The organism is Geodermatophilus africanus (genome assembly GCF_900107105.1).
In the GTDB taxonomy this organism is placed as follows: Bacteria; Actinomycetota; Actinomycetes; order Mycobacteriales; family Geodermatophilaceae; genus Geodermatophilus; species Geodermatophilus africanus.
Genome location: NZ_FNOT01000004.1, coordinates 227,804 through 284,111, shown reverse-complemented (window position 1 = coordinate 284,111; position 56,308 = coordinate 227,804). Strand labels below are relative to the sequence as shown.

55 protein-coding genes, 1 tRNA gene and 1 riboswitch (2 of these 57 cut by a window edge) are annotated in these 56,308 nt (G+C 75.3%); of the genes, 34 read left to right on the top strand and 22 right to left on the bottom strand.

Annotated features, from left to right (window positions below; translation table 11 throughout):
- Positions 1–68: the end of a hypothetical protein gene (locus tag BLW63_RS09115; RefSeq protein ID WP_091154064.1), read on the top strand. Its footprint begins 793 nt before the window's first position; the window shows 68 of its 861 coding nt (coding positions 794–861); its start codon lies off the left edge, out of view; it ends in the stop codon at positions 66–68.
- Positions 69–147: 79 nt separating this feature from the next.
- Here the strand turns inward: BLW63_RS09115 and BLW63_RS09110 are convergent, their stop codons facing one another.
- Positions 148–1,020, bottom strand: coding sequence for a UbiA family prenyltransferase (locus BLW63_RS09110; protein ID WP_091154060.1), 873 nt, complete (start codon positions 1,018–1,020; stop codon positions 148–150).
- A gap of 122 nt (positions 1,021–1,142) precedes the next feature.
- Here BLW63_RS09110 and BLW63_RS09105 point away from each other — a divergent pair, with 122 nt between their 5' ends.
- The 3 genes from BLW63_RS09105 to ispF are packed head-to-tail and all read left to right on the top strand — an operon-like array spanning position 1,143 to position 2,831.
- Positions 1,143–1,625, top strand: coding sequence for a CarD family transcriptional regulator (locus tag BLW63_RS09105; RefSeq protein ID WP_073418385.1), 483 nt, complete (start codon positions 1,143–1,145; stop codon positions 1,623–1,625).
- 40 nt (positions 1,626–1,665) lie between these two features.
- A complete protein-coding gene (gene ispD / locus BLW63_RS09100; protein WP_091154055.1) occupies positions 1,666–2,328 on the top strand; it encodes a 2-C-methyl-D-erythritol 4-phosphate cytidylyltransferase in 663 nt (220 codons plus the stop codon).
- A complete protein-coding gene (ispF, locus tag BLW63_RS09095) occupies positions 2,325–2,831 on the top strand; it encodes a 2-C-methyl-D-erythritol 2,4-cyclodiphosphate synthase (protein WP_091154051.1) in 507 nt (168 codons plus the stop codon). The genes ispD and ispF overlap by 4 nt, the downstream gene beginning before the upstream one ends.
- 11 nt (positions 2,832–2,842) lie before the next feature.
- On the opposite strand, the gene BLW63_RS09090 is transcribed toward ispF, so the two are convergent.
- Positions 2,843–3,385 (bottom strand): nitroreductase family protein, encoded by a 543-nt coding sequence (locus BLW63_RS09090; protein ID WP_091154047.1) that lies wholly within the window; start codon positions 3,383–3,385, stop codon positions 2,843–2,845.
- Between the two features lie 55 nt (positions 3,386–3,440).
- On the opposite strand from BLW63_RS09090, the gene cysS reads away from it, so the two are divergent.
- From cysS to BLW63_RS09075, 3 genes are all read left to right on the top strand, one after another.
- Positions 3,441–4,844 carry a cysteine--tRNA ligase gene (cysS, locus tag BLW63_RS09085; protein WP_091154043.1) on the top strand — a complete coding sequence of 468 codons (1,404 nt, stop codon included), beginning with the start codon at positions 3,441–3,443 and terminating at the stop codon, positions 4,842–4,844.
- Positions 4,844–5,824, top strand: coding sequence for a 23S rRNA (guanosine(2251)-2'-O)-methyltransferase RlmB (gene rlmB, locus BLW63_RS09080; protein ID WP_091154833.1), 981 nt, complete (start codon positions 4,844–4,846; stop codon positions 5,822–5,824). Before cysS ends, rlmB begins: the two co-directional genes overlap by 1 nt.
- A gap of 94 nt (positions 5,825–5,918) precedes the next feature.
- Positions 5,919–6,278 (top strand): hypothetical protein, encoded by a 360-nt coding sequence (locus BLW63_RS09075; RefSeq protein ID WP_091154039.1) that lies wholly within the window; start codon positions 5,919–5,921, stop codon positions 6,276–6,278.
- A gap of 101 nt (positions 6,279–6,379) precedes the next feature.
- Here the strand turns inward: BLW63_RS09075 and BLW63_RS09070 are convergent, their stop codons facing one another.
- The 4 genes from BLW63_RS09070 to BLW63_RS09055 form a co-directional block, all read right to left on the bottom strand.
- Positions 6,380–7,660 carry a DUF445 domain-containing protein gene (locus tag BLW63_RS09070; RefSeq protein ID WP_091154035.1) on the bottom strand — a complete coding sequence of 427 codons (1,281 nt, stop codon included), beginning with the start codon at positions 7,658–7,660 and terminating at the stop codon, positions 6,380–6,382.
- A gap of 99 nt (positions 7,661–7,759) precedes the next feature.
- Positions 7,760–9,109, bottom strand: a complete 1,350-nt coding sequence (locus tag BLW63_RS09065; protein ID WP_091154031.1) for a S1C family serine protease — start codon at positions 9,107–9,109, stop codon at positions 7,760–7,762.
- A gap of 107 nt (positions 9,110–9,216) precedes the next feature.
- Positions 9,217–9,993, bottom strand: coding sequence for an ABC transporter permease (locus BLW63_RS09060; RefSeq protein WP_091154028.1), 777 nt, complete (start codon positions 9,991–9,993; stop codon positions 9,217–9,219).
- A gap of 100 nt (positions 9,994–10,093) precedes the next feature.
- Entirely contained in the window at positions 10,094–11,002 is a 909-nt protein-coding gene (locus tag BLW63_RS09055; RefSeq protein ID WP_091154024.1) for a universal stress protein, read from the bottom strand.
- 190 nt (positions 11,003–11,192) lie between these two features.
- Here BLW63_RS09055 and BLW63_RS09050 point away from each other — a divergent pair, with 190 nt between their 5' ends.
- The 3 genes from BLW63_RS09050 (at position 11,193) to BLW63_RS09040 (ending at position 12,484) form a co-directional block, all read left to right on the top strand.
- Positions 11,193–11,819, top strand: a complete 627-nt coding sequence (locus tag BLW63_RS09050; protein ID WP_091154020.1) for a hypothetical protein — start codon at positions 11,193–11,195, stop codon at positions 11,817–11,819.
- Positions 11,820–12,071: 252 nt separating this feature from the next.
- Positions 12,072–12,144 (top strand) — tRNA-Thr (locus BLW63_RS09045).
- Between the two features lie 130 nt (positions 12,145–12,274).
- Positions 12,275–12,484: a dodecin gene (locus BLW63_RS09040; RefSeq protein ID WP_091154018.1), complete on the top strand. Its 210-nt coding sequence runs from the start codon at positions 12,275–12,277 to the stop codon at positions 12,482–12,484.
- A gap of 158 nt (positions 12,485–12,642) precedes the next feature.
- On the opposite strand, the gene BLW63_RS09035 is transcribed toward BLW63_RS09040, so the two are convergent.
- The gene (locus BLW63_RS09035) at positions 12,643–13,053 is read right to left on the bottom strand and encodes a DUF5313 family protein (RefSeq protein ID WP_091154015.1); all 411 of its coding nucleotides are present in this window, start codon (positions 13,051–13,053) and stop codon (positions 12,643–12,645) included.
- Positions 13,054–13,141: 88 nt separating this feature from the next.
- On the opposite strand from BLW63_RS09035, the gene BLW63_RS09030 reads away from it, so the two are divergent.
- The 6 genes from BLW63_RS09030 to BLW63_RS09005 all read left to right on the top strand — a co-directional run bounded on the left by BLW63_RS09030 (position 13,142) and on the right by BLW63_RS09005 (position 20,720).
- Positions 13,142–13,573 (top strand): CBS domain-containing protein, encoded by a 432-nt coding sequence (locus BLW63_RS09030; protein WP_091154011.1) that lies wholly within the window; start codon positions 13,142–13,144, stop codon positions 13,571–13,573.
- A 104-nt stretch (positions 13,574–13,677) separates the two neighbouring features.
- Entirely contained in the window at positions 13,678–14,595 is a 918-nt protein-coding gene (gene rarD / locus BLW63_RS09025) for an EamA family transporter RarD (protein WP_091154008.1), read from the top strand.
- Positions 14,596–14,669: 74 nt separating this feature from the next.
- Positions 14,670–15,038, top strand: coding sequence for a DUF3263 domain-containing protein (locus BLW63_RS09020; RefSeq protein ID WP_091154004.1), 369 nt, complete (start codon positions 14,670–14,672; stop codon positions 15,036–15,038).
- Positions 15,039–15,649: 611 nt separating this feature from the next.
- The gene (locus tag BLW63_RS09015) at positions 15,650–16,873 is read left to right on the top strand and encodes a LytR C-terminal domain-containing protein (protein ID WP_139263508.1); all 1,224 of its coding nucleotides are present in this window, start codon (positions 15,650–15,652) and stop codon (positions 16,871–16,873) included.
- Between the two features lie 65 nt (positions 16,874–16,938).
- Positions 16,939–19,848, top strand: coding sequence for an alpha/beta fold hydrolase (locus BLW63_RS09010; RefSeq protein WP_091153998.1), 2,910 nt, complete (start codon positions 16,939–16,941; stop codon positions 19,846–19,848).
- A complete protein-coding gene (locus BLW63_RS09005) occupies positions 19,845–20,720 on the top strand; it encodes an ABC transporter permease (protein ID WP_091153995.1) in 876 nt (291 codons plus the stop codon). Before BLW63_RS09010 ends, BLW63_RS09005 begins: the two co-directional genes overlap by 4 nt.
- Before the next feature lie 115 nt (positions 20,721–20,835).
- On the opposite strand, the gene BLW63_RS09000 is transcribed toward BLW63_RS09005, so the two are convergent.
- Positions 20,836–21,657, bottom strand: coding sequence for an HAD family hydrolase (locus BLW63_RS09000; protein WP_091153992.1), 822 nt, complete (start codon positions 21,655–21,657; stop codon positions 20,836–20,838).
- Positions 21,658–21,717: 60 nt separating this feature from the next.
- Positions 21,718–21,848: riboswitch (SAM riboswitch) on the top strand.
- A gap of 12 nt (positions 21,849–21,860) precedes the next feature.
- On the opposite strand from BLW63_RS09000, the gene thrC reads away from it, so the two are divergent.
- From thrC to groL, 4 genes are all read left to right on the top strand, one after another.
- Positions 21,861–23,162, top strand: a complete 1,302-nt coding sequence (gene thrC / locus BLW63_RS08995; RefSeq protein ID WP_211517057.1) for a threonine synthase — start codon at positions 21,861–21,863, stop codon at positions 23,160–23,162.
- A gap of 205 nt (positions 23,163–23,367) precedes the next feature.
- On the top strand, positions 23,368–23,568 hold the full coding sequence (locus BLW63_RS08990; protein WP_091109274.1) for a cold-shock protein: 201 nt from the start codon (positions 23,368–23,370) through the stop codon (positions 23,566–23,568).
- 225 nt (positions 23,569–23,793) lie between these two features.
- Positions 23,794–24,669 carry an SDR family NAD(P)-dependent oxidoreductase gene (locus tag BLW63_RS08985; protein WP_091153988.1) on the top strand — a complete coding sequence of 292 codons (876 nt, stop codon included), beginning with the start codon at positions 23,794–23,796 and terminating at the stop codon, positions 24,667–24,669.
- Positions 24,670–24,893: 224 nt separating this feature from the next.
- Positions 24,894–26,522, top strand: coding sequence for a chaperonin GroEL (gene groL / locus BLW63_RS08980; protein WP_091153984.1), 1,629 nt, complete (start codon positions 24,894–24,896; stop codon positions 26,520–26,522).
- A 192-nt stretch (positions 26,523–26,714) separates the two neighbouring features.
- Here groL and BLW63_RS08975 read toward each other — a convergent pair whose 3' ends face one another.
- Together BLW63_RS08975 and BLW63_RS08970 are read right to left on the bottom strand one after the other, a co-directional pair.
- Positions 26,715–28,151, bottom strand: a complete 1,437-nt coding sequence (locus tag BLW63_RS08975) for a glucose-6-phosphate dehydrogenase (RefSeq protein WP_244522455.1) — start codon at positions 28,149–28,151, stop codon at positions 26,715–26,717.
- A 102-nt stretch (positions 28,152–28,253) separates the two neighbouring features.
- Positions 28,254–30,257 carry a fibronectin type III domain-containing protein gene (locus BLW63_RS08970; RefSeq protein ID WP_170856707.1) on the bottom strand — a complete coding sequence of 668 codons (2,004 nt, stop codon included), beginning with the start codon at positions 30,255–30,257 and terminating at the stop codon, positions 28,254–28,256.
- Between the two features lie 315 nt (positions 30,258–30,572).
- On the opposite strand from BLW63_RS08970, the gene BLW63_RS08965 reads away from it, so the two are divergent.
- On the top strand, positions 30,573–31,379 hold the full coding sequence (locus tag BLW63_RS08965) for a DUF72 domain-containing protein (RefSeq protein ID WP_091153977.1): 807 nt from the start codon (positions 30,573–30,575) through the stop codon (positions 31,377–31,379).
- A gap of 98 nt (positions 31,380–31,477) precedes the next feature.
- Here the strand turns inward: BLW63_RS08965 and BLW63_RS08960 are convergent, their stop codons facing one another.
- On the bottom strand, positions 31,478–32,476 hold the full coding sequence (locus BLW63_RS08960) for a Gfo/Idh/MocA family protein (protein ID WP_091154823.1): 999 nt from the start codon (positions 32,474–32,476) through the stop codon (positions 31,478–31,480).
- Positions 32,477–32,587: 111 nt separating this feature from the next.
- Here BLW63_RS08960 and BLW63_RS08955 point away from each other — a divergent pair, with 111 nt between their 5' ends.
- Positions 32,588–32,866 (top strand): DUF4031 domain-containing protein, encoded by a 279-nt coding sequence (locus tag BLW63_RS08955; RefSeq protein WP_091153974.1) that lies wholly within the window; start codon positions 32,588–32,590, stop codon positions 32,864–32,866.
- Here BLW63_RS08955 and BLW63_RS08950 read toward each other — a convergent pair.
- On the bottom strand, positions 32,835–33,464 hold the full coding sequence (locus BLW63_RS08950; protein WP_091153971.1) for an HD domain-containing protein: 630 nt from the start codon (positions 33,462–33,464) through the stop codon (positions 32,835–32,837). The genes BLW63_RS08955 and BLW63_RS08950 overlap by 32 nt on opposite strands.
- Positions 33,461–34,732, bottom strand: a complete 1,272-nt coding sequence (locus BLW63_RS08945; protein WP_091153967.1) for an ArgE/DapE family deacylase — start codon at positions 34,730–34,732, stop codon at positions 33,461–33,463. Before BLW63_RS08945 ends, BLW63_RS08950 begins: the two co-directional genes overlap by 4 nt.
- Positions 34,733–35,036: 304 nt before the next feature.
- Between BLW63_RS08945 and BLW63_RS08940 the strand changes: the two genes are divergently transcribed.
- The 5 genes from BLW63_RS08940 to BLW63_RS08930 all read left to right on the top strand — a co-directional run bounded on the left by BLW63_RS08940 (position 35,037) and on the right by BLW63_RS08930 (position 40,270).
- Positions 35,037–36,341, top strand: coding sequence for an MFS transporter (locus tag BLW63_RS08940; RefSeq protein ID WP_091153963.1), 1,305 nt, complete (start codon positions 35,037–35,039; stop codon positions 36,339–36,341).
- Positions 36,342–36,456: 115 nt separating this feature from the next.
- Positions 36,457–36,591 carry a hypothetical protein gene (locus tag BLW63_RS28535; RefSeq protein ID WP_280140505.1) on the top strand — a complete coding sequence of 45 codons (135 nt, stop codon included), beginning with the start codon at positions 36,457–36,459 and terminating at the stop codon, positions 36,589–36,591.
- Positions 36,592–36,676: 85 nt separating this feature from the next.
- Entirely contained in the window at positions 36,677–38,998 is a 2,322-nt protein-coding gene (locus tag BLW63_RS08935; protein ID WP_244522454.1) for an ATP-binding protein, read from the top strand.
- Positions 38,895–39,647: a helix-turn-helix transcriptional regulator gene (locus tag BLW63_RS28530; RefSeq protein ID WP_280140504.1), complete on the top strand. Its 753-nt coding sequence runs from the start codon at positions 38,895–38,897 to the stop codon at positions 39,645–39,647. The genes BLW63_RS08935 and BLW63_RS28530 overlap by 104 nt, the downstream gene beginning before the upstream one ends.
- A 35-nt stretch (positions 39,648–39,682) precedes the next feature.
- The gene (locus BLW63_RS08930; protein ID WP_211517056.1) at positions 39,683–40,270 is read left to right on the top strand and encodes a serine acetyltransferase; all 588 of its coding nucleotides are present in this window, start codon (positions 39,683–39,685) and stop codon (positions 40,268–40,270) included.
- A gap of 145 nt (positions 40,271–40,415) precedes the next feature.
- Here the strand turns inward: BLW63_RS08930 and BLW63_RS08925 are convergent, their stop codons facing one another.
- The 3 genes from BLW63_RS08925 to BLW63_RS08915 form a co-directional block, all read right to left on the bottom strand.
- A complete protein-coding gene (locus BLW63_RS08925; RefSeq protein WP_091153960.1) occupies positions 40,416–42,206 on the bottom strand; it encodes a DEAD/DEAH box helicase in 1,791 nt (596 codons plus the stop codon).
- 196 nt (positions 42,207–42,402) lie between these two features.
- Positions 42,403–42,630, bottom strand: a complete 228-nt coding sequence (locus tag BLW63_RS27310; RefSeq protein ID WP_091153956.1) for a PIN domain-containing protein — start codon at positions 42,628–42,630, stop codon at positions 42,403–42,405.
- A 160-nt stretch (positions 42,631–42,790) separates the two neighbouring features.
- Entirely contained in the window at positions 42,791–43,066 is a 276-nt protein-coding gene (locus BLW63_RS08915; protein WP_091153953.1) for a type II toxin-antitoxin system Phd/YefM family antitoxin, read from the bottom strand.
- A gap of 172 nt (positions 43,067–43,238) precedes the next feature.
- On the opposite strand from BLW63_RS08915, the gene BLW63_RS26085 reads away from it, so the two are divergent.
- Complete coding sequence (locus BLW63_RS26085; protein ID WP_139263507.1) at positions 43,239–43,607, top strand: hypothetical protein; 369 nt, start codon at positions 43,239–43,241, stop codon at positions 43,605–43,607.
- A 692-nt stretch (positions 43,608–44,299) separates the two neighbouring features.
- Here BLW63_RS26085 and BLW63_RS08905 read toward each other — a convergent pair.
- Together BLW63_RS08905 and BLW63_RS08900 are read right to left on the bottom strand one after the other, a co-directional pair.
- A complete protein-coding gene (locus tag BLW63_RS08905) occupies positions 44,300–45,985 on the bottom strand; it encodes a DNA repair helicase XPB (RefSeq protein ID WP_091153947.1) in 1,686 nt (561 codons plus the stop codon).
- Between the two features lie 204 nt (positions 45,986–46,189).
- Positions 46,190–48,436: a helicase C-terminal domain-containing protein gene (locus BLW63_RS08900; protein WP_091153944.1), complete on the bottom strand. Its 2,247-nt coding sequence runs from the start codon at positions 48,434–48,436 to the stop codon at positions 46,190–46,192.
- 52 nt (positions 48,437–48,488) lie between these two features.
- On the opposite strand from BLW63_RS08900, the gene BLW63_RS08895 reads away from it, so the two are divergent.
- From BLW63_RS08895 to BLW63_RS08885, 3 genes are all read left to right on the top strand, one after another.
- Positions 48,489–49,016: a hypothetical protein gene (locus BLW63_RS08895; protein WP_091153941.1), complete on the top strand. Its 528-nt coding sequence runs from the start codon at positions 48,489–48,491 to the stop codon at positions 49,014–49,016.
- Positions 49,017–49,130: 114 nt separating this feature from the next.
- Entirely contained in the window at positions 49,131–49,346 is a 216-nt protein-coding gene (locus BLW63_RS08890; RefSeq protein ID WP_091153937.1) for a hypothetical protein, read from the top strand.
- Positions 49,347–49,348: 2 nt separating this feature from the next.
- The gene (locus BLW63_RS08885) at positions 49,349–51,004 is read left to right on the top strand and encodes an AMP-binding protein (RefSeq protein WP_091153934.1); all 1,656 of its coding nucleotides are present in this window, start codon (positions 49,349–49,351) and stop codon (positions 51,002–51,004) included.
- 89 nt (positions 51,005–51,093) lie between these two features.
- Here the strand turns inward: BLW63_RS08885 and BLW63_RS08880 are convergent, their stop codons facing one another.
- Complete coding sequence (locus BLW63_RS08880; RefSeq protein WP_091154817.1) at positions 51,094–51,609, bottom strand: cupin domain-containing protein; 516 nt, start codon at positions 51,607–51,609, stop codon at positions 51,094–51,096.
- Positions 51,610–51,822: 213 nt separating this feature from the next.
- Entirely contained in the window at positions 51,823–52,596 is a 774-nt protein-coding gene (locus BLW63_RS08875; protein WP_091153929.1) for an endonuclease/exonuclease/phosphatase family protein, read from the bottom strand.
- A 75-nt stretch (positions 52,597–52,671) separates the two neighbouring features.
- On the opposite strand from BLW63_RS08875, the gene BLW63_RS08870 reads away from it, so the two are divergent.
- Positions 52,672–53,241, top strand: a complete 570-nt coding sequence (locus BLW63_RS08870; protein ID WP_091153926.1) for a nucleotidyltransferase family protein — start codon at positions 52,672–52,674, stop codon at positions 53,239–53,241.
- A 269-nt stretch (positions 53,242–53,510) separates the two neighbouring features.
- Entirely contained in the window at positions 53,511–53,906 is a 396-nt protein-coding gene (locus BLW63_RS28925; protein ID WP_091153921.1) for a cold-shock protein, read from the top strand.
- Positions 53,907–54,056: 150 nt separating this feature from the next.
- On the opposite strand, the gene BLW63_RS08860 is transcribed toward BLW63_RS28925, so the two are convergent.
- Positions 54,057–54,539 (bottom strand): DUF2771 family protein, encoded by a 483-nt coding sequence (locus tag BLW63_RS08860; protein WP_091153919.1) that lies wholly within the window; start codon positions 54,537–54,539, stop codon positions 54,057–54,059.
- The gene (locus BLW63_RS08855) at positions 54,536–56,116 is read right to left on the bottom strand and encodes an MFS transporter (RefSeq protein WP_244522453.1); all 1,581 of its coding nucleotides are present in this window, start codon (positions 56,114–56,116) and stop codon (positions 54,536–54,538) included. Before BLW63_RS08855 ends, BLW63_RS08860 begins: the two co-directional genes overlap by 4 nt.
- A gap of 88 nt (positions 56,117–56,204) precedes the next feature.
- On the opposite strand from BLW63_RS08855, the gene BLW63_RS08850 reads away from it, so the two are divergent.
- Positions 56,205–56,308, top strand: partial view of a DUF3027 domain-containing protein gene (locus tag BLW63_RS08850; protein ID WP_091153913.1) — the 5' portion only. Its footprint extends 694 nt past the window's final position; only the first 104 of its 798 coding nucleotides appear in the window; its start codon is at positions 56,205–56,207; the stop codon falls past the right edge of the window.

Genomic DNA, 56,308 nt, shown 5'->3' with positions numbered 1-56,308 from the left:
AGGCGCCGGTGGTCGAGCAGTCGGCGCCAGCCGGCCACGGCAAGGGCAACGGCAAGAACGGGAAGTGACCCCTCGGGCAGGCTCGCGGCGGCCTCCCTGCAGGGTCCCGCCGCGAGCCTGCCCCTGGCGGGGCAGGAGGGTCCGCCGTCAGGTGACCGCGGCCCCGCCGGCGAGCAGCAGCACCACGTCGAGGACGGTCAGCAGCATGACCGCGGGGAACGCCAGCCGGCGGAACCCCGGGGTGCCGGCCAGCGCCGCGACGGCGACGGCGGGCACCGCCAGCCCCAGCCCGGCCCACCCGGCCGCGGTCGGCGGACCCTCCGGGCCGAGCACCAGCACCAGTGAGGCGCCGCCCAGCACGACCGCCCCCGTGGCGGCGGACACCCGGGCGCCCAGCCGGTGTGGCAGCCCGCGGACGCCGGTGGCCAGGTCGTCCTCGAGGTCCGGGGCGACGTTGGCCAGGTGCGCCGCGGCGCCCAGGGCCGCGCCGGCGACCACCAGCCACCACGGCGCTGCGAGCCAGTCCGACCCACTCGCCCCGGGCGCCGCCGCCACCACCCCGGCCGGCAGCGCCCCGAAGCCGGTGACGTAGGGCAGCACCGAGACGGCGGTGCGCTTGAGCCCGGCGTTGTAGGCCCAGCCGCTGGCGACCAGGACCAGCAGCAGGACCCCGGGGACCACGCCGAGCAGCAGCGACAGGACGGCCGCCGCGACAGCCGACCCGAGGGCCAGCGAGCGCAGCAGCGCGGGGTCGACGGCACCCTGCACGACCGGCTTGTCGGTCCGCGCGACGGCTCGGTCGCGGTCGGCGTCGAGCCAGTCGTTGCTCCACCCGATGGAGGCCTGACCTGCGAGGACGGCAGCCGTCACGAGCGCCGCGCGACCCCACGACGCGCCGGCGGCGAGGGCCAGGAGACCGGCCACGACGGTGACCGCGAGCGCCGGCCCCGGGTGGGTGGCGAGGGCCAGCGCGCGGGGCGTGACCCTCCGTCGCGCCCCGTGCGCACGCACACCCACCATGCTCCTGTCAACCCCTCCCGGGTACTCCTTCGCGCCGCTGACCTGCGGATTTGCGAACTGGGGTGGCCCCGCTCGCCAGTCTGCCGTGGTAACCTGTGGACAGCGAAAGGGGTCACACACACATGGGCTTCACTGTCGGCGAGACCGTTGTCTACCCGCACCACGGGGCAGCGCTGATCGAGGCGATCGAGACGCGGGTCATCAAGGGCGAAGAGAAGGCCTACCTCGTGCTGAAGGTCGCCCAGGGCGACCTCACCGTGCGGGTGCCGGCCGACAACGCAGAGATCGTCGGCGTCCGTGACGTCGTCGGTCAGGACGGACTGAACCGGGTCTTCGAGGTGTTGCGCGCCCCGCACACCGAGGAGCCGACGAACTGGTCGCGTCGCTACAAGGCCAACCTCGAGAAGCTCGCCTCCGGTGACGTCAATAAGGTCGCCGAGGTCGTGCGCGACCTGTGGCGCCGCGACAAGGACCGCGGGCTCTCCGCCGGCGAGAAGCGCATGCTCTCCAAGGCGCGCCAGATCCTGGTGAGCGAGCTCGCGCTCGCCGAAGGCACCAACGAGGACAAGGCCGAGGTCCTCCTCGACGAGGTCCTCGCCAGCTGAGCTCGGGTCCTCGAGCTCTCCCGCACCAAAGTCCACTCCCGTGCACGCTGTCGGCATCGTCGCAGCGGCCGGGAGTGGTCTGCGTCTGGGGGCGGACCGGCCCAAGGCGCTGGTCCCGCTCGGCGGCCGCGCCCTGGTCTGCTGGGCGGTCGACACGCTGGTCGACGGCGGGGTGCGGGACGTCGTGGTCGCGGTGCCCGCCGCCGAGCACGCCGCGTTCGCGACCGTGCTGCCCATGGACGTCCGGCTGGTCGCAGGCGGGGCCACCCGCACCGCCTCCGTGCGCGCCGCGCTGGCCGCGGTCGGCCGCCGTGCGGACGCCGTCCTGGTCCACGACGCCGCCCGCCCGTTGACCCCGCCGGACCTGGTCACCCGGGTCCTCGACGCGCTGGCCGCCGGCGCGCGGGCCGTCGTTCCGGTGCTGTCGGTCGTCGACACCACCGTCGTGGTGGACGACGACGGCGTGGTCGCCGACACCGTCGACCGCGCCGTGCTGCGCCGGGTGCAGACCCCTCAGGGGTTCGCGCGCGAGGCCCTCGTCGACGCCTACGCCTGGTTGCCACCCGACGCCGAGCTCACCGACGACGCCGCGGTGGTCCGCGCCGCCGGCATCCCGGTCGCGACGGTGGCCGGTGACGAGCGGGCGGCGAAGGTGACGGTCCCGCACGACCTGGCGCTGGCCGAGCTGCAGGTGGTGCGGTGAGCACCCCCGCGCTGCCGCGGGTCGGTGTCGGGGTCGACGTGCACCCGGTCGAGGCCGGCCGCCCCTGCTGGCTGGCCGGGCTGGAGTGGCCGGGCGTCGACGGCTGCGCCGGGCACTCCGACGGCGACGTCGTGGCCCACGCGCTCACCGACGCGGTCCTCTCCGCCGCCGGCCTCGGCGACATCGGCGGCCTGCTCGGCACCGACGACCCGCGCTGGGCCGGCGCGCGCGGCGCCGCCGTCCTGGCCCACGTGCGCGAGGTCCTCGGGGCGGCCGGGTGGCGGGTCGGCAACGCCGCGGTGCAGCTGGTCGGCACCACCCCGAAGGTGGGCCCGCGCCGTGCCGAGGCCGAGCGGGTGCTGGGCGAGGCGCTGGGCGCCCCGGTGAGCGTCACGGCCACCACGACCGACGGCCTGGGGCTCACCGGGCGCGGGGAGGGGCGGGCGGCGATGGCGACGGCACTGGTGGTCCGGACGGCGTCCGAGGGCGGCGGACCGGCCTGAGCCTCGTCGGCTCAGGTGCCGGGCCAGACGAGGTCCTGCAGGGTCCGGCGGGCCCGGCCGGGGTCCTCGTCCGCAGCACGACCGATGGCCGACGTGGTGGTGACCTGCCAGTGTCCCGGGATGGCGAACTCGGCTGCCACACCCTCGCGGTCGAAGGCGCGGAACTGGCGCACCGCCAGGCCCAGCGCCTGTGCCTGCAGGGTCATGTGCGCGACTGCCTGCCCCAGGTCGTACAGCGAGAACTCCGAGTAGTCCCAGTCGGTGTCCTCGACGTGCCGGTGGGACAGGTTCGCCACCAGCAGGCTCGCCGTCGGCGCCCACCGGGCCGAGCTGCCGGCCAGGTGGCGGACGAGTCGTCGATGTGTCTCCTCGCCGCGACGGCCGACGATGAAGGCCCACGGCTGGGAGTTGCCCGCGGACGGCGCCCACCGGGCTGCCTCCAGCAGCGATCCGGTGTCCCGGTCGGACACCTCGTGCGTGCCGTCGAACGCCGTCGGACTCCACCGGCTGCCCAGCAGCGGGTGCAGCCCCGGCGGCCCCACCTCGTCGTGCACCCGGCCACCCTGACACGGCCCGGCCCGGGCGGACGACGTCCGTAGACTCCGCGCGGTGAGCCTCCGCCTGTACGACACGGCCGCCCGCGCGGTCCGCGACTTCACGCCCCTGCGTGCCGGGCAGGCCTCCGTCTACGTCTGTGGGCTCACCGTGCAGGGGCCGCCGCACGTCGGACACGTCCGCTCGGCCCTGGCCTTCGACGTGCTGCGCCGCTGGCTGGCCCACCGCGGCCTGGAGGTCAGCTACGTCCGCAACGTGACCGACATCGACGACAAGATCCTCGCGAAGGCCGAGGCCGCGGGTGTGCCGTGGTGGGCCTGGGCGTACACCAACGAGTTGGCGGTCACCCGCGCCTACGACGTCCTCGGCGTGCTGCCCCCGATGTACGAGCCGCGCGCCACCGGGCACGTCCCGGACATGGTCGAGCTGGTGCAGCGGCTGATCGACCGGGGGCACGCCTACGCCGTCGACGGCGACGTCTACTTCGACGTCCGCTCCTTCCCGGAGTACGGCTGCCTGACCGGGCAGCGGCTGGAGAACCTGGAGCCGGCCGCGGACACCGACACCGACGAGCGCAAGCGCGACCCCCGTGACTTCGCGCTGTGGAAGGCGCACAAGCCCACTGAGCCGGAGACCGCGTCCTGGGCCACACCGTGGGGCCGGGGCCGGCCGGGCTGGCACCTGGAGTGCTCCGCGATGGCCGAGCGGTACCTGGGGCCGGAGTTCGACATCCACGGCGGCGGGCTGGACCTGCGCTTCCCGCACCACGAGAACGAGCAGGCCCAGTCGCGCGCGGCCGGCGACGGGTTCGCGCAGTACTGGTTGCACAACGGCTGGGTCACCCTCGGCGGCGAGAAGATGAGCAAGTCGCTGGGCAATACCGCGCTGGTCGACGAGGTGGTGCAGCGGGTGCGGCCGGTCGAGCTGCGCTACTACCTGGTGACGCCGCACTACCGGTCGACGATCGAGTTCACCGACGCCGCGCTCGCCGAGGCCGGCGCGGCCTACCGGCGGCTGGAGTCCTTCGTGCGGCGCGCGGCCGAGCGAGTGGGCGCGGATGCCGGCAAGGCCGAGCTGGTGCCGGAGTTCGCCGCCGCGATGGACGACGACCTGGGCACGCCGGCCGCCGTCGCCGCCGTGCACGAGGTGGTGCGGCGGGGCAACACCGCGCTGGCCGAGGGTGACGACGAGGCGGTGGCCGGAGCGCTGGGCTCGGTGCGAGCGATGCTCGGCGTCCTCGGCCTGGACCCGCTCGACCCGCACTGGACCGCCGCCGGGGGGGACGACCGGCTCACCCGGGTCACCGACGGCCTCGTCGCGCTGGCCCTGGGGCAGCGCCAGGCCGCCCGGGCCCGCAAGGACTACGCAGCAGCGGACGCGATCCGCGACCAGCTCGCCGCACTCGGCGTCCAGGTCGAGGACACCCCGCAGGGACCGCGATGGGAGCTGAGCCGCTGATGGCCGGCAACAGCCAACGCCGGGGGCGCACCACCGGCGCGCACAAGAAGGGCGCGGCCGGGGGCACCGGCGGCAAGAACCGGCGCTCGCTGGCCGGCCGCGGCGCCACCCCACCGGCCGAGATGCGCCCCGGGCACCCCGCGCAACGGCGCGCCACGGCCGACGCCCGGCGGCGGACCGAGCGCGACCGCAGCCGCCAGCGCGCCGAGGACGCCCCCGAGCTGCTGCTCGGCCGCAACCCGGTGGTCGAGGCGCTGCGCGCGCAGATCCCGGCGACCGCGCTGTACGTGGTCACCGGGGACGTGGGGTCGGGACGGGCGGGTGCGAAGTCAGCGACCGACGAGCGGATCACCGAGGCGCTGCACCTGGCCAACGACCGGGGGCTGCCGCTGCTCGAGGTGGGCCGGGCGGAGTTCGACCGGATGTCCGGTGGCGCGCTGCACCAGGGCATCGGCCTGCAGGTGCCGCCCTACCAGTACGCGCACCCCGACGACCTGCTCGACCTCGCCCGTGACTCGGGCCGCCCGCCGCTCGTCGTCGCGATGGACGGCGTCACCGACCCGCGCAACCTCGGTGCCGTCGTCCGCTCGGCCGCGGCGTTCGACGCGCACGGCGTCGTCGTGCCGCAGCGCCGCTCGGTCGGCATGACCGCGTCGGCCTGGCGCACCAGCGCCGGGGCAGCGGCCCGGCTGCCGGTGGCCCGTGCGGTCAACCTGGCCCGGGCGCTCGGCTCCTACCAGGACGCCGGGCTGATGACCGTCGGCCTGGCCGGGGACGGCGACGTCGACGTGCACGACTTCGACGGGTTCACCGACCCGCTGGCGCTGGTGGTCGGGGCCGAGGGTGCCGGGCTGTCCCGGCTGGTGCGGGAGCGCTGCGACCTCGTCGTGCGCATCCCGATCGCGCGGGACACCGAATCGCTCAACGTCAGCGTCGCCGCCGGCATCGCGCTGTACGCGGCGGCGTCGGCCCGGCGGTAGGCGCCGGCGACGCTTGCGCGGGGGCGCACTGCGCGGCTGTGTGACTGTGCACCGGCGCGCACCGTCGGGCCGCCCGGACTGGTTGGTTGGTGGCATGCCCTCGTTCACGTCCGTCGTCGGAGCCGCCACGGCCGCCTTCTCGGCCGCGCTGGTCGTCGTGCCGGGGGTGCTCACCGTCCCCATCGGGCTGCCCGACACCGCCTCGACGCGGGCGCTGCTGCGCGCCCTCGGTGCCCGGGACGCCGTGATCGGCCTGGCGATGGTGGCCGTGCCGGCGGGCCGGCTCCGCGACCTGGCCGCCGCCGCGCGGGTGCTCAGCGACTGCGCCGACGCGGCCGTGCTGCCCGCGGCGGTGCCGGACCGGGGCAGGGCGGCTCTGCTGCGTGCCTCCGCCGCCGGCTGGGGTGCGCTCGCCCTCGCCGCTGCCGTGCTGGACCGCCGCGCCGGCCGCTGAGGGAGGACCTCCCTGCCCCCACCGCCACCGGCGAAATCGGCGATCTCGCGCAGATCCGGCCCGGTAGGCGTACGAGATCGCCGATCTCGTCGGGGGCTGGCTCAGCCGAGGAGCTGCGCCACGGTGTAGATGACCAGGCCGGCCAGGCCGCCGACGACGGTGCCGTTGATCCGGATGAACTGCAGGTCGCGGCCGACCTGGAGCTCGATGCGGCGGCTGGTCTCCTCGGTGTCCCACCGGGCGACGGTGCTGCCGACCAGGTCCGCGACGTCCCCGGCGAAGCGCTCCACCAGGTAGCCGGCGATGCCGTGGGCGTGCCGCTGCACCAGCTCGCGCACCCGCGGGTCGGTCTGCAGCAGCTCGGCGGCCTCGCGGATCAGGCCGGCCACCCGGGCCCGCAGCGCGGAGTCGGGGTCGGCGGCTGCGGCCAGGGCGGCGTCCTTGAGGTTGGTCCACAGCGACCCCGACCAGGTCCGGACGGCGGGGTGCTCGAGCAGCTCCTTCTTCAGCTCCTCCACCCGGGCCGCCGCGACCGGGTCGGTGCGCAGTGCGTGCACGTACCGGCGCAGCCGGGCGTCGTAGACCCGCCGCAGCTCGTGGCGCGGGTCCTCGCCGACCTCGTCCAGGAACTGCTCCACCCCGGTGAAGACGCGGTCGAACACCCGGTCGTCCACCCAGTCGGGCACCCAGGCGGGGGAGGCGTCGCCCAGCTGGGCGCGGAAGACGACACGGTTCTCGTCCAGGAACCGGGCCAGCCCGCGCAGCGCGGCCGAGAGCACCTCCTGGTGCCGGTCGCCGTCCACCACCAGCTCGAGCGCCCGGGCCACCACGGGGGCCGCCGGGGTGGCGTGCAGCTTGCGGTCGACCAGCTCGGCGACGGCTGGCCGCAGCTCGTCGTCCCGCAGCAGGCCGGAGAGCGAGTGCAGCACCGCGCCGGCGTCCCCCGCGAGCCGCTCCGCGCGCCCCGGCGCGGCCAGGAACGCGCCCAGCCGGGCGGGCACGTCGATGGTCGTGAGCTTGTCCTCGACGACGGCGCGGGTCAGGAAGTTGTGCTGGACGAAGGTGCCCAGGCTCGCGCCGATCTGGTCCTTCTTGCGCGGGATGATCGCCGTGTGCGGGATGGGCAGCCGCATCGGGTGCCGGAACAGCGCGGTGACGGCGAACCAGTCGGCCAGCGCGCCGACCATCGAGGCCTCGGCGGTGGCCCGCACGTAGCCCACCCAGGCGCCGGTCTCCTCGCCGAGCCACACGCAGAGCAGGAAGACCGCGGCGGCGAGCAGGAACAGCCCGGTCGCCAGCCGCTTCATGCGGGCCAGGTCGCGGGCCCGCTCCGGGTCGTCGAGGGATGCGGCCAGGGCAGCGCTCGGGGAACTCGACGACACCCGTCCCAGCCTAGGAGAAGGACCCCCGTGTCCCCGCGCCTCGCAGGCTCGGCGCGGGACCCTGCACGGGGACCGTTCCAGTACGTCCCGAGGGCCAGCTCAGCCCTCGGTGGCGCCCAGGGTGACGTCGACCTGCCGGGAGTCCTGCCCGCGGCGCACGGTGAGAGTGACCTCGTCACCGGGGGCGGTGCTGCGGACGGCGGCGGTCAGCTCGGTCGAGGTGGTCACGACCCGGTCGCCGACCGCGGTGACGACGTCGCCGGCCTCCAGCCCGGCGTCGGCGGCGGGGGTCCCCGGCTGCACCTGCACCAGCTGCGCGCCGGTGCCGACCTCGGGCTGGTCCTCGTCCACGGCGATCTGGGCGCTCACGCCCAGGTAGGTGATCTCGGCCGACCCGTCGGCGGTGAGTTCCTGCGCGATCCGCTGCGCGGTGTTGCCCGGGATGGCGAAGCCGACGCCGATGCTGCCGCTCTCGACCGACTGACCCGGCAGCCCGGAGGGGACGCTGGCGATCGCGGTGTTGATCCCGACCACCTCACCGGCGCCGTTGACCAGCGCGCCGCCGGAGTTGCCGGGGTTGATGGCCGCGTCGGTCTGCAGCGCGTCGATCACGGTGGCGTCGCCCTCGGGGGACCCGGTGGCCACGGCCCGGTCGGTGGCGCTGATGATCCCGTCGGTCACGGTGTCCGACAGGCCCAGCGGGGCGCCGATGGCGACGGCCAGGTCGCCGACCTGCACCTCGTCGGAGTCGGCGAAGGTCGCCGGGGTCAGCCCGGAGGCGCCCTCCAGCCGCAGCACCGCCAGGTCGTAGACCGGCTGGGTGCCGACGACGGTCGCGTCGTAGAGGGTGCCGTCGGCGGTGCGCACCGAGACGACGGTCGACCCGGCGCCGTCCAGGCCGATCACGTGGTTGTTGGTCAGCACGTAGCCGTCCTCGCTCAGGACGACGCCCGAGCCGCTGCCCGAGCCCGAGGCGCCGGTGACGTAGACGGTGACCACGCTGGGCGCCGCCTTGGCCGCGGCCGCGGTGACCGCCGTCGCCGTCTCCGGGTTGGTGATCGTGACGGCCTGCGCGGCGGCCGTGCCGCCGCTGCTGCCGCCGCCGTCCGGGCCGTCGGCGAGCAGCGCCACGCCGGCGCCGGTGCCACCGCCGATCAGCGCCCCGGCGACCAGGCCGGCGACGCCGATCCGCCACCGGCCGGCCCGACGGGCGGGCTCGGGCGCCGGCGCCACCAGGCCCGGACCGCCGACCGCGCCCGGCTGCTCGAACAGCGGCTGCTGGCCGGGGAGCGTGTCGTGCCCGGGTGCGGGCGACCCCGCTGTCTGCTGACTCGGGGCCTGCTGACCCGCCTGCTGACCCGGTGCCGGCTGCCCAGGAGTGGGCTGCGGGTGCCAGGTCGGCGGCGCCCAGGGGCTCGGCGCCGGGTGGGGGGTGCCGTAGGGGTCCACGTGTCCTCGTCCTCCTCGTGGGCGGCCGATCACCGCCTCCTGGTCGACCACTGTCGTCCGCACCGCTGACCCGACGCTGGCGGTCCCCTGTGAGGTCCCTGGACGCCTCAGCGGGGGACGTCGGGGAGCAGTCGGCCCCGGGCCACCAGTTCCACCACGGTCCACACGGCCGCGACCTGCGCCGCGAGCAGGCCGACGAGCACCAGCAACTGGGCCGCGCCGGCCTCCATCGGGCTGCCGCCACCGAGCAGTACGCCGACGAACGCGCCGGGGAGCGTGACGAGCCCGACGGTGCGGGTCTGGTCCAGCGGGGGCACCAGCGCGGTGGCCGCGGCCGGCCGCAGCACCTCGCGGACGGCGTCGGCCCGCAGCAGCCCGAGCGCGAGGGCGGCCTCGACCTCGCCGCGCCGGGCGGCCAGCTCCTCGCGCAGCCGGCGGCCGGCCAGGGACGTCGCGGTCATCGCCCCGCCGACGAGGATGCCGGCGATCGGGATGACCGCCTCGCCGCGCAGCGGCACGGTGCCGCTGGCCAGCACCAGGGTCACCACCGGGACCGCGCCGGCCAGCACCGGGGCGGCGGCGGTCCTGACCCGGCGCGCGGAGCCGGGGCTGCGCAGTGCCAGCCCGGTGGCCCGGCCGGCCGCGGTGACCGCCGCGATGACGACCATGAGCAGCACGAACAACGCCGAGAGGGCCAGCGAGCGCACGACGGCGAGCAGCACGGCCGACACCGCGGCCAGCTGGACGGTCGCGCGCAGCGCGGCGACGACCACCGGCCGGTCCTGGCCGAGCCCGGAGAGCCGGCCGGCGACCGCGGCGAGCGCGGTCAGCGCGACCAGCGCCACCGCCAGCCGGGGCCCGAGGTCGACGACGGAGGAACCCACGGCCGACGATCTTGCCCGGCCCCCCTGGTGACGTCCTGGAACGGCCCCTCTGCAGGGTCCCGGCCCGAGCGGAGCGAGGGTCGGGGGGCAGAGGGGTCCTTCACCCGACGGCGACGATCTCCTCGCGCGGCTCGGCGCCGGTCACCCGGTGCACCGGTGGCACGAAGGCCATCGGCGAGGTGCAGTGCCGCAGCAACCAGCGGTGCAGCCCGTCGAGCGGCCGGTGCAGCAGCCCGCCGTGCCCGGCGCTCAGCGCCATGAGCGGCGTGGGGCAGGCGGCGGCCAGCACCCGGCCACCGGTCGGGCCGGGCACCGGGACGTGGGTCGCGCGCAGGTCGGGCCAGCGCTCGGCCCACCGGGGGGAGTCCGCGCCCCACTCGCCTCCGTCGTCCGCCCGGGTGTGCAGCACGAGCAGCGGCCGGCCGGCCCGCAGCGCCTCCTCGGCGGCGAGGTCGGCCACCGGTCCGTCGTCCTCCCGCTCGCCGAGGCCGAGCACCGCCACGTGCGGCCGGGAACCGGTGCCGCCCGGTCGGGACCGCGGGACGACGACCACCGGGCGCGGTGACCGGGCGGCGACCTTCTGGGCGACCGAGGCGAGGACCATCTCGTCGGCCGCACCGGTCGTGGCGATGCCGAGGACGACGAGCTGGGCGTCCTCGGCCGAGTGCAGCAGCGCGGACACCGGCTCTCCGGGGACCACCTCGGTGGAGACCCGGACCGACGGCGCGGTGTGCCGGGCGACGGTGTACGCCTGCGCGGTGGCGCCCCGCGCGCGGGGCAGCTCCGGGGCGGGCGAGCCGGCGACGCCCCGGCGTCCCAGGTGCGGGGTGGCGTGCACGATCCGCAGCGGCGCCTCGCGCCGGACGGCCTCCTCCGCGGCCCAGCGCACCGCCCGGAGGCCGCACTCGCTGCCGTCGGCGCCGACCACCACGGGCGGCGGCTGTGGGTCGTCGTCCGCCGGGCCGGGCGCGGGCAGCGTCCCGGCAGGGGTGGGGGGCGTCGTGGACACGGGCACCTCCGGATGGCGGGTCGTCCCCCGTGGAGGCCGTCGAGGGTCCTCGCCCGGGGCGCGCGAGGGAAGACGGTTCGGCCACGGAGGGTGCAAGTCGGGTGCGGATGGGTAAGGGCGGGGCCCGGGTCGCCGCTCCACGGTGACGGCCCGGCCTCCCGTGTCCGGCCCCGCCCTGGAGGGTGCTCCCGTGTCCACCCGCGGTCCGCTTCCCCGCCTCCTCTCCTGGACGGGTGCCGTCGTCGGCGGCGGCCTGGCCGTCGTGGGCGGGCTGGCCCTGCGACCGCCGGGGCTGGTGGCGGTCGGCCTCGCCGCGATGGTGGCCGCCTGCCTGGCCGCGGGGGTGGTCCGCGAGTCCCGGCCCGGGCGGCAGGCCGTCGTCGACGCGGCGTGGAAGGCCGGGGTGGCGACCGTCGCGGTGCTGCTGGTCCTGTCCGGCACGGCCGTCCTGGGCGGAGCCGTGCTCACCCTGCTGGTCGCCGGGGTCGCCGCGGGCACCTGGACGGTCCTCCGACTGGTCCGCGGCTCGCGGTCGGGGTCGCCGTCCGTCGCCGGGGCCGACCGCCCCGCCGTCGTGCTGCCGCCGGTGTCCTCGCTGTCGACCGGGGAGCTGGGGCGCGAGTGGGTCCGGACGACGACGGCGCTGGCCGGGCCGCTCGACGCCGGCACCCGCGAGGCGATCGTCGTGCGGCGGCAGCAGACCCTCGACGAGCTCGAGCGGCGCGACCCCGACGGCTTCGCCCGGTGGCTCTCCGGCGTCCCGCTGCCGGGCAGCGACCCGAGCGGCGATCTCAGGCACGGCGACGCCGCCGCCTGACCGGCACGGACGACGACCGCGGGCCCGGTGAGGCTCAGCCGCCGGCGAGGACGGTGGCCAGCGCGACGTGGACGGCGGTGCCGGCGAGGATGCCGAGCGGCGCGTTGTGCCGCCACCCGCCGTCGCCCGCGCCACGTCCCACCAGATCATGAAGCGCCTCAAGGGCTGACCGGCCGGGGCTCGCGCCCGACGCTGCGGGGGCAGGAGGCGCGGTCTCCCTATGCTGGTCCTGGGGACTTGTCCCCGTGTCCCGCCGGCGTGGCGCAACTGGCAGCGCACCCGACTTGTAATCGGGCGGTTGGGGGTTCGAGTCCCCCCGTCGGCTCACACCCCGCGCATCCGGGTCGGGAGGACCGCGGCGGCGGCCCCGTGGTGGGACGGCCGGGACGCCACTAGCGTGGGCGCCCGGCCGGCGGCGAGACGACGGCGCCGGGAGCCCACGTCCAGGAGGCCCCGTGTCCGACCACGTGTACCGGCTGAGCGAGATCGTCGGCAGCAGCCAGACCAGTGTCGACGACGCCGTCCGCACCGCGATCCGCAAGGCCGCGGAGACGGTCCGGCACATCGAGTGGTTCGAGACCAAGGAGATCCGCGGCCAGGTGGTCGACGGCGACGTCGGGTACTTCCAGGTCCGCCTGTCGATCGGCTTCCGCGTCGAGGACTAGCGCGGCCCCGACCTGGCCCGCCGCGAGCCCGGTGACGTGCTGGAACGGCCCCTCTGCAGGGGCCCGCCGCGAGCTTGCGAGCGGTGATGTGCTGGAACGGCCCCTCTGCAGGGGCCCGCCGCGAGCTTGCGAGCGGTGGGGGGCAGAGGGGTCCTTTCTCAATCGAAGCTGCCCGCGCCGTCCCGCCGGTAGGGGGAGGAGCGCTCGAGCCGCTGCCGCTCGGCGCGCTCGCCGCGCAGCCGCGCGGCGGTGCCCGCGGGGTAGCCGGCCTTGGCGACCCGGTGCTCGGTGGTCTCGACCATGAACGCCAGCGAGAACATGAGCCCCATCAGCAACCCGCCGGCGGCGGCCGAGAGCCGGTAGACCAGCGGCACCGGGACGACGGCGACGCACAGCACCAGCACCGGCAGCAGCTGCACCACCGCCCGCGTCAGGTGCCGCCGCCACCAGCCCAACTCGGTGGTGTCGGCCAGCACCCACGCCGAGAGCTCCCGCGGCAGCCGGCCGCCCAGCGCGTAGCGCACCCACTGCAGCGGCGTGGGCCGGCGCGTGTCGGTCCGGGTTCGCACACCACGACGGTAGGCCGGTCCGGGCGTTGCCGGGGACCTCTGAGCTGGAGCACACTCGCCCGCGCTACCCGAGCTGAGGAGGTCCGGCATGCACATCCGTCAGCTGCTGCGCCGCAAGGGGGGCGACGTCGCGACCGTCGACGCGGCCGCCAGCGTCCGCACCGCCCTGGCGCTGCTCACGGAGCGCGGCATCGGCGCCCTGGTGGTCTCCGCCGACGGGCGCCGCGTGGACGGGATCGTCTCCGAGCGCGACGTCGTCCGGGCGCTGCACCAGCGCGGCGCCGGCCTGCTGGCCGACCCGGTCTCCAGCCTGATGACCGCCCAGGTGCACACCTGCGTGCCGACCGCCGGCGTCGAGGAGCTGGCCCGCACCATGACCGAGCACCGGGTGCGGCACGTCCCCGTCGTCGAGGACGGCGCGCTGGTCGGCATCGTCTCCATCGGCGACGTCGTCAAGGCCCGGCTGGACGAGCTGGAGGAGGAGCGCGCCCAGCTGGTCGGCTACATCCAGACCGGCTGAGGGAGCGCCCCGTCCGCCCCGCCCCTCACGAGCTCGGGGCCTGCCCTGGACCGGGCCCGACATCCGGTGGACCGGCTGCCAGGGGCCGGACGTACGGTGCGGGAGTGGACGAGCGGCGCGCCGGGGTCGCCTCCGGGCTGGCCGCCTACGGCCTCTGGGGGCTGTTCCCGCTGTACTTCCCCCTGCTCGAGCCGGCCGGCGGGGTGGAGATCGTGGCCCACCGGGTCGTCTGGTCGCTGGTGTTCATCGCCGGCCTGCTGACCGCCGTGCGCGGCTGGCCGCAGGTGCGCGCGATCATGACCGACCGCCGCTCGCTGCTGGTGCTGGCCGGCGCCGCGGTGCTCATCGCCGGCAACTGGCTGGTCTTCGTCTACGGCGTCAACAGCGGGCACGTGGTCGAGACCTCGCTCGGCTACTTCATCAACCCACTGGTCAGCGTGCTGCTCGGTGTCGTGGTGTTCGCGGAGCGGCTGCGCCGGCTGCAGTGGGTGGCCGTCGGCATCGCCGCTGTCGCGGTGGGCGTGCTGACCGTCGACTACGGCCGCCCGCCGTGGATCGCCCTGGCGCTGGCGGGCACCTTCGGCCTCTACGGGCTGATGAAGAAGCTGGTGCGCGTCGCGGCCGCCCCCGGGCTGTTCGTGGAGACGGCGCTGGTCGTCGTCCCGGCGGTGGCGGCGCTGGCCGTGCTGCACGCGCAGGGGGAGGGGACGGCGGGCAACGCCGGGACCGGCCACCTGTTGCTGCTGCTGAGCTCGGGCGTCGCGACCGCCGTCCCGCTGCTGCTGTTCGCCGGCGCGGCCCGGCGCATCCCGCTGTCCACGGTCGGCCTGCTGCAGTACGTCACGCCGTTGATGCAGCTGGCGATCGGCGTCTTCGTGTACGACGAGCCCATGCCGCCGGCCCGGCTGGCCGGCTTCGTCATCGTCTGGGTCGCCCTGGCCGTCTTCACGGCCGACAGCCTGCGCAGCGCCCGGTCCGGGATGCGGCGGCGGGCCGAGGAGGCCGCGCCCACACCGGTCTGAACCGGCGCGGCCCGGTGGTCCCGGGTTGTCGGTGGGCGGGACTACCGTCGGAGGCGTTCCGAAGGAGGATCCCCGTGTCTGCCGAACCAGCTCCCGCGGTCTCCCCGCCGGGGGGCGAGGTGCCTCTTCCCCCGGCGGCCGACCCGACTCCCACACCCGTCCCCGACCAGCCCGTCCGGCCCGGCGGCCTGACCCGCCGCGAGCACGAGGTGCTCGCCTTCGAGCGGCAGTGGTGGCGCCGCCCCGGCGCCAAGGAGACAGCGATCCGCGACCGCTTCGGCCTGGCCCCGACCCGGTACTACCAGGTGCTCAACGCCCTGGTCGACCGGCCGGCCGCACTGGAGGCCGATCCACTGTTGGTGCGGCGGCTGCGCCGGTTGCGCGCCGCGCGCGGGCAGCGGCGATCGTCTCAGTTCCTGGGCAACGGGAGCCGCGGCATCTAGATTTGGTCACCGTGGGCAGGCATGCCGCGCCAGGCGGTGACGGAACGGACCGGGGGAGTGCCCCCGTCCCGCACGGCCGTCGCCGTACCGACGGCCCGCACGACGCGGCTCCGGCCGTGCGCGAGTTGGGCGACAACCCGACGGCGCCCAACCGCAGCCGTGCCGACCGCAGGCGCGAGGGGCTGCTCGACGCGGGCGAGGACCCGGGCCGCCGCCGCCCGCCGCAGCAGGGCCGGCCGGTGCCGCCGGCCGCCCCGGCCCGCTCTGCCACCCCGTCCCGCCCCGCCGTCCCCGCCGCGCCGCGCGGTGCCACCGCCGCCGCGCGGAACGGCAGACCCGCCGCCGGGACCCCCCGCGCCGCCGCACCCGCGGGGGCTCCGCGCGCCGCCGCGCCAGGCGCGGGGGCTGCCCGTGCCGCTGCGGTCCCCGTCCGGCCGGTGCCGGTCCCGGTCGCCGGCCGCCCTCGACCCGCGCCGTCGGCCGGCCCCACCACGCCTTCCACCCGCCGAGCCGCTCCTTCCACCGGCGGCCGTGCCGCTCCCTCCACCGGCCGCCCTCGCCCGACCCCCTCGGCCGACCGGCTGCCCGCGGAGCCCGCACCGCAGACCCGCATGCGCCTGCCGGTGCCGCCGTCCGCCGCCGCGGCCGCGCCGGCGGCCCCCGCGGCGCCGGCCGCCCCGCGCACCACCGTCGCCCCGTTCCAGGCGGTACCCACCCCCGACGCCGGTGACGGGCCGGCCCCGGCTCCTGCCGACCGGCCCGCCGAGACGCCCCGCCGCCGCGCCGCTGACCGGGTCCGCCCGTGGGGTGGAGACGCCGCCACCGCTGCCACGGCGGCATCGACCGGCTCCCCCGCGGAGGCGGAGCCCGACGACCGACGCGCGTGGTCCTCCGGCCCGTCGCCGGCCGCCGCGCCCTCCCCGGGCGCCGCCCCCGGCTACCGCGACTGGACCAGCCCCTCCCGGACCCGCGACGAGGCCCGGCCCGCGCCGCCGGCCACCGAGGCGATCCCCGACCGCGCGCCCGCCGGCGCCTCTCGCGCGGCCGCACCGGCGACCGAGGCGATCCCCGACCGGACGCCCGCCCACGACGACGAGGACGACGCCCGGTTCGAGGACGACGAGCGGTTCGAGGACGACGAGCGGTTCGAGGACGAGGACCGCCCCGGGGACGACGACGAGGACCGTCGCGGGCCGGACACCGGCAGCTCGACCGGCGTCGTCGGGGGCCGCGCCGCCTACCGCGCGGAGCGCCAGGCCGCTGAGGTCGAACGGCTGCGCGCCCTCCGCGCGGCCCGCCAGGAGGAGCGGCGCAGCAGCGGCGTGCGCCGCGTCGCGGTCGGCCTGCTCGCCGTCGCCGTGGTCGCCCTCGTGGTCCTCGGCGTCTACTCCTTCACCTCGACGGAGGCCCAGGAGGCCTCGCGGACGGCGGGCGCCGAGCCCAGCGCGACGCCGTCGGTCCCCGCCGTGCCCAGCTCCGCCCTCCCGCCGCTGGACGTGCAGCCGCTGCCCCCGGTCGACGCGGCACCCGCCACCACGGTGCGCGCGCCCGTGACGGTGCTCAACGCCACCGGCGTCTCCGGCCTGGCGGCCGACGTCGCCGCCGAGCTGGGCGCGGGCGGCTGGCAGTCCGAGGGCGTGGGCGAGTACGACGGCGCGGACGTCGCGACGACGACCGTCTACTACACCGACGGCGACCAGGCCCAGTACGAGGCCGCCATCCAGCTCGTTCAGCAGTTCCCGCAGATCAGCGGCCCTGCGGTGCGCTTCTTCGAGGTCCCGGACGTCGAGTCGCCCGGCCTCGTGGTCGTCACCACCGGCGAGTGGCTGCCCTGACCGCAGCCCGCGCCGCGCCGCGCCGTCCCCGGAACCAGCAGGGGTCGCCGTCCGTTGGCGGCTCCGTGCGTCTCGTTCGCGGGTCCGCGCGTCCCCGCCCGCGCCCCGGCGCCCGCGCGACGTCGGCCGCCCTGCTCCTGCTCCTCACCCTGGCCGTCGCCGGGCTGCTCCCGGCCGCCCCGGCTGCGGCGGCCGAGGACGTCGCCACCGAGGAGGCACGGGTCCCCGTCGGCGCCGGGGGCTACGCCGCCGAGCTCGACACCACGCTGTACCTGCCGGACTCCGCGACCGCCGACGAGCCCGCGCCGGCGGTCGTGCTCGCCCACGGCTTCGGCGGCAGCAAGGAGTCGGTGGCCGACGACGCCCGCGACCTGGCCGGCCGCGGCTACGTCGTCCAGACCTACTCGGCCCGCGGCTTCGGGGCGAGCACCGGCCAGATCGGGCTCAACGACCCCCGCGCCGAGGTGGCCGACCTCTCCGCGCTGCTCGACCGGCTCGCCGCGCGCGACGACGTCCTGCTCGACGGGGACGGCGACCCGCGGGTCGGCGTCGCCGGGGGCTCCTACGGCGGCGCGCTGGCCCTGCTCGGCGCCGGCTACGACGACCGGGTCGACGCGATCGCCCCGCAGATCACCTGGAACTCGCTGACCGCCGCGTTCTTCCCCTCGCAGGTGGGCGAGCCGGCTCCCGGCACCGTCGCGGCCACCCCGCAGGCCCAGGACGCGGGCGTCTACAAGCGGCTGTGGTCGGGCCTGTTCTTCGGCGTCGGGTCGGCGCCCACCGGCGGCCTGCTGGGCGCGCTCGGCGGCGGGGACGGCGACGGCGACGGTGCCGCCGCGGCCGGTGGCCCGCCCGCGGGCCTGCCGGCCGACCTCGGTGGCATCGACCCGGCGTCGGTGGACCCGCAGGTGGTCGCGCAGCTGCTGACCTGCGGTCGCTTCACGCCCGAGGTGTGCGCGGCCTACCAGTCCGCGGCCTCCACCGGCACGCTCACCCCGGAGATCGCCGCCGTCCTCGACCGCAGCAGCCCGGCCACCGTGCTCGACCGGATCGACGCCCCCACCCTGCTGGTGCAGGGCACCCAGGACTCGCTGTTCGGTCTCGGCCAGGCCGACGCCAACGCCCGGGGGATCGCCGCCGACGGCACCCCGGTGAAGGTCGTCTGGTTCGCCGGCGGCCACGACGCGCAGGCCTCCGAGCGCACCACCGAGCAGCTGCGCGAGCAGGTCGCCGGCTGGTTCGACTGGCACCTGCGGGGCCGGGGCGAGGACCCGGGCACCGGCTTCGAGTTCCCCGCGCCGACCGGCGTGACGGCGACCGTCGGCACCGTGCAGGGCGGCAACCGCACCGTGACCGCACCGGCGTACCCGGGCCTGGCCGGTGCCGAGCCCTCGCAGCGCGAGGCGATCGCGGTCGACGGGCCGCTGCAGCCGGTCGTCACCCCCGCCGGGGGGACGCCGGCCGCGATCACCGTCGTCCCGGGGCTGGGCTCGCTGGCCTCGGCGCTGTCCGGCACGTCGTTCGAGATTCCCGGCCAGTTCGCCGCCTTCGAGAGCGAGCCGCTGGACGGCGCGGTCGAGGTCGTCGGCGCCTCGACGATCGACCTCGCCGTCACCGCGCCCGGCGGGTCGGCCACCCTCTTCGCCAAGCTCTACGACGTCGCCCCCGACGGGACGGCGACGCTGCCCGGAGGCCTGGTCGCGCCGCTGTCGCTGACCGGCCTGTCCGCCGACCCGACCGCGCCGACCCGGGTGGGCGTGACGCTGCCCGGGATCGTGCACCGGTTCGAGGCCGGGCACACGATGCGGGTGGTGGTCTCCTCGACCGACCAGGCGTTCGCGCTGCCGGCCGAGGCGGCCGTCTACTCCGTCGCCCTGGCCGAGGGCGGGGACGCCGCCGCGCTCGCCGTCCCGGAGGTCGACGGCCGCACCGAGGCCGCCGGGGGCAGCTCGCGGTGGTGGGTGCTGCTCGGCGTCCTGGGAGCCCTCGGCGTGCTCGGCTGGCTGGCCGCGCTGCTGTGGGGACGGCGGCGCCGCCGGCGGGTCTCGGTGGTCGAGCCCGACGGCGAGGAGGTGCCGCTGCGCTTCACGGGCGTCACCAAGGCCTACAAGGACGGCTTCGTCGCCGTCCGCGACCTCTCCTTCGAGGTGCGCCGCGGCCAGGTCCTCGGCCTGCTCGGCCCCAACGGCGCGGGCAAGACGACGTCGCTGCGCATGCTCATGGGGCTGATCCGGCCGACCGACGGGCGGATCACCGTCTTCGGCCACGAGATCCGCCCGGGCGCGCCGGTGCTCTCCCGGCTCGGGTCGTTCGTCGAAGGGACCGGCCTGCAGCCTCACCTGTCCGGCCGAGACAACCTGCGGCTGTACTGGGCCGCCACCGGCCGTCCCGCCGAGGACGCGCACATGGCGGAGGCGATCGAGGTCGCCGGCCTGGGTGCCGCCATCGACCGGCCGGTGCGCCGCTACAGCCAGGGCATGCGCCAGCGGGTGGCGATCGCCCAGGCGATGCTCGGCCTGCCCGACCTGCTGGTCCTCGACGAGCCGACCAACGGGCTCGACCCGCCCCAGATCCACGCCATGCGCGAGGTGCTGCGCTCCTACGCCGCGACCGGCCGCACGGTGATCGTCTCCAGCCACCTGCTCAGCGAGATCGAGCAGACGTGCAGCCACGTCGTCGTCATGGCCAAGGCGCAGAAGATCGCCCAGGGCACGGTCGAGGAAATCGTCGGCACCGGCGGGTCGGTGCTGGTCGGGCTGGCCGACGACGCCGACGCCGACCGGGCGGCCGCCGTCCTCACCGGGCTGCCGGGGGTGACGGTGGAGCGCACCGACGAGGGGCTGGTCGCCGACCTCGACGGCACCGGCCGGGCACAGGCGCTGCAGGCGCTGGTGGCGGCCGGTGTCGCGGTCGACGCCTTCACGCCGCGCCGCAGGCTCGAGGACGCGTTCCTGGCACTGGTGGGGGAGTCATGAGTTCCGCGGCCCAGCACGTGCAGCCGACCGGGGCGGTCGCCGGCTACCGGCCCGAGCGCACCCTGCGGCTGTCGGTCGAGCTGCGCCGGCAGTTCAAGCGCCGGCGCACCCTCGGCGTCCTGGTGCTGATGGTGGCGCTGCCGCTCATCCTCATCGCCGCCCTGCAGCTGGGCGGCACCGAGGAGGCCGAGGAGAACGCCCGCATCAACCTCGTCGACGTCGCGACCTCCAGCGGGCTGAACTTCACGCTGTTCGTGCTGTTCGCGACGACGAGCTTCTTCCTGGTCGTGGTCTACGCGCTGTTCTTCGGCGACACGGTCGCCAGCGAGGCCCAGTGGGGGTCGCTGCGCTACACGCTGGCCACCCCGGTGCCGCGGATGCGGCTGCTCCGGCAGAAGTGGCTGGCCGCGCTGGTGCTGTCGGTGGGCGCGCTGGTCGCCCTGGTGCTCACCGCGCTGATCGCCGGCGGCATCGCGTTCGGCTTCGGCGCCGTGCAGACGCCGGTCGGCGTCACGCTCGGCCAGGGGGAGGGGCTGCTGCGGCTGGCCGGGATGGTCGGGTACCTCGCCGTCCACCTGCTCGTCGTCGGCACGCTGGCGTTCTGGCTGTCCACCGTGACCGACGCACCCCTGGCCGCGGTCGGCGGGGCGGTGTTCACGATGTTCGTCTTCGCGATCCTCGACCAGGTCGAGCAGCTCGGTTCCATCCGCGACTGGTTCCCGACCGCGGAGGAGTTCGCCTGGACCGACCTGCTGCAGACCCCCGTCGACTCCGGCGACCTCTTCCGCGGCGTCGTCCAGTCCCTGGTCTACGCGGCGGTGTTCACCGCGCTGGGGCTCCGGCACTTCTCCCGCCGCGACGTCACGTCATAATCGTCGCCCTACCGGGCGACACCGCGGCCAGGTGCCGTCCCCCGGTCGCGTTGAGCCGCTGCGTCGGGCCTGCGCGGACCCCGACGGGGCCCACTCGGCGCGACAACCACCGCCTTCACAGCGACGCGAGGACGGCCTGGGCCCAGCCCTCGCCCATGGGGGCGTCGGTCACCGTCACGTTGGGGACGGCGGCCAGCAGGTCGGCCATCCCGTCGACCGTGGCCCCGTTCGCGGTGATCCACAGCCGGTCGACCGCCGGCGCCATCTCCAGGTCGCTGACGCTGTCGCCGATCGCCACCGCGTCGGCCGGGGTCAGCCCGCGCCGCTCGAGGTCCCAGGCGATCGCCGCGCCCTTGGAGATGCCCCGCGGCATCAGGTGGTAGACCCGGGGCGGCAGGGCCTCGGGCACCAGCGTCATCCGCGACGTCGCCGGGATCGCGCCGTTGTCCTTCAGCGTCAGCCAGCTCAGCTCCCGCTCGGCCAGCTCGGCGTCCACGGCCAGCGGGTCGACCCGGCCGCGCAGCAGCGCGTCCGTGACGTGGGTGGCGTGCCAGGGCGCGTGCCACTCCAGCCGGCCGGGGTGGCGGGCCAGCAGGTCCTCGACGATCCCCTGCTCGGCCATCACGTCCATCGGCGACCGGCCGGCGTACTCCTCGGGCAGTGCACCGGTCAGCCGGTGCACGCCGCGGCCGCCGTCCCAGCTGACCACCGAGCCCAGCTCGGCGATGGCGCCGTCGGCGGCGAAGATGCGCGCGGCCTCCACCACCTGCTCGAAGGTGCGCCCGCTGACCAGGACCAACGCGACGCCGGCGCGGTGCAGGTCGTGGAGTGCGGCGGCCGGGTCGGCGGTGAGGTCCCGGGCCGCGGTGTGCCAGAAGGAGCCGCGCGGGCCGACCATCGTGCCGTCGAGATCGGTGTAGACGACGCGCGTGCTCACCAGCCCATCCTGGCCCGCGCCGCGGCGGCGCCGGCCAGGTGGGTAGAGTTCCGGGCGTTCCACTCATCCAGAGGGGCAGAGGGACACGGCCCGACGAAGCCCCGGCAACCGCCGTTCCGCGCGTCAGCGCGGCGGAAGGGTGCCAATTCCGTCCCGCGCGGCTCGACGGCCCGGCGCGGGGAAGATGAGGAGGTAGTCGTCGCATGACCCTGACCGCTCCCGGTTCCGTCCAGGCCGACTCGAGTGCGGGCGGCCCCGTCCCGCCGTCCCCGGCGCGCGGGCTCGTCTGCCGCAACTGCGGCGCCACGTTCGGGCTGATCGCCGAGCACGCCTGCGCCGAGTGCTTCGGCCCACTGGAGGTCGACTACGACCCCGAGCTGATGCGCGCGGTCACCCGCGAGCAGATCGAGGCCGGCCCCCAGAACATCTGGCGCTACGCCGCACTGCTGCCCGTGGGCCAGGACCCGGCCGCCCGCGTCACCCTCGACCCGGGCATGACCCCGCTGGTGCGCGCCGACCGGCTGGCCGCGGAGCTGGGCCTGACCGGCGGGCTGTGGGTCAAGGACGACTCGGCCAACCCCACGCACTCCTTCAAGGACCGCGTGGTCAGCCTCGCCGCCACCGCGGCCAAGCGGTTGGGCTACTCGAAGATCGCCGCCGCCTCGACCGGCAACCTGGCCAACTCCGTGGCGGCGCACGCCGCCCGCGTCGGCCTGCCCTCGTTCGTGTTCATCCCGTCGGACCTCGAGCCGGGCAAGGTCGTGCAGTCGGCCGTCTACGGGCAGACGCTGGTCGCCGTCGACGGCTCCTACGACGACGTCAACCGGCTGACCAGCGAGCTCGCCGAGACCGACGAGTTCGAGGACACCGCCTTCGTGAACCAGAACGTCCGGCCCTACTACGCCGAGGGCTCCAAGACGATGGGCTACGAGATCGCCGAGCAGCTCGGCTGGCGGATCCCGGCCCAGGTCGTCATCCCGATGGCCTCGGGCTCGCTGCTCACCAAGGTGGACAAGGCGTTCCGCGAGCTGACCGCGGCCGGCATCGTCGAGGCCACCGAGTGGACGGTCTTCGGTGCCCAGTCCGCCGGCTGCGACCCGATCGCCACCGCCTTCGACAACGGCTGGGACGTCGTCAAGCCGGTCAAGCCGACCGGCATCGCGAAGTCGCTGAACATCGGCAACCCCGCCGACGGGCCCTACGCGCTCGACGCCATCCGGCGCACCGGCGGCGCCGTCGGCCGGGTGGACGACGCCCAGATCGTGCAGGGCATCCGTGACCTGGCCCGCACCACCGGCGTCTTCGCCGAGACCGCCGGCGGCGTCACCACCGCGGTGCTGCGCCAGCTGGTCGAGGACGGTCGGCTGGACCCGGCCAAGGAGACCGTCGTCCTCAACACCGGCGAGGGGCTGAAGACCCTCGACCCGCTGGAGCCGGTCGTGGGGCCGACCCACCGGGTGTCGCCGTCCCTGTCGTCGGTCCGGACGGCGGGCCTCATCAGCTGACCCGCTGGGGCGGGTGCACCCCCGGTTCCGGGGACGCCTCCCCCGATCTGGTGTGCCGTGTGCGTGAGTCTGGTCTCACCAGGCCTTTTGTGCTGTACGTTCTGCCGCGGTTCGGTTCCACGTTCGTGTTCGACGGGCGGAAGAGCTCGACCCGGCCCCCCGGTCGGTGGGGAGGTCGTCCGCACGCACGACCGTGGGAGCGCACGTGGCACAGGGCACCGTGAAGTGGTTCAACGCCGAGAAGGGCTTCGGCTTCATCGCCGTCGACGGCGGCCAGGACGTCTTCGTCCACTACTCGGCCATCCAGATGGACGGCTACAAGAGCCTCGACGAGGGCCAGCGGGTCACCTTCGAGGTCGTCCAGGGCGAGAAGGGTCCGCAGGCCGACGCCGTGCGCACCGCCTGAGAACCACTTCGGCAGAACCACCGAGGCCCGGTCCCCCGACAGGGGAGCCGGGCCTCGGGGCTGTGTCGGTCGACGTCCTCCGGACGACGACCGCAGCCAGGTGCCGTCCCCGGCCACGCGGAGCCGATCCACGCGTCCGCCGTGACCGGAGGTGGTCCCGCGCTCGTCACCGCGGGAGGCTGCTCCCGGAGGCGCCGGCCGGCGCCGCGAACGGGGGAGGCCGTCATGCCGCGCATCGCGATCGTCACTGGTGGCGCCTCCGGGATCGGCCGCGCCCTCGGCGCGGCGCTGGTGCGACGGGGGGACCGGGTGGTCCTCGCCGACGTCGACGGTGACGCGGCGTCGGCCGTCGCCGAGCAGCTCGACGCCACGGGACCCGGGGAGGCCACGGCTGCCGCCGTCGACGTGCGAGACGCGGACGCGGTGCGCACGCTCGTGACCGGGACCGCCGAGCGGGACGGCCGGCTGGACCTGCTGTTCAACAACGCCGGCCTGGGGATCGGCGGGGCGACGGAGGAGCTGACCCCCGCGCACTGGGACCGCACCCTCGACGTGAACCTGCGGGGCGTGCTGCACGGCGTGCAGGCCGCCTACCCGCTGATGCTGCGGCAGGGGCACGGCCACATCGTCAACACCGCGTCCCTGGCCGGCCTGCTGCCGATGCCGGGGTCCGCCCCCTACGCGACGACGAAGTGGGCGGTGGTCGGGCTGTCCCTGAGCCTCCGCGCGGAGGGCGCCGCGCGCGGGGTCCGGGTCAGCGTGGTCTGCCCCGGCGGCGTCGACACCCCGATCCTCGACAAGGGAGTGCCCGCCGACCTGCCGAGGGTGCCCAGCATCGAGGCGATCGACGCCCGGGCCGTCATCACCCGGCTCAGCGGAGGACGGCTGTACGGCGCCGACGCGCTGGCCGCCGACGTCCTCCGCGGCGTCGACCGCAACCGGGCGATGGTCGTGGCGCCGCGTCAGGCCCGGGCGATGTGGCGGCTCATGCGGCTGTCCCCGTCGCTCGTGGTCGGCGTCACGGCCGCCGCGGCCGGCCGCGAGGCGCGGCGTGCCCGGGGTGGCGGGCAGGCAGTGCCGCCGGGACGCGACACCCGCTGACGCGGCGTCGCCCTGGAACACCCGGGCGCCTGCCCCCCCCGTTCTTGCACTCGGCAGGGGCGAGTGCCAGACTCGGGTTGGCACTCGACAGTGCCGAGTGCCAATCAGGTCGGAACGGTGAGGCACTGGTGTGCGGGCCGACGGAGTGCCCGCGCCGCCGGTGTCGTCCGTCGCGGGCGCCGGTCCCGGCCGTGCAGCGATCCATGCATGGAGGACATCACCACATGGCCAAGATGATCGCCTTCGAGGAAGAGGCGCGCCGCGGCCTCGAGCGGGGCATGAACACCCTCGCCGACGCCGTCAAGGTGACCCTCGGCCCGAAGGGCCGCAACGTCGTCCTCGAGAAGAAGTGGGGCGCCCCCACCATCACCAACGATGGTGTGAGCATCGCCAAGGAGATCGAGCTCGAGGACCCGTGGGAGAAGATCGGCGCCGAGCTCGTCAAGGAGGTCGCGAAGAAGACCGACGACGTCGCGGGTGACGGCACCACCACCGCCACCGTGCTCGCCCAGGCGCTCGTCCGCGAGGGTCTGCGCAACGTCGCCGCCGGCGCCAACCCGATGGCCCTGAAGAAGGGCATCGAGAAGGCCGTCGAGTCGGTCACCGAGTACCTCCTCTCGACCGCCAAGGACGTCGAGACCAAGGAGCAGATCGCCGCCACCGCGTCGATCTCCGCCGCCGACACCGCCATCGGTGAGCTCATCGCCGAGGCGATGGACAAGGTCGGCAAGGAAGGCGTCATCACCGTCGAGGAGAGCAACACCTTCGGCCTCGAGCTCGAGCTCACCGAGGGCATGCGCTTCGACAAGGGCTACATCTCGCCCTACTTCGTCACCGACGCCGAGCGCATGGAGGCCGTCCTCGACGACCCGTACGTGCTCGTCGTCAACTCGAAGATCAGCTCGGTCAAGGACCTGCTCCCGCTGCTGGAGAAGGTCATGCAGTCGGGCAAGCCGCTGGCGATCATCGCCGAGGACGTCGAGGGCGAGGCCCTGGCCACCCTGGTCGTCAACAAGATCCGGGGTACCTTCAAGTCCGTCGCCGTCAAGGCCCCGGGCTTCGGCGACCGCCGCAAGGCCATGCTGAACGACATCGCCATCCTCGCCGGTGGCCAGGTCATCAGCGAGGAGGTCGGCCTCAAGCTCGACACCGCCGACGTCTCGCTGCTGGGCCGCGCCCGCAAGGTCGTCGTCACCAAGGACGAGACGACGATCGTCGAGGGTGCCGGTGACAGCGACCAGATCGCCGGCCGGGTGAACCAGATCCGCGCCGAGATCGAGAAGTCGGACTCCGACTACGACCGCGAGAAGCTGCAGGAGCGCCTGGCCAAGCTGGCCGGTGGCGTCGCCGTCATCAAGGCCGGTGCCGCGACCGAGGTCGAGCTCAAGGAGCGCAAGCACCGCATCGAGGACGCGGTGCGCAACGCCAAGGCCGCCGTCGAGGAGGGCATCGTCGCCGGTGGTGGCGTCGCCCTGGCGCAGGCCACCACCGTCGCGTTCGAGAAGCTCGAGCTCGAGGGTGACGAGGCCACCGGTGCCAACATCGTGCGCGTCGCGCTCGAGGCGCCGCTGAAGCAGATCGCCATCAACGCCGGCCTCGAAGGCGGCGTCGTCGCGGAGAAGGTGCGCAACTCGCAGACCGGTCAGGGCCTCAACGCCGCGACCGGCGAGTACGTGGACCTCGTCGCCAGCGGGATCATCGACCCCGCCAAGGTGACCCGCTCGGCGCTGCAGAACGCCGCCTCCATCGCGGCGCTCTTCCTCACCACCGAGGCCGTCATCGCCGACAAGCCGGAGAAGGCCGCCCCGGCCATGCCGGGCGGCGACGGCGGCATGGGCGGCATGGACTTCTGAGTCCAGCTCCCTCGTAGCACCAGCACTGCCCGGCAGGGGCGGTCCGCTCTCGAGCGGGCCGCCCCTGTTGGCGTTCGTGCGCACCGACGGCCGGCGAGATCGCCGATCTGGCACGGATACAGCCCAGCATGCGTGCGAGATCGCCGATCTGGCCGGAAGGGAGCCATGCCCGCACCGCAGCACACCGGGGCGTCAGCTCCGCCCGCCGAGCAGCCAGCCGCACGGCTCGGCCAGGGCCTCGGCCTCCTGCGGGCCCCAGGAGCCGGGCGCGTAGCGGTGCACCCGGGGCGGCCGCTGCTGCAGGGGCGCGAACGCGCGCCAGGCGGAGGCCAGCCCCTCGCTGCTGGTGAACAGCGACCGGTCGCCGACCAGCACGTCGTGCAGCAGCGACACGTAGGGCGGCAGCGGTGTCCCTCCGGGGACGTCGGCCAGCTGCAGCGAGGCCGTCGCCGTGGCGAGGGAGAGGTCGGGGCCCGGCTTCTTGGCGACGACCTGCAGGTCCACCGCGCCGGACCCGGACAGCGACAGGGACAGCACGTTGCCGTGGCCGGGGGTGTCGCGGACCGGGCCCTTCGGACGGCGCAGCAGCAGGCTCACGCGCTGCTCGCTCGCAGCCATGAGCTTCCCGGTCCGCAGCACGAACGGGACGCCGTGCCAGCGGTCGGTGTCGACCCACAGCCGGGCGGCCACGTAGGTGTCGGTCTGCGAGTCGTCGGCGACGCCCTCGATGTCGGTGTAGCCGTCGAACTGGCCCAGCACGACCTCGTCGGGGTCGAGGGGCCGGAAGGCGGCGAGCACGCTCTCCCGGGCCTCCTGCAGGTCGGCAGGGGAGAAGCTGGCCGGCGGCTCCATCGCGACCTCGGCGGCCAGCTGGAACAGGTGGGTGACCAGCATGTCCAGGGCGGCGCCGGTGGCGTCGTAGAACTCCGCGCGCTGGGCGACGTCGAGGTCCTCCGGGACATCGACCTGGACCTGCACCACGTGGTCGCGGTGCCACACGTGCTCGAAGAGGCCGTTGGCGAAGCGCAGCACGTGCAGGTCCTGGGTGCCCTCCTTGCCCAGGAAGTGGTCGATCCGGAAGACCTGCTCCTCGTCGAGCACGGACAGCACGAGGTCGTCGAGTTCCCGGAAGCTCTCCGGGGAGGTGCCGTAGGGCTTCTCGTAGACGACCCGGGCGCCCTCCGTCAGCCCGTGCTGCGGCAGCGCCCGGGTGAGCTTCTCGAAGGCCGCCGGCGGGACGGCGAGGTAGTGCACCAGCTGGGGGTCGCCGCCGAGCTCCTCGCGCGCCTCGCCGAGGACGTCGAGCAGGCTGCCGGGGTCGGACTCCTCGAAGCCGCCGCCGGCGAAGCGCAGCCGCGCGGCGAACTCCTCCCACGGCCCCTGGTCGGGGTGCGGGCCGAACTCGGTGAGCGCGTCGCGGACCCGCCCGGCGAAGTCCTCGTGGGAGACGTCGCCGCGGCCGTTGCCGACCAGCCGCCAGTCCTGCGGCAGCAGGCCGCGCTGGGCGAGCTCGAAGAAGGCCGGCAGCACCATCCGGCGGGCCAGGTCGCCCGTGGCGCCGAAGAGCACGAAGACGGTCGGTGGCAGGTCGGTCACGTGGTCGGTGTGCCCGCACGGGCGCGCCGTCACGCGTGCACGCCGAGGGCCCGCCCCCGCGTACGGGAACGGGCCCTCGGTGTGTTCAGGAGGTGTCGGGGCCCGGGTGCTGCCCCGACGGGTGTGCTGGCCGGATCAGCGGGACCGCGTCATCACGGCGACCGTGCTGGCGCCCGAGTCGGAGGTCACGTTGAACCGGTTGTTGGTCGGCAGCGCCGGACCGTTCCGGAGGTCGACCGCCCAGGTGCCGTCGGCCTGCACCGGCACGTTGAGCTGGATGGTCGTGCCCGATCCCGCGACGTCACCGAGTCGGAGGTGCACCCGGTTCGCCGTCGTGTCCTGCGCGGTGCCCTGGATCCGGTACTCCCGCTTGTCGGCCCGGTACTGCGCCCGGGTGACCGTGACGACGTCGGTCGGCGTGACCGTGTTGTCGACGGTCGCGGGCACCCGGGCCGTGGTGGTCGCCGAGCCGCTCTTGGCGACCACTGTGAGCGCGTACTCCACGCCGTTCCGGAGCCCGCTCACGGTGCCGGCGGTGCCGGTCGCCGCGAAGGTGACCGCGGCCTGACCATCGGCCGGAGTCGCGACCAGCTCGTATCCGGACACCGGGCTGGCCGCGTTGCCGGCCGCCGCCGCCGTCCACTCCGCGGTGATGCTCTCGTGACCGGGGATGACCCTGGTCAGGTCGAACGCCGCGGGGGCCACCGCCGTCAGGGTCGAGACCGTGGCCGTGGAGGCCGGGCCCTCGCCGTTGGCGTTCGCGGCCGTCACCGAGACCGTGTAGGCCGCGCCCGAGGTGAGTCCGGTGAGCGTGGCGGCCGGGGCCGTCACCGTGACCGGAGCGGGCACGAGGGCGGCCGGGTCCTCCGAGGAGGCTGTGACCGTGTAGCTGGTCGCGCCGGCGGTGGCCGCCCAGCTCACGTCGGCGCTGTCGAGCGACGCGCTGGTCGCGGTCAGGCCGGCCGGAGCTGCAGGGAGTGCGGTCGGGTCGGTGCCCGGGTCGGTCCCGTCGCCCGGCGGCGTGGTGCCACCGGTCCCGGAGCCGACGACCACCGTCCCGAGCGACTGCGCAGCCGACCACCGGCCGTTGTAGGCCTCGATCATGATCTCGTAGGTGGCACCGGCCTCCAGGCCGTCGAGGGAGACGCTGGTACCGCCGGTGCGCTCGGCGGTCTCCTGCTCGGCGTGCGCACCACCGATCGCCGCCACCCGGTAGCCGGTGACCTCAGAGGCGTCGGCGGGCTGGGCCGGCGTCTCCCAGGCGACCTCCACCGAGGTCGAGCCCGTGGCGGACGACAGCTGGGCCGTCGACGGCGCCGTCGGCACCTGGCCGTCCGGGCTCGGCGGGCACCCGCCCATCCCCGGGCCGGGGATCTCCTCGAACTCGTTCTGGGTCAGGCCGAGCGCCGGCTCCTCGCCCGCCATCCATGCCGCGGCGACGTGGTCGCCGTCGAGCGTGCGGTCGTAGTCGGCCTGGGTGTAGAGCGTGTAGGTCCCCGACCACGTGCCCGTCGCCGGGTCGATCGTGGCCTCGGCGTCCCACAGCCCCGGCTCGCCGTTCGGGTGCTCCGCATCCGGCACCAGGGTGATCCCCATGGCCCGGGCGTCCACCAGCCCCGGGTCCTGGCCGGGCGGCGTCTTGTCGTCCCTGTTGTCCGGGTTGACCGTCTCGATCACGAACCGCGCGGGGTCGAACCACGGGTCGGCGGGGTCGTAGGTGCCCTTGATCGTGACCGTGCCGGTACCGGAGACCCGGAGCGACCCCTCGGGCTGCACGGCACCGTCCGGCACGAAGCCACTGCCGACGACCTCGGTGACCGTGGGGGAGGCCGTGATCGCGGAGTCCGTGAAGGCCTCTCCGCTGAACGACACCCTGACCTCGTCACCCGGCTTGATGGTGGGGGTCACCCCGATCCAGCACTCGCCGCCGGGGTGGTTGAACTCCAGGAAGCCGGTGGCGTCCAGCGTCCCCACCCCGATGCCGATCGTCCGGTCGCCTCGGAGCACCTCGACCGTGGCCTCCTGCCCGGCCTGGGCGGCGTAGCCCTCGAGGGCGACCATGCTCCGCTTGTTGAAGATCTCGATGTTGCCGGGCCCGGTCGGAGGGGTGCCGGCCTGGGCCATGCTCCCGAAGGTCACCAGCGCACCGGTGGCCGTGACGGCCGCCAGGCCGCCGGCGATCAGCCGCTTGGGGGATCGGGACGTTCGCGACGCGGGGGCACCGACAGCTCCGTGCCCACCCCCGCGACCGCCGTGCTGGGTCGGTCGTGTCCTGGTCATCGCCTACTCCGCAGTCGCGCCGTGCCCACACCACCGTGGGCCGGTCTCGTGGGAGCCACAGTCGTCGTGCGGAGCGGTGCCCGGCAGCCGAGCGGAGGGGGAGCGGATCCCCCCAATCCGGGGGCGGTGGCGGCCGACCGCGTCGGCTGCGGCCGGGCCGGGTAGGCGCTGGTCGTGGCGGTGGTCATCGGGACGTCGGGCTGGCAGTACCGCGACTGGCGCGGCCGCTTCTACCCGCAGCGGCTCCCGCAGCGGCTGTGGCTGGAGCACCACGCGCAGCACTTCGCCACCGTCGAGAGCAACAACGCCTTCTACCGGCTCCCGGAGCGGAGCACCTTCGAGGCCTGGCGGGAGCGGACGCCCGCCGACTACCGCTGGGCGGTGAAGGCCAGCCGGTTCCTCACCCACGTCAAGCGGCTGCGCGACCCCGAGGAACCGGTCGGCCGGCTGGTGGAGCGGGTGGCCGGCCTCGGCGACCGGCTCGACGCCGTCCTGCTGCAGCTGCCGCCCACGCTGAGAGCCGACGTCGACCTGCTGCGCGAGTGCCTGGCGCAGTTCCCGGCCGGCGTACGCGTCGCCGTCGAGCCGCGGCACGACTCCTGGTGGACCGACGAGGTCCGCGCACTGCTCGAGCGCTACGGCGCGGCGCTGTGCTGGGCCGACCGCGGCGAGCAGCCAGTCGCGCCGCTGTGGCGCACCGCGGGCTGGGGCTACCTGCGCCTGCACACCGGTGCGGATGGCTGGGCCTACCGGCCGGAGACCCTGCAGGTGTGGGCCGAGCGGTTGGCGGAGACCTACGGCGACTCCGACGTCCTCGTGTACTTCAACAACGACCCCGGCGGCGCCGCCGTCACCGACGCCGTCGTCTTCGCCGAGGCGGTCCGCCGCACCGGGCGGACGCCGACCCGCGTGCCCACCGCCGCCCAGGCCACCGGACGGGCCTGGGCGCCGCCGGGGACGCCGCAGGCCGGGGCGCCGTGACACCGTCGCCGGACTGGGCTCGGCCTCGCGCTCGGCGGCCTTGCGGTCCTGTGGCACACCCCGCGGCGGCTTGAGGCGGACCACCCGTCCGGGTGGCGTCACCGCAGCACGTGCGGGTCCTCCCGGAACGCCAGTCCGAGCTGGTCGCCGGCCCGGCCGAGCACCGACTGGACGGCCAGGGTGTCGGCCAGCGGCATGACGGCGCTCTCCGTCCGTCCGGCCCGCACGCACTCGGTCACCTCGGCGAGCTCGTGGCTGTAGCCGGTGCCCGTCGGCGGCAGCGTGATCTCCTCGGGCTCGGCGCCGGCGCGGTGCAGCACGATGGTCTCCGGGTGGTGGAAGCGGGGCAGGACGTCGATCCAGCCGGCGGTGCCGAACACCCGCGCCTGCCCCGGCGTCGGGTACCGCAGCGAGGTGGTCAGCGTCGCCGACCGGCCGTCGGCGTACCCGAGCAGCAGCGCGGCGTCGGCGTCGACGCCGGTGGGGAAGCGCGAGCCGGTGGCGGCGACGGTGTCCGGGTCGCCCAGGACCATCTGGGCGAACGAGACGACGTAGACGCCGAGGTCGAGCAGCGCGCCGCCGCCGAGGTCGTGCGCGAACAGCCGGTCGGTCGGGTCGTACTCGCGCGCGACGCCCAGGTCCGCCTGCACCGAGCGGACCTCCCCGATCGCGCCGTCGGCGACCAGCTCCCGCAGCCGGACGACGGCCGGCTGGAAGCGGGTCCACATCGCCTCCATGACGAAGACGCCGCGCTCCCGGGCCCGCTCGACCACGTGGCGCGCCCCCGCGGTGGTGGCGGTGAAGGACTTCTCGACCAGGAGCGCCTTGCCGGCGTCGATCGCGGCGAGGGCGACCGCGTGGTGCTGCGGGTGCGGCGTGGCCACGTACAGCACGTCGACGTCCGGGTCCGCCAGCAGGTCGGCGTAGGAGCCGTATGCCCGTTCGAGCCCGTGCCGCTCGGCGAAGGCCGCCGCGCGCCGCGCCGACCGGGAGCCGACCGCGACCGGCCGGGCGGCGGGCACGTGCGCGAAGTCGGCCATCACGTTCTCGGCGATGCGGCCCGGCCCGACGACGCCCCAGCGGATCTCCTCGTTCACCGGCAGCACGGTAGTGCGCGGGGCACACTGTCGGTCACGGCCGAGCTTGCGAGGTCGTGCATGGGCAGAGCGCGGCCGGCACGGGACCGACGAGCGCAGCGAGGAGGTGCCGTGGCGGTGCTGATCGACCCCCCGGTGTGGCCCTGGCGCGGCCGGCGCTGGTCGCACCTGGTCAGCGACGTCTCCTACGAGGAGCTGCACGCCTTCGTCGCCACCGAGCTCGGCATCCCGCGGCGGGCGTTCCAGGGCGACCACTACGACGTCCCCGACGAGCTCTACGAGGTGGCGGTGGCCGCCGGCGCCGAGCCGGTGGGCGGACGGGAACTGCTCGCCCGGCTGATGGGGGCGGGGCTGCGGCTCAAGAAGAGGCACGGCGCCGTAGCAGGCTGAGCTCGGCGGCGAGGTTGGCCCGCGCCCGCGGCGTCCACTCGGCGGCGACGGCCGGCAGCCGGTACAGCGCCGGGAGGGCCAGCAGGTGCTCGAGGACGGCGGTGCGGCCCGCGGTGAACTCGGCGTCGGAGAGGTGCCCGTACTCCTCGCGCACCGCCGAGGCGTAGGCGGCGTAGGCCTCGGGCGGCCCGGCGAGCACCGCGAGGTCGGCGTCGCAGAGGACGGCGCCGTTCGCGTCGCCCGGAGCCGGGTCGTGCCCCGCGGTGAGCAGCACCAGCCGGGCCACCTCCTCGACCCGGCCGGCCGGCACCAGCCCGCGCAGGCCGGCGCGCGCCCGCTCGGCGCTGACCGCCTCGTTGTCGCCGCGGCGGGGGTCGTAGACGACGTCGTGGTACCAGGCGGCCAGCCGCACCGCGTCGGGGTCGGTCGCGGCGCCGGCCAGCTCCCCGACCAGCCCGAGGACGGCGGCCAGATGGGCCAGGTCGTGGTAGCGGCGGTGCGGCTCGCCCCACGCCGCGACGACGGCGGCCCACTCGGTGCGGGAGGTCGGGGAGTCGCCGGCCAGCTCCGCCCAGGCCTCGAAGCCCACGAGGGTCATGCCATCCCGCAGGTGCGCAGCGTGAGGAGCGCCAAGGCGCGGGCCGCGGTGACGAGCTCGTCGACCGGCACCCGCTCCAAGGGCCCGTGGGCCAGGTGCAGGTCGCCGGGACCGTAGTGCAGCGTGGGCACCCCCGCCGCCGCGTAGAGCCGCAGGTCGCTGCCTGCGGGGATCGCCCGCTCGGGCGGCACCCCGGCGCCGGCGTCGGCGACCGCGCGCTGGACGGTCGGCAGCAGCGGGTGCCCCTCGGGGAGCGAGCCGCTGGCGAAGGCGCCGCCGGTCCAGGTGAGCCGCACCGGGTGCTCGGCCAGCCAGGGGTCGGCCGCGCAGATCGCGGCCAGCCGGCGCTCGAACGCCGTCCTGGCCTCGGCGACATCCTCGCCGAGCCGCACCCCGTAGCGGCCGTCGGCGACCAGCCGGTCGGGCACCGAGCTGGCCCAGTCCCCGGCCCGCACCTGCCCGATGTTGATGCCGTACGGGTAGGGGGCGTCGCCGAAGCGTGGGTCGGCGCCCTGCTGCCGCTCCGCCTCGAACGCGCGCAGCCCGGCGTGCACCCCGGCGAAGAGCTCGATGGCGCTGACCCCGCGGTCGCGGTGGGCCGCGTGCGCCGCGTGCCCGGGGACCTCGAGCCGGAAGGTGAGCGCGCCTGCGTTGGCGGTGACGACCGCACCGGCGGTCGGCTCGGGGATGACGCACACGTCGCCACGGTGCCCGCGTCGCAGGGTCGCCCAGGCGCCGAGGCCGCCGTCCTCCTCGCCGACGACGGCGTGCACCGCGACCGGCCGGGCCAGCCGCACCCCCGCCGTCCGGACGGCGGCCAGCGCGGCGAGGGCGGCCACCACCCCGGCCTTCATGTCGCAGGACCCGCGGCCGTGCACGGCGCCGCCGGCGATGCGGGGGTCGAACGGGTCAGCCGGCCACAGCGTGCGGTCCCCGGCCGGGACGACGTCGGTGTGGCCGGAGCAGACGAGCGCCGGGGTCCCCTCCCCGGCCGCGCAGGCGGTGCCGACGACGCCCCACGCCTCGCTGCGCTCGACCTCCTGGCCGGGCGCGTCCGGCGCCGTGGCCGCGGCGGCGAGGTCGACCTCCCACCGGTCGACGGCGCACCCGAGCTCCTCCAGCCAGTCGCCGACCAGGTGCTGGACCTCCGACTCGGCCGGGGTGCCGCCGACCGAGGGGACGGCCACCAGGTCGCGCAGCCGGGAGATCGCCCAGGCCTCGTCGACGGCGGACAGCACACGCGCCTCGGCAGCGGACAGGTCAGCCACGGGCGGAGTCTGGCACGGGCTCGGAGGGGCCGAAGTCACCCGCCCCGGCCCGTGTGACGGCGTTCCGGCGGGGTAGCGTCGGAGGTGTCCGGGCCGGGTGCATCGTGCCCCCGGGTGCCATTTGGTTACGCCTTCACGGACTACCGCCCCGACCTCGGTCGGGGGCCTGGAGCCGCGTTGTGCATCTCGCCGCGAGGCGGCCGTCGCCCGGTCCGGACCCCGGCCTCCCTTTCGGCGTGCCGTCGTCCCGCGAGCCCCTTACGGTCGATGCCGTCCAGCAAACCGGGCGATCGGTGGGGTTCCCATGGCAGGCGCAGTGCAGCAGGGTCCCGGCACGACGACCGACGAGCGGCACCGGCTACCGGTCAAGACGCTCGTCTCGGCGAGCATCGGCAACGCCGTCGAGTGGTTCGACTGGACGGTCTACGCGACGTTCGTCGTCTTCTTCGCCGGCCAGTTCTTCCCGGCCGAGAACCAGGCCCTGGCGCTGATCGGGGCGACGTCGACGTACGCGCTGGCCTTCTTCTTCCGGCCGTTGGGCGGCATCCTGCTCGGCCGGTTCGCCGACCTGCGCGGCCGCAAGGCCGGGATGCTGCTGACCATCCTGCTGATGGCGGGTGGCTCGATGGTGATCGCGATCCTGCCCACGTACGAGCAGGTGGGCTGGCTGGCGCCGGTCCTGCTGCTGCTCGCCCGCGTCGCGCAGGGCATGTCCCTCGGCGGTGAGGTCTCCAACGCCTCGGCCTACCTGGGGGAGATCGCCCCGCCGGCCCACCGCGGCCGCTACTCGTCGTTCTTCTACATCTCCACCGGCTCGGCGCTGCTCGCCGCGTCCCTGCTCGGCGTCCTGCTCACCAGTGTTCTCAGCGAGGACCAGCTGCAGAGCTACGGCTGGCGCATCGCGTTCTTCATCGGCGGTCTGCTCGGCTTCATCGGCATGTGGCTGCGCCGGTCGCTGGTGGAGACCGAGCAGTTCGAGGAGAACGCCGAGAAGGCGCGCAACACCAAGCACCCACTGCTGCAAACCATCAAGTACCACCCCAAGGCCGTCGTGCAGCTGTGCGCCTTCACGCTCTTGTCGACGCTGTCCTACTACACGTTCTTCAGCGCCCTCACCCCGTTCGCCATCACCTTCCGAGACGCGGACAAGACCGACGTCTTCATCGCCCTGTCGATCGGCACCGCGCTGTTCGTGGCACTGTGCTTCCCGTTCGGGGCGCTGTCGGACCGGATCGGCCGCAAGCCGCAGCTGCTCCTCTGGTCCGGTGCGATGGCGGTGCTCATCGTGCCGCTGTCGTTCCTGGTGCGGGACAACCTGTTCTCGCTGATCGTCGTCTTCTGCACGGGGCTCGGGCTCTACGCGCTGATGGCGTCGATCGCGCCCGCGATCATGAGCGAGCTGTTCCCCACGGAGCTGCGCGCGACGGGTATCGGGGCCTGGTACAACCTGACGGTCGCCACGTTCGGCGGCACGGCCCCGTTGGTGATCACCTGGCTGTCGAACAACGACCGGCCACTGTGGTTCTTCTGGTACGTGGCCATCGCCGCGGCCCTCGCGTTCGCCGTGATCCTGACCTTGCGGGAGACCAAGGGCACCGAGCTGCGCTGAGGCCCGGCTGAGGGGCCTCAGCACCGGTCCGCGCACCCGGGGTCTGCCTGGCCGGCCGATGCCGGGAGCGGGGCCTCAGCACGACCGTCATCGACACCGATGACAGGAGACGGCCGTGAACACCTACCCCAACCCCGGACTCGAGGCAGAGCTCGCCTACCGCCGCGAGGTGCTGCAGCAGCTCGGTCGCGGTACCCGCACCCGGCGCCCGGGCCGGGCCACCTCCCGCTGGACGCGGTGGGTGGGCTGAGAGAGGACCCCGGCCTCCTTGGAGGGGCCCGCCGCGAGCCTGCGAGCGGTGGGGGCAAGGGGGTCCGTCTGCCACGATCGGCGCCGTGGCGCAGTGGGACGACGACCGACCGCTGGTGGGCCGGGACGCGGAGCTCACCCGGCTGCTGACCACGGTCGACCGCGCCCTCGAGGGCCGCGCCGGGGCGGTGCTGCTGGCCGGTGACGCGGGCGTCGGCAAGACCCGGCTGCTCGACGAGCTGGCCGCGCGCGCCGCCGAGCGGGGCCTGCGGGTGCTCACCGGGCACTGCGTCGACCTCGGCGACGTCGGGCTGCCCTACCTGCCGTTCGTGGACCTGCTGCGCCCGGTCGCCGCGGGGTCCGGACTGCCGGAGCTGCTCGCCGGCCGTGGTGCGCCCGCGGTCCCCGAGCCGCCGCCGGGGGACGTCGCCGACCTCGGCCGCCCGCTGGTCCGCCGTCCCGTCGCGGACGGCGGGCGGCTGCAGCTGTTCGAGTCGGTGGCGGCGCTGCTCGGCGAGGTGGCCGCGGAGACGCCGCTGCTGGTCGTGCTCGAGGACCTGCACTGGGCCGACCGCTCCAGCCGCGACCTGCTGCGCTACCTGCTGGCCCGGCTGGCCGACGAGCCGATCGCGCTCGTCGCCTCCTACCGCTCCGACGACCTGCACCGGCGCCACCCGCTGCGCCCGCTGCTCGCCGAGCTGGTGCGGCTGCCGGGAGTCGAGCGGCTGGAGCTGGCGCCGCTGCCGGACGACGCCGTCGGCGCGCTGGTGCGCGGGCTGGCCGCCGGCGTCCCGGAGCGCACGGTGGAGGACGTCGTCGCCCGCGCCGAGGGCAACGCCTTCTACGCCGAGGAGCTGCTGGCGGCCGGGCTGGCCGGCGAGACGCTGCCGCTGGGGTTGACCGACGTGCTGCTGGCCCGGGTGGAGCAGCTCGGCGAGGCGGCCCAGCGGGTGCTGCGCGTGGCCGCGGTCGCCGGCCGGCGGGTGCGCCACGACCTGGTCGCCGCCGTCAGCGGGCTGCCGCCGGCCGAGCTGGAGGCCGCCCTCGCCGAGGCGGTGCACCACCACCTGCTCGTGGTCTCCGGCGACGGCCGCTACCGCTTCCGGCACGCTCTGCTGCGGGAGGCGATCCTGGCCGACCTGCTGCCCGGCGAGCGGGTGCGGCTGCACGCCACGACGGCCGCCCACCTCGCCGCCACGCCGGGTGCCGGCACCGCCGCGGAGCTGGCCCACCACGCCCGCGCCAGCAACGACCTCGCCGGCGCGTTCACCGCGTCACTGGAGGCGGCGGCCGAGGCGTGCCGGGCCGGGGCCCCGGCCGAGCAGCTGCAGCACCTGGAGGCGGCGCTGGCCCTGTGGCCGGCGGTACCCGACGCGGCCTCCCGCGCCGGGCAGGACCAGCCGGCCCTGCTGCTCGACAGCGCGGCCGCCGCCCGGGCCGCCGGGGAACCGCAGCGGGCGGTAGCGCTGGTCCGCGCCGCCCTGGACCTGCTCGGCCCGGACGGCGACCCGGTCGAGCGGGCGCGAGTGCACTACCGGCTGGCGCAGGCGCTCAGCGGGGTGGAGGACCAAGCGGCGGCCCACCGGGAGAGCACCCGGGCCCTGGGGCTGGTGCCGGCCGACCCGCCGTCCGTGGTGCGCACCTGGGCCGCCGCCACCCACGCGCGCACCAGCTGGTCGCTGGGCCGGCGGGCGGAGGCCGAGGCCGCGGCCCGCGAGGCGCTGGCCGCCGCCGACGCGCTCGGCCTGGACAGCGCCTGGGCCGACACCGCGGTGTCGCTGGCCCGGATGGGTGTCAGCGACGACCTGACCGGTCGGCTCGAGGAGGCCCTCGTGCGCGCCCGGCGGTCGGGCGACACTGACGTCGAGCTGCGGGTGCTGTTCAACCTCGCCGTCGTCCCGTACGAGACCGGGGACGTCGCCGCCACGCTGCGCTGGGTCGACGAGGCGCTGGTGCGCGCGGCCGAACTCGGCGTGGAGTGGTCCTTCTACGGCGCCGAGCTGCGCCACCTGGGCGTGTCGGCCCGCTACGTGTCCGGCGACTGGGACGGCAGCCTGGAGCTCGCCGAGGCGCTGGCGCGGGTGCCGCCGATGGCGGCCCACGTGCGCGGCCGGCCTGCTGGTTCTGGTCGGGCGCGGCGCCCCGACGGCAGCCGAACGGGTGGTCTGGGCGCGCGGGCTGGCTGCCCACCTGGACGCGCACGTCCTGCTGCTGCTGGCGACCGCCGGGGCGCAGATCGACCTGGCCGCCTGGGCCGGGGACGCCGGGACCGCGGTGGCGCGGGCACGCGAGGCCGTGCAGCAGGTGCGGACGTACTGGGACGTCGACCGGCTGGCCGTCCTCCGGCTGGTCGCGATGGCGCTGGCCCCGGTCGGCGACGCCGCCGCGGCCGCCCGGCTGCAGGGTGACGAGGCCGCGGTGCGGCGCTGGGTCGGCGCGGGGGAGGACCTGGTCGCCGAGGCCCGGGCCGCCGTCGCGGACCGGCTGCGCCACGTCGGGTCGTTCGGCGTGGAGGCGGCCGCCTGGCAGGCGCGGATCGAGGCCGAGGCGGCCCGGCTGGCCGGCCGGGCGGATCCGGCGCCGTGGCGGTCCGCGGTGCACGCGTTCGGCTACGGGCACGTCTACGAGCAGGCCCGGTCGCGGTGGCGGCTGGCCGAGGCGCTGCTGGCCGCCGGCGACCGGGCGTCCGCCGCCGCGGAGCTGCGGGCGGCCGCCGAGGTCGCCACCCGGCTCGGCGCCGCGCCCCTGCGGTCGGCGGTCACCGCCCTGGCCCGGCGGGGCCGGCTGGAGCTGCCCGGGGCCGGGCGTGTGCCGGACTCGGCGGCGGTCCTCACCCCGCGGGAGGCCGAGGTGCTGCGGCTGCTGGCCCAGGGCCGCACCAACCGGCAGATCGGCGCGGAGCTGTACATGAGCGAGAAGACCGCGAGCGTGCACGTCAGCCGGATCCTGGCCAAGCTGGGCGCGGGCGGGCGGGCGGACCGAGGCCGTGGCCCTCGCCGCCGCCCGCGGCCTGCTCACCCCGGCTCCGGGCTGACGCGGGCCTGCCCGGTCGGGTAGCTGACCCGCGGCGGGGCTTCGGGCAGGGTGGCGGCGTGCCTGCCGTCGAGTCCGCGCGCCACCCGGCCACCTGGCTGATGACGGCGTGGGCCTGGCCGCTGTGGTGGGCGGTGCAGGGGAGCGCCGCCGGGCCGTACGCCCGCCGGGACGCCGAGCGGTGGGCGCAGTGCCTGGAGCGGCCACAGCTGGAGCGGCTGCCGGAGAGCGCGCGCTTCGGCTGGCTGGTCGCCCGGCACCCGGAGTTCCGCTCGCTGGTGCACTACCGGCTCACCCCGCTGCCGTGGCCGGTGCGGCTGTTGCTGCGCCTCGTCTACCGGCCGCTGCCCACGCTGCACCTGAACTGCGCGGAGATCGGCCCGGGGCTGTTCATCGAGCACGGCTTCGCGACCACGCTGACCGCGCGCACCGTCGGGCGGGACTGCCGGGTCAACCAGCAGGTCACCGTCGGGCACACCGGGCGCGGTCAGCCGGTCATCGGGGACCGGGTGAGCATCGGAGCCGGTGCCGTCGTCGTCGGGCCGGTCACGGTGGGGGACGACGCCCGCATCGGCGCCAACGCCACCGTCGTCCGGGACGTGCCGCCCGGCGCGGTCATGCTCGCCCCGCCCGCCGTCGCCCGGTAGCGACCGCGGCGCCGACTGCGCGGTTGCAGTCGGCGACACGCGCGGACACGCCAGGTCGAGCGACCACAACCGCTCACTCGACGGCACGTGCCGCCCGTTGCCCGACACTGCAGCACCCGCGATCGCGCGGAGCCCGGCAATGCCCCTACAACATCGTGCGGAGGCGCTCGCGGCGGGCGCGGAGCACGTCGACCGACGCGGAGGCCGACGGCGGCCCGGGGACGGCCTTGCGCAGCTCGGTGTGCACCACCCCGTGCGGCCTGGAGGTCTTGGCCGCGACCCGGGCGACCAGCCGGTTGACCTCCCGGCGCAGCTCGGCGGCGTCCCGCCAGGAGCGGCCGGCGTCGTCCTCGTCGGGGTGGTCCTCGACGAGGGGCAGCTCGCCGGTGTCGTCGTGCACGCGCTGGGCGATGCGCAGCCGCAGCTCCTCGTCGCGCTGGGCGAGCAGGGACGCCGTCTGCTCCGGGGTGAGCAGGCCGGGGATGCCGAGGAAGTCCTCCTCCTCGTCGGCCAGCGGCTGGACGGCGGAGCGGCCCTCGCCGGTGTGCGCGGTGCCGCTGTGCAGCACGTGCGCGAACCGGGCGTCGGCCTCCAGCGCCTCGAACTGCTTCATCGTGACCGGCTCGCGCTCCTTGGGCGGGAGCGGCTCGAGGTCGAGCTCGTCGCCCTGCACCGTCTTCGGCGGGGGCATGACGTGGTTGCGCTGCTCCTCCATGGAGGCGGCGAGGGTCAGCAGCGGCCGGACGGCGGGGAGGAAGACCGTCGCCGACTCGTGCGACGCGCGGGCGCGGACGACGCGGCCGACCGCCTGGGCGAAGAACAGCGGCGTCCGGTAGGAGGTCATCCACGCCAGGACGGCGGCCCGCGGGACGTCGACGCCCTCGGAGATCATCCGCACGCAGACGGCGATCCGGGCCGAGCCGGTGGCGAAGCGCTCGATCCTCTTCGAGGCCTTGGGGTCGTCGGAGAGGATCAGCTCGGGCGCCTTGCCGGTGACCCGGCGGACGATCTTGGCGTAGGCGCGGGCGTCGTCCTGGTCGCTGGCGAGGATCAGCCCGGCGGCGTCGGGCATGCCGCCCTCCTCGCGCAGGTGGGTGATCCGGTCGTCCATGGCCGCGATCACGTGCGGCACCCACTGGCCCTTCGGGTCCAGCGCGGTGCGCCAGGCCTGCATCTCCACCGAGCGGGTGCCGGCCTCGGACAGCGAGGCGGCGACGACCTCGCCGGCGGAGTTCCGCCAGCGCGACGTCCCCGTGTAGGCGGCGAAGACGACCGGGCGGACGACGCTGTCGGCCAGCGCCTCCTTGTAGCCGTAGGTGTAGTCCGCGCGGCTGACCAGACCGATCCCGCCCTCGCCGTCGTCCCCCTCGAACGTGTCCTCCTCGTAGCGCACGAAGGGGATCCGCTCGTCGGGCTTGGTGCGGAACGGCGTCCCGGTCAGGCACAGCCGGCGCGCGGCGAAGCCGTAGGCCTCCTCGACCGCCTCGCCCCAGGACAGGCCGTCACCGGCGTGGTGCACCTCGTCGAGGACGACCAGCGTCTTGACCGCGGTGGAGCGGGCGGCGTGCAGCATCGGCTTGCCCGCGACCTGCGCGTACGTGGTCACGTAGCCCTGCGTGCCGGCGCGCACCGGGCCGACGGCGTTGGTCAGGTTCGGGTCGAGGACGATGCCCATCCGGTCGGCGGCCTCGGCCCACTGCAGGCGCAGGTGGTCGGTCGGGCAGACGACGACCACGCGGGCGACCTCGCGCCGCTGCAGCAGCCGCGCGGCCAGGGTCAGGGCGAAGGTCGTCTTGCCCGCGCCGGGGGTCGCGGTGACCAGGAAGTCCTTCGGGGCGGCCTGCTCGTACTGCTCCAGCGCGGCCTGCTGCCAGGCCCGGAGCGGTCGGCTGGTCCTCTGCGGGGCGACCGCCTCCGCGCGTGCTGCACTCGCCATGTCGAGGGCCATCCTGCCTGCGCCGGAGGAGACACGCCCAACCGGCCGCCTCCCGCGCGTGCCGCCCGCGACGACGTATGGCACCGCTCGAGAGCGCGCTGACCTGCGCCGACGTCGCGCCGGGCGGCCCGGTGTGGCGATCGTCTCGCCCGACGGACGGGCCGTTCCGTCCTGCAGACCCCAGTGGCCCCTCGGGTCAGGCCGGTGCGACGACCGGCAGTCCCGCGTCGGTGGCTGCCTGCGCCAGTCGCTCGTCGTAGACCACGAAGGCGTCCAGCACCGGCCCGAGGCCCAGGGCCGTCGCCAGGTGCAGCGCGTCCGGGCTGCGCAGGGACGACGGGCCGAGGTCGGCGGCCGCAGCGAGCAGGCCCTGGGTGATCGGGACCAGGTCCACCCCGGCCAGGAGCGTCCGGGCTCGGGCCACGCCGGCAGGGCGGCTCGGGCCACGGCGCGGATGAGCTCGACCCTCACCAGAGCGCTGGCCGTGACCGAGAGTGGGGCCCGACTGTCCAGCCACGTCTCCAGTGCTGCCGACTCCGGCTCGTCGAGCACCAGCTTGACGAGGGCGGAGGAGTCGAGCGCGATCACGAGCGCTCGGCGCGCTGCTCGTCGAGCGCCTCGGACGCGCTGAGGGCCCCTGCTGGAGGCGTGATCCGGTCGGGGATGCGGAAGGGTGCGCTGGCGGGGACCAGCCGCCCCTCGGCGATGGGCCGCTCGCGTGCGGTGACCGCTGGGGACGGTGGAGACAGGACCGCGACGAGCTCACCGCGCTCGGTCACCTCGACCGTCTCGCCCGCCTTGACGAGGGCCAGGTACCGGGTGGCGTTCTGTCGCAGCTCACGCACGCCGATGCGGGTCATGGCCACTCCAGTGGCACCGGATGTGCTACATGCTGCTTCGGGCGGCACCCAGCTTCACGACCTCCTCATGAGACTCGGTCGGTCGAAGTGCCGGTAGTCGGTGCGAGGGTGAAGTCGCGGGCCGATGTCGTAGTCGGCTGAGGTTGGCCACAGCGTGCGCCCAGGAGATTACTTGACTCTGCAGGACAGTTTGCTGGTAGCAGCTGCGGTCGGTACGTTTTTTTGCCTTTGCTGGTCCGTCGGAGGATTGATCAGCGCTACCGTCAGCAGTCACTCGACCCTCAAGCATCCACAGATGGGAATGCTTGAGGTCGCCAGGGTGCGCGAGGCCACGATCACCTGGCTGGCTCTTCCAGCGTTCGCCTACGTGTTATCCGCAGTCACGAACATCGGTACGACTGCGTTGGACCGCGAAGGTTCCTCCTCGGCCCGTGGTTGGCTGATCCTGGCTGCTGGACTGATCGGCTTGGAGGTCGTGGCCGTCATGGCGGTTGTCGCAGCCGGTAGGCAGAGAAACGAATGGCGGAACCTGGGCCACTAGGGGGCTTTGGCCGTAGAAGTTGAGCGCCAGCAGAAATCGGCGTCCGCTCCGACTGTCGAGTGGATCCAGGGAGCCGAGGAGCAGGCTCGGTTCTTGGACAAGCGAAAGCGAAAGGATCGCTCGGTTATCCTCAAGAGCGCGGCGACGTCCATTCTGAGATGCCCCACGCTGCAGTGGGGCAGGAAGCCGAAGTGGGGAACTGGCTCACTGAAGGACGCTGATGGGCGCCGAATTGCCGTGCCGGTCCAGAAGAGGGTGCGTTGGCTCTGGTTCGGTCGAGCATCTCGCTCATTTCTGTGCGTGCAGACGGTGACGATTGTCTTGTGGTGGGCTGTCGCACTGCAGTCGTCGGGACTGCTCGCGTACCTGGGCGTTGGAGTCGAATGGGCCACTGGAGGCACTGTCCTGGTGCTGGTCACGTTCGCAGCGGCTCTGATCGGTTCTCGCGGAGAGTTGATATTCCAAGCCAGACTCGATGCTCGCGATCGCCTGTTGCGCCAGCAGGTCCGCGACGGGCTGCGAGAACTGCGACAGAGGAGCGAGGTGTCGCAGTCAGTGGTGGCTGCGTCGCGAACATGGCGCGATGCCGTTGCAGGGCTCTGGAAGAGGAATCCGGCCTGAATGAACGCCCGCCGTCGGCCGCTTGCTCACTCCACCCCGCCTGTCGCTGCTGCAGACGCCGGCACCCGCGCTCAGTCGGCCGGCTCGTCCGCCCAGTCGGGGCCGTTGACCTCACCGGGGCCGGCCAGGTCGGCGGCGTCGACGATCGTGTACGCGTAGCCCTGCTCGGCCAGGAAGCGCTGCCGGTGGGCGGCATACTCGGCGTCGAGGGTGTCGCGGCTGACCACGGTGTAGAAGTGCGCCTGCCGGCCGTCGGCCTTGGGGCGCAGTACCCGGCCGAGCCGCTGGGCCTCCTCCTGCCGTGAGCCGAACGTCCCCGACACCTGGACGGCGACCGCGGCCTCGGGCAGGTCGATCGAGAAGTTGGCGACCTTGGACACCACCAGGGTCTTGACCTCCCCGGCGCGGAAGGCGTCGAAGAGCTTCTCCCGCTCCCGGTTGGTCGTCGAGCCCTGGATGACCGGGGCGTCGAGCGCCCGGCCGAGCTCGTCGAGCTGGTCGAGGTAGGCGCCGATGACCAGCTTCTGCTCGTCCGGGTGCCGGTCGAGCACCCGGCGGATCACCGGCAGCTTCGAGGTCGCGGTCGCGGCGATCCGGTACCGCTCCTCGGGCTCGGCGACCGCGTAGGTCATCCGCTCATCGTCGTCGAGGGACACCCGCACCTCGATGCACTCGGCCGGCGCGATGTAGCCCTGGGCCTCGATGTCGCGCCACGGGGCGTCGTAGCGCTTCGGGCCGATCAGGGAGAAGACGTCGTCCTCGCGGCCGTCCTCGCGCACGAGCGTCGCGGTGAGCCCCAGCCGGCGACGCGACTGCAGGTCGGCGGTGAGCCGGAAGATCGGCGCGGGCAGCAGGTGCACCTCGTCGTAGACGATCAGGCCCCAGTCCTGCGCGTCGAACAGGTCCAGGTGCCGGTACTCGCCCTTCCGGCGGGTGGTGATCACCTGGTAGGTCGCGATGGTGACCGGGCGGATCTCCTTGCGCTCGCCGGAGTACTCGCCGATCTCGTCCTCGGTCAGCGAGGTGCGGGCGATCAGCTCGCGCTTCCACTGCCGGCCGGCGACGGTGTTGGTCACCAGGATCAGCGTCGTCGCCTTCGCCTCGGCCATCGCCGCGGCGCCGACGAGCGTCTTGCCGGCACCACAGGGCAGCACGACGACGCCGGAGCCGCCGGCCCAGAAGCCCTCGACGGCCTCCTGCTGGTAGTCGCGCAGGTGCCAGTTCGACTGGTCGAGCTCGATCGGGTGCGCCTGACCGTCGACGTAGCCGGCGAGGTCCTCGGCCGGCCAGCCGACCTTCAGCAGCGCCTGCTTGAGCCGGCCCCGCTCCGAGGGGTGGACGACGACCGTGTCGTCGTCGATCCGCACGCCCAGCATCGAGGCGACCTTCTTGCTGCGGCTGACCTCCTCCAGCACCGCCCGGTCGGAGCTGGTGAGCACCAGCCCGTGCACCGGGTCGTTCTGCAGGGTCAGCCGGCCGAAGCGGTCCATCGTGTCGGCGATGTCGACCAGCAGCGCGTGCGGCACCGGGTAGCGCGAGTGGCGGACCAGCGCGTCGACGACCTGCTCGGCGTCGTGCCCGGCGGCGCGCGCGTTCCACAGCGCCAGCGGCGTCACGCGGTAGGTGTGCACGTGCTCGGGCGAGCGCTCTAGCTCCGCGAACGGCGCGATCGCCGCGCGGCAGTCGCGGGCGGCGGGGTGGTCGACCTCGAGCAGCAGCGTCTTGTCCGACTGGACGATCAGGGGGCCGTCAGACACGGGTACCTCTCGGCAGGGGGAGGGGGACGGCGGCCACGCGGGCCTCCGACACGGTAACCACGGCGGACGACAGGTCCTTCCCCGACCGCCGGCCACACCGGTCCCGTGCCCGGCTGTGCGCCGGCGGTGGTCTCCCGGGCCAGCGAGACCACACCGCGTGCACACCGGCCGGCGCGACCTCCGGCGGTCGCGCGGCTCGAGCCCTCAGCCGGCGTCGTCCTCCACCAGCGCCACTGAGGTGATCCGGTGGACGGCGAAGGTGCGGCTCTCCCGGCGGCGCTCGTCGTAGCCCTGCAGGAAGCCGCCGGCCAGCGACACCGGCTGGACGACGCGCTGGCTGCCGCTGCCCTGGGCGTCGACGTAGCCCAACCACACCGGCACGCCCTCGCGTACCGCCCGCGACAGCAGCTCCAGCGTCCCGGCCGTGGTGACCCCGGGGACCTGCCGCACCGCCTCCCCGCGGCGGGCGGCCAGGGCGGCGTCTCCGGCCCGGATCTCCCGCACCGTGGCGGCCAGCTCGTCGCAGGTCAGCGGCCGCGGCGCCTGCGGGGCCGACCCGCCGGGACGGCGGCCCGCGGCGCGCGGCCGGGCCGGCGGGCGGGTGAGCACGGTGCCGCCGGGCGACTCGCCGGCCGGGGCGTAGCCCGCCTCGCGCAGCACCGTCAGCACCTCGTCGGCGCCCAGCCCGCTGACCAGCACCCCGGGGGCCAGCCGCCGCAGCTCGGCCGACGCCGTGCGCCGGTCGTTGAGCACCTGCGAGAGCAGCCCGTGGTCGTCGGAGCGCACGTAGCTCTCGATCGCGCCCACCCGCAGCCGGCCGTGCTGGCGGGCGACGTCGTCCACCAGGTAGTCGAGAGCCTGGGGGACCGGGGTCCGGGAGGCGCGGGCGAAGAACTCGTGCAGGTCGGTGGCCGACCAGCCGGCGTCCAGGGCGCGGCGCACGCTGCCCTCCGACACCCGGAAGACCGTCGCCCCGCCCGAGGACTCGACGTCGGCGACGACGGCGAGGGTGTCGGCGAGCTCGGCGACCAGCGGGCCGGGCGCCACCAGCGACAGGTCGGGCTGGGCCAGCACGTGGTCGACCGGGTCGGGCAGCAGCCCGCGCATCGCGTCGGCGGCGCCGTCCTCCCCGGTGGCCATCAGCCCGCGCCCGCCGCCGGAGAGCACCCCGCCGACGACGACGCCCAGCCGCGCGGCCTCGGCCAGCAGGTCGGGCACCGGGGCGAGCCGGTCGGCCCGCCGCGGGGTGCGCCAGCGCAGCAGCGCGACCAGGTCGTCGGCGGCCACGCCGCGGCCGGGCCGGTACTCCGCCAGCGCGGCCAGCGCCGAGCGGCGGATTGCCGGCGCGGTGTGCCGCACCAGGTCGGGGGAGAGCGCGTTGACCGCCTTGCCGGAGACGTCGCGCTGCCCGGCGAGCGAGGGCAGCCGGACGGCGGCCAGCCAGCCGGCGGCCAGCGTCGCCCACCGGTCGGGCAGCTCCTGCTCGCGCCACAGGTCGAACGCGCGCGTGGGCAGCCACTCGTCGCGGTGCGGGCCGCCGACGTCGAGCAGGCCGGCCGCGTGCGCCAGCTCGAGCAGCCAGCCGGCCTCGGGCTCGGGGACGTGCAGGGCGCGGGCCAGCCGCTTCTGGTCGCGGACGCCGATGCCGCCGCTGCGCAGCAGCCCGGCCGGCTCCTCCTCGAGCAGCGTCAGCAGCTCCCCGACCCGCCCGATCGCCTCCATCGCGGCCCCGGCGGCCTGCCGGTCGACGACGGCCGGGTCGCGCTCCACGACGGCCGGCTCGGGGCGCACCCGCGGCGGGCCAAACGGCAGGCTGCCACGCAGCTGCAGCCCGATCTCGCGGGGCAGCTCGACGTTCAGCGCGTCGATGCGGGCCAGCAGCCCGCGCTGCAGCAGCCGGCGGGCGGGGGAGTCGGCGCGCCCGTCGGCGTCCGGGAGGTGGCCCACCGGCCGTTCGCCGGCCAGCCGCTCGAGCACGAGGTACTCCTCGGCCGGCAGCTCGGCCAGCGCCTTCGGCAGGTCCGCCGGCAGGGTCAGCCGCAGCTCACCCGCCCGCCGTCCCAGGCCGGCCGGGTGGCGGACGGCGCGGCGCACCGGCTCGGGGGCGTGCAGCACGTCGTCCCCCCACAGCAGCGCGCGGGTGGTGAGCCGGTCGACGGCGGCCTCGAGCACGTCGTCGGGCACCGCAGGAAGCGCGGCGGGCAGGTCGGCGGCGTCGACGCCGCCGGTGTCGGCGAGCAGCACCACGTCGAGCACCTGCAGGGTGGCGGCGTCGAGCTCGTCGAGGGCGCGGTCGACCGACACGGGCACGGCCAGCCGGCTGGCGAGGGCGACGACGTCGGACGGCGCGGGGCGGGCCACGTCGGGCCGGGCGGCCAGCAGCGCAGCGAGCTGCTCGTCGCTGCGGGTGCGCAGCCAGGAGGCGAGCGTCGCGGGGGCTGGCGAGGACATCCGGTCCACGTTACGACGCCGTCCGGGCCGACGCCCCTGCCAGCATGGGAGCGTGACTCCGGCCGCCGACGACCCGCAGACCCGCGCCGCGCTGACCGGCTACCAGGCGGGGGCGCTGCGCTGGCTGGCCGGCGGGGTGATCGCCGTCGTCCTCGGGGTGCTGCTGGCCACCGCCGCGGTCGCCATCGCCCGGGACTCCGGGCAGCGGGTGCCCCTGGCCGGCCTCGTCGTCCTCTCCCTGGTCATGGTGGGGACGGTGGCCGCCGGCGCCGGCGCCGGCGCGCTGGTCCGCCACCACCGGTGGCGGCGGGCGCTGCAGGCCCAGCCGTGGCGGACCGGCGTGCTGCGGATCGCGGGCCCGGCGGTGCTGTCCTTCGAGCCCGAGGGCTACGACGAGCTCGACCCCACGGCCGACCCGGTGCGGCTGCGTCTGACCAGCACCGCGGTGTGGCGCACCCGCGCCGTCCAGCAGCTGCACGACGCGGTGGTGCGCGCCGCCCCCGTCGGGCCGCGGGAGTGGGTGCTCACCGCGGACGGCCTCCCGACCGTCTACGGCGCCCGGGCGGTGCGTTCGCACTGACCCGGCGCAAGGGGCGTACTGCGTGCATCCGGGGTACCCCATCCGTCAAGATGCACGACGGACGCGGGCACCGGGCGGTGCGCGCGCGAGGAGCACAACGGAGGACACGGCGACATGGCCAAGCGGAACCCGAAGCACGACCACCTGATCGAGCCCACGTGGGGTCAGTCGGACGACGGCGGCGCCCCCGTGAGCGAGTTCCTCGCGGAGTCGGCCGGCCCGCTGTCGCCGTTCGGTGAGGACCACGACTTCCCGCTGCCGGCCAGCCGCCTCCGGTACGCCCACCCGACCGACAAGCCGAACCGGGCCGGGCTGCAGGCGGGCGAGTAGCCATGACGACGCCCGCGCTGCCGTCCTACAGCAGTGGCACCTCGGCCGTCCCCCTCCTCGGGGACACCATCGGTGCCAACCTCGACCGGACGGTGGCGCGGGTGGGCGACCACGAGGCGCTCGTCGAGTGCGCCACCGGTCGCCGCTTCTCCTACCCGGAGTTCGTCGCCGAGGTCGACGCGGTCGCCCTCGGGCTCGACGCGCTGGGTGTGGCCAAGGGCGACCGGGTCGGCATCTGGGCGCCCAACTGCGCGGAGTGGGCGTTCGTGCAGTACGCGACGGCCAAGCTCGGCGCGATCATGGTCAACATCAACCCGGCCTACCGCACGCACGAGCTGGCCTACGTGCTTCAGCAGGCCGGCATCTCGGTGCTCGTCAGCGCGCCGGAGTTCAAGACCAGCGACTACCGCGCGATGGTCGGCGAGGTCCGTGGACAGTGCCCCCGCCTGCGCGAGGTCGTCTTCCTCGGCTCCCCGGAGTGGGAGCAGCTGGTGGCCACCGGCCGGGCCGGCGACCGCGGCCGGCTGGCCGAGCGGGAGACCCGGCTGTCGGCCGACGACCCGATCAACATCCAGTACACCTCGGGCACGACCGGCTTCCCCAAAGGCGCCACCCTCACCCACCACAACCTGCTCAACAACGGCTTCTTCGTCGGCGAGGGCTGCCGCTACACCGAGGCCGACCGGATCTGCATCCCCGTGCCCTACTACCACTGCTTCGGCATGGGCATGGGCAACCTCGCGGCCACCTCGCACGGCGCCACGATGGTCATCCCCGCGCCCGGCTTCGACCCGGCCGCCACGCTGCAGGCGGTGGCCGACGAGCGGTGCACCTCGCTGTACGGCGTCCCGACGATGTTCATCGCCGAGCTGGCGCTGCCGGACTTCGCCTCCTACGACCTCTCCACCCTGCGCACCGGCATCATGGCCGGGTCGCCGTGCCCGGTGGAGGTGATGAAGCGGGTGGTCGCGGAGATGGGCATGACCGAGGTGACCATCTGCTACGGGATGACCGAGACCTCGCCGGTGTCGACCCAGACCGGCGCGGACGACGACCTGGACCGGCGCACCTCCACCGTCGGGCGGGTGCACCCGCACCTGGAGGTCAAGGTCGTCGACCCCGCCACCGGGCTGACCGTGCCCCGCGGCACGCCGGGGGAGTTCTGCACCCGCGGCTACTCGGTGATGCTGGGCTACTGGGAGGAGCCGGAGAAGACCGCCGAGGTCATCGACGCCGCCCGGTGGATGCACACCGGCGACCTCGCGGTGATGGACGCCGAGGGCTACCTCAACATCGTCGGCCGGATCAAGGACATGGTCATCCGCGGCGGGGAGAACGTGTACCCGCGCGAGGTCGAGGAGTTCCTGTACACCCACCCCGACGTCGTCGACGCCCAGGTCATCGGGGTGCCCGACGAGCGCTTCGGCGAGGAGCTGATGGCCTGGGTGCGGCTGCGCGAGGGCGCCGAGCCGCTCACGCCCGAGGCGCTGCGCGAGTTCTGCGCCGGCAAGCTGGCCCACTACAAGGTGCCCCGCTACGTCAAGGTCGTCGAGGCCTTCCCCATGACGGTCACCGGCAAGGTGCGCAAGGTCGAGATGCGCCAGGTGTCGGTCCGGGAACTCGGGCTGGAGAGCGCCGCCGCCGTCCGCAACGCCTGAGTGCGGAGCCAGGCACCTCGAGGGTCACCCCCGCTCGGAGTCGAGATCGCGACCGGCAGGTCCCGCGGTACAGCACCCGGGACGGGCGATCACCAGGACGGCGGGGTCAGGCCGTAGCGGCGAATGACGTCGGCCTGCCACTCCGGCTCGGCGAACTGGAGGCCGTACGCCTCGGCGAGCGCGACGAACGCCGCGATCTCGGTCTCCCCGGTGGCCGCGAGGTCGGCCACGTCACGGAAGAAGCGCTCGAACCCCGCCGGGCTGATGATCTCGATCATGCGGGCGGGCGCGGAGCCGGCGTTCCACATGGCGTGCAGCTCGCCGCGGGGCTTGGTGATGTAGCCGCCGGGGCCCAGGACCACCTCGCGGTCCCCCGAGCGGAAGCCGATCTCGCCCTCGGTGACGACCGAGTACTCGTCCTCGCGCGTGTGCAGGTGGGCCGACACGTAGGTACCGACGGCGAACGGGTGCTCCACCACCGCGATGGAGCCGCCGGTGTCCTCGCCCCACAGCTTGAACGCGACACCCGGACCGTCCCCGAGGTCCGCGACGCGGCCCTCACCCGGCCGCACGATCGTCAGCGGCGGTGCTGTGCGCTCGTCCATGCCCGTCTCCCGCACTGGGCTCGTCCTGCCGTGCATGGTCCCGCACCCCCCGCGAGACGGACAGGGTGACGACGCGGCCGCCTGCAGGGTCCCGCCGGCCCCGCGGCGCCGTTGCAGTGTCCCGCCGCGAGCCTGCGAGTGGCGGGGGGCGAGGGGGGTCCTTCACGAGGAGGACAGGGTCCTTCTCCGAGTGGTGGGGGCAGGCGGGTCCTCTCAGGCGGGTGCGCAGGGCACCACGAGGGCGCGGTGGTCCGACAGCGGCAATCGCACCGCCTCGGCCGGGCCGGTCGCACTGATCCGCCCGCGGCCCAGCACGTGGTCCAGCTGCCGGGTCGGCTGCTCGACCGGGAAGGTCGGCGTCGTCGCCGGGGCCAGGGGTCGCAGCCCGCTCACCCGCACCGCCTGGCCGGCCTGCATGTTGAGGTCCCCCATGAGGACCAGCGGCTCGCGGGTGCCCGTCAGCGAGCGGACCAGCCTCGACAGCTGCAGCGCGCCCCAGCCCGGGACGAACGACAGGTGGGTGTTGCAGACGGTGAACTGGCCCGACGGCCCCTCGAGGACGGCGGCGACGGCCACCCGCGGCTCGTCGCTGACCACCACCGGCCGCGGGGCGCCGCGGAACCACACGGGGACCCGGCTGCGCAGCGCGGGCAGCCGGACGACCCGCCAGGACACCACCGGGTAGCGGGACAGCAGCGCGATCCCGTACGTCGCCGACCCCGGCTGCTCCTCGCCGGTGGCGGCCATCCAGGTGCCGCCGGGGGTGCCGTGCAGCGCCGCCACGAACTGCGAGTCGACCGCGCCCATCGCCTCGGCGGCGACCGCGGTGAGGTCCGCGCCGAGCGAGCGGGGCTGGTCCCGGTCGACCTCCTGCAGCCCGAGCACGTCGGCGTCCAGGGTCTTCACCGCGGCGGCGAGGCGCTCCACGTCGACGCGGTCGTCGACCGGCGAGCGCCCGTGGAGGATGTTGAAGGTCGCGATCCGCACGGGGATGCTGTGCCCCGCGGCCCGTCGTCCACACCGCCGTGTTCCGGGGGGCGAACCCCGGGTAGCAGGTTCTGTGTGCAGCCCTCGGACCGCGACGAGATCCGTGACCTCCTCAAGCGCGTCGCCGTCGCGCTGAAACAGGGCGACGTGCCCTTCGCGCTCTGCGGCGGCTACGCCGCTTGGGTCCGCGGGGCACCGGAGCCCGACCACGACGCGGACTTCCTGGTGCCGGCGGCCGAGTCCGAGCGGGCCGCCAAGGTGCTGGCCGAGGCGGGGCTGGAGGTCGTCGACCCGGCCGAGGACTGGCTGACCAAGGTCGTGCAGGGCGGCTCGTTCGTCGACGTCCTGTGGCGCACCTGCGGCATCCCGGTGGAGCAGGACCTCATCGACCGCGCCGAGGACATGCCGGTGCTGTCGGTGCACATGCCGGTGCTCCAGGCCACCGACATCGTCGTCACCAAGCTCATGGCCCTGGACGAGCACTACTGCGACTACGCGCGGCTGCTGCCGGTCGCCCGGGCGCTGCGCGAGCAGGTCGAGTGGGAGCGGGTGCGCACGTCGGTCGAGGACAACGACTTCGCCGCGGTCTTCCTCGTGCTGCTCGACCGGCTCGGCATCGTCGGGCAGCCGGTCCGGGCGGACTGAGCACCGCGGCGCCTCCGGCGACCGGCGCCGGCCCGGCCGCAGCCCGGCGGGGAGCGTCCGCTCGTTGGCCGGCGTGACCGGTCGTCGGGGTGGCCGGGCGGCCGGTCCGGGGGTGGCACCGCGTCAGGCTGGGTGCGCACGGGAGCGGCGGGCGGAATGGGAGTGGGACGACGCGGCGCGACGACTAACGTGGGTCCAGCGGCCGCCCGAGCCGTAACCGTCCTCCCGGCCCGGTGCCGGGGCCGCCCGCGACCGACTGAGGGATCAACGTGCCCACCGGCAGAGTCAAGTGGTTCAACCCGGAGAAGGGGTTCGGCTTCCTCTCCCGTGAGGACGGCCCGGACGTCTTCGTGCACAAGGACGCCCTCCCGTCCGGCACCGGCGAGCTCAAGCCCGGGCAGCGGGTGGAGTTCGGCATCGTCGCGGGCCGCCGTGGCGACCAGGCGCTGCAGGTCCGGGTGCTCGACCCGCTGCCCTCGGTGACCGCGGCGCACGCCGAGCGGACCCGCAAGAAGCCCGACGAGCTCGTCCCGATCATCGAGGACCTGATCAAGCTGCTCGACGACGTCTCCAACGGACTGCGCCGCGGCCGGCACCCCGACCGGCCGGAGGCCCGCAAGGTCGCCTCCGTGCTGCGCGCGGTCGCCACCGACCTGGAGCACTGAGAGCGGACCCCGTCCCCCTCACCGTGGAAGGACCCCGTCCTCCTCACCGTGGAAGGACCCCGTCCTCCTCATCCCTCGCAGGTTCGGGACGAACCTCTGGACGGGGCCGGCGGCGAGCCTCTGGACGGGCTACCGGGGGTGGGATGGTCCTCAGCCCTGGGGCGCGGGCGTCGTCGGTTCCGTCGTCGTCCCGTCCTGGGCCGTGCCGGCGCGCAGGAACCCGACCGGCCAGGCCCCGCTGAAGCCCTCGCACTCCTCGACGGCGTCCTCGACGACGACGAGGTAGAACGCCGGCGGGACGACGTCGTCGCTGTCGACCTCGAACACGGCCTCGCCGGCGTCGACCGGCGCCTCGCCGAGCAGCTGCTCCAGCCCCTCGTCGAACACCTGCACGCTCCAGCCGCGCTCGGCCACCGCGTCGGGCACGGTGAGCCGGATGGCGGTGTCGGGTGAGACCTCGACGATCGGCGGCGAGGTCTCGTAGCGCTGCCCCTCGCCGTCCACGCAGTACTGGGTGGGGGCGGCCTCGACCCGCTGCGGCCCGGCCTCCACGACGACGTCCTGCGGGCCCGACGGCTCGGACCCGCAACCGGCCAGCAGCAGGACGACGGCCGGGACGGCGACCCGCCTCACGGGACGCGGCCCAGCGGGTCGGTCCCGGCGTCGGCGACGGGCAGGGGCGCGGTCGGCGCCGGGCTGCGGCGGCGCGGACCCCAGAGCACCAGCCCGACGGCCAGCACGAGCAGGGCCGCGGCGACGGTGAAGCCCAGCCAGCCGGTCGGGGGCAGCGCGATGCCCAGCGCGCCCCCGACGACCCAGGACAGCTGCAGCACCGTCTCCGAGCGGGCGAACGCGGAGGCCCGCAGGCTCTCGGGCACCTCGCGCTGGATGATCGCGTCGAGCGCGACCTTGCCCAGCGCGTTGGCGACCGCGGCCACGCCGGCGACGAGGGCGGCCGTGGCGAGGCTGTAGAAGGCCGCCGCGGCCACGGTGATCGCCGCCGCGGTGCCGGCCGACCAGAGCACCACCCGGTCCGGGTCGGCCCGGTGCAGCCGGGAGCCGACGGCGGTGCCGAGCACGCTGCCCACGCCGGCCGCCCCGGCGATGGCACCCAGCGCCAGCGTGCCGTACCACCCGCCCGCGACCGTGGCCTGCACGAGGAACGCCGAGAAGATCGTCAGGAAGCCGCCGAGTCCGCGGAGCGCCGCGTTGGCCCGCAGCGCGACGACCACGCGCGGGTTGACCGGCCGGCGCCGCCGCCCGGTGGTCACCGGCAGGGGTGCGGTGGAGAGGACGTCGGCGGGCAGCTCACCGGTGGGGACGTCGACGTGGCGGGGCAGCCGCACCGCGAGCACCGCACCGCAGGCGAACACCGCGGTGGCGGCCCACAGCAGCCAGGTGAAGCCCAGCGCCCAGGCCAGGCCGGCCCCGATGCCACCGAAGACGCCGGCGGTGACCAGGCCGAACACTGACGTGCGCGCGTTGGCCGAGGTCAGCGACATGGCGCCGGGCAGCACGCGCGGGATCACCGCGGCACGCAGCACGTTGTGCGCCTTGGAGAGCACCAGGACGCCGAGGGCCGCCGGGTAGAGCCAGAGGTCGTCGAAGTGGGCGGCCATGACCAGCGCCAGGGCGGCCCGGCCCAGCTGGCTGGCGGCCATCGCCCAGCGGCGGCCGCGCTGCAGCCGGTCGAGCAGCGGCCCGACCACCGGGGCGACGACCGCGAACGGGGCCATCGTCACCAGCAGGTAGAGCGCCACGTTGCTGCGCTGCGCGTCGGTCGTCGCGGCGAAGAAGAGCGTGCCGGCCAGCGAGACGGCGATCATCGCGTCGCCGGCCATGTGCAGCGCGTTGACCCACAGCAGTTTCGCCAGGCCGCTCTCCGCGGCGCCGTCCGCCCGGCTGGCCGTCTGCACTCGGCGGACGGCGACCCCGGTCAGCTCACGCGTGCGCGACGCCGCGACCCGCGTGACGGTCAGCTTCCGCGGTGCCGGGGGAGGCGGCGGTGCGGCCTGGGGCGGCGCGGCGGTCGGTGGGGGAGCGCCCGCGCCGTCCCCGGCCCCCGGCTCGGGCGTCCCGCCCGCGGCCGGTAGCGGCCGGGTGGCCGCCCGGGCCACTCCCAGCGGCGCCGTCTCCGTGCCTGGGGCGCCCGGCGGCGACGGGCGCCGGCGCAGGGCACGGCGGCGGGCGCCGGGCGGGAGGGACGACACGCAGCCCATGGTGCCGCACCGACCTGGGAGGACACGGACAGCGCCCCCGCACGCCGGGCCCGCCCCTGGCGTCAGGGAGAATGACGCCGTGGCCGAGTTATCCGACCCCGCTGGCGCGGGGAGCGACGTGCCCAGCACCGCGGTCGAGCAGGCCCGGGCCGCGGCGGTCGAGACCGCCGGGTCCGCCGAGCT

What these genes read in the sequence shown, in the direction of transcription:
- BLW63_RS08915 (WP_091153953.1), bottom strand. Translation starts at nt 43,066, where the DNA reads ATGACCCGCATCGGCGTGCGTGAGCTGCGACAGAACGCCACCCGGTAC.
- BLW63_RS08940 (WP_091153963.1), top strand. Translation starts at nt 35,037, where the DNA reads ATGGCAGGCGCAGTGCAGCAGGGTCCCGGCACGACGACCGACGAGCGG.
- BLW63_RS09075 (WP_091154039.1), top strand. Translation starts at nt 5,919, where the DNA reads ATGCCCTCGTTCACGTCCGTCGTCGGAGCCGCCACGGCCGCCTTCTCG.
- BLW63_RS09005 (WP_091153995.1), top strand. Translation starts at nt 19,845, where the DNA reads ATGAGTTCCGCGGCCCAGCACGTGCAGCCGACCGGGGCGGTCGCCGGC.
- thrC (WP_211517057.1), top strand. Translation starts at nt 21,861, where the DNA reads ATGACCCTGACCGCTCCCGGTTCCGTCCAGGCCGACTCGAGTGCGGGC.
- rlmB (WP_091154833.1), top strand. Translation starts at nt 4,844, where the DNA reads ATGGCCGGCAACAGCCAACGCCGGGGGCGCACCACCGGCGCGCACAAG.
- BLW63_RS08880 (WP_091154817.1), bottom strand. Translation starts at nt 51,609, where the DNA reads ATGGACGAGCGCACAGCACCGCCGCTGACGATCGTGCGGCCGGGTGAG.
- BLW63_RS08925 (WP_091153960.1), bottom strand. Translation starts at nt 42,206, where the DNA reads ATGGCGAGTGCAGCACGCGCGGAGGCGGTCGCCCCGCAGAGGACCAGC.
- groL (WP_091153984.1), top strand. Translation starts at nt 24,894, where the DNA reads ATGGCCAAGATGATCGCCTTCGAGGAAGAGGCGCGCCGCGGCCTCGAG.
- BLW63_RS08890 (WP_091153937.1), top strand. Translation starts at nt 49,131, where the DNA reads ATGGCCAAGCGGAACCCGAAGCACGACCACCTGATCGAGCCCACGTGG.
- BLW63_RS08900 (WP_091153944.1), bottom strand. Translation starts at nt 48,436, where the DNA reads ATGTCCTCGCCAGCCCCCGCGACGCTCGCCTCCTGGCTGCGCACCCGC.
- BLW63_RS09030 (WP_091154011.1), top strand. Translation starts at nt 13,142, where the DNA reads ATGCACATCCGTCAGCTGCTGCGCCGCAAGGGGGGCGACGTCGCGACC.
- BLW63_RS08985 (WP_091153988.1), top strand. Translation starts at nt 23,794, where the DNA reads ATGCCGCGCATCGCGATCGTCACTGGTGGCGCCTCCGGGATCGGCCGC.
- BLW63_RS09105 (WP_073418385.1), top strand. Translation starts at nt 1,143, where the DNA reads ATGGGCTTCACTGTCGGCGAGACCGTTGTCTACCCGCACCACGGGGCA.
- BLW63_RS08950 (WP_091153971.1), bottom strand. Translation starts at nt 33,464, where the DNA reads ATGACCCTCGTGGGCTTCGAGGCCTGGGCGGAGCTGGCCGGCGACTCC.
- BLW63_RS09110 (WP_091154060.1), bottom strand. Translation starts at nt 1,020, where the DNA reads ATGGTGGGTGTGCGTGCGCACGGGGCGCGACGGAGGGTCACGCCCCGC.
- BLW63_RS09015 (WP_139263508.1), top strand. Translation starts at nt 15,650, where the DNA reads ATGCGCCTGCCGGTGCCGCCGTCCGCCGCCGCGGCCGCGCCGGCGGCC.
- BLW63_RS08885 (WP_091153934.1), top strand. Translation starts at nt 49,349, where the DNA reads ATGACGACGCCCGCGCTGCCGTCCTACAGCAGTGGCACCTCGGCCGTC.